The sequence below is a fragment of the Anatilimnocola floriformis genome (genome assembly GCF_024256385.1).
In the GTDB taxonomy this organism is placed as follows: Bacteria; Planctomycetota; Planctomycetia; order Pirellulales; family Pirellulaceae; genus Anatilimnocola; species Anatilimnocola floriformis.
Genome location: NZ_JAMLFW010000002.1, coordinates 1669042 through 1726712 on the forward strand (window position 1 = coordinate 1669042; position 57671 = coordinate 1726712).

Below are 57671 nucleotides of genomic sequence, written 5' to 3' on the forward strand. Positions count from 1 at the left end.
ATCTGCTTCAGCCTGTCTTGGCTGTTCGGCCTGGTTAGTTTGATCGGCTGTCTGGCCGCGATGAGCGTCGTACCGCTGCTACAGTTCGCCACGCTGGGCTATCTGCTCGAAGCTGGCGGCCGAGTGACCCGCAGCGGCAAACTGCGCGACGGCTTTATCGATTTGCCGCGGTTCGCCCGCATCGGCAGTCTCGTTGCCGGCACTTGGATTCTGCTGCTGCCGATCCGCTTTCTCGCGGGCCTCACGCGCGATGCGGAAACGATCCCTGGCAACCCTGCCGTCGGCGCGTGGCGACTCGGGCTGACGGTCTGCACGGTGCTGATGGTCGGCCACATCTTGCTGGCGTGGTACTGCGGCGGCAAGTTGCGACATTTCTTCTGGCCGCTCCTCGCACCGTTTCAACTCGGCCAACGGTTGCTCAATAGCGGCCTCGCGGCGCCGATCATGAAGCACATTCTCAAACCGTGGTGGCCGTCGCTCTTCAACGATCTGTTTGTGCCGCTACCGTGGACGAGTTGGTTTCCGCCGGCCATCGTCTGGAGCGGTTTGCGCCGTGGCCGAATGTATGTCGAAGCCCGCGATGCCGTGTGGGACTTCATCATCGGCCTGCACCTGCCGCATTATTTTTGGCTTGGCCTGCGCGGTTTCATCGGCGCACTATTGTGGCTCGTTCTTCCCACCGCACTTCTCGCCGTCGGCACTTCGCAAAACAACGGCGGAGCATTTTTGATCGGCTACGTCGGCGCGTTCCTGCTGGCGTTTGTTTTGATGTATTTGCCGTTCCTGCAAGCGCACTTCGCTGCCGAGAATCGCTTCGCCGCGATGTTTGCCTGGAGCGAAGTCCGTCGCCGCTTTCGCCACGCGCCGCTGATGTTTTGGGTTTCGCTTCTCGCGACGCTCGCCTTCGCCGTGCCGCTGTATCTGCTGAAGATCGAACCGCCGCCGCGGCCGCTGATGTGGACGATCAGTCTGTTCTTCATCGTCTTCATTTACCCCGCGCGGCTGCTCACCGGTTGGACGCTCGGCTATGCCCGCCGTCGACAAAAGCCCGGCTGGTTTATCTTGCGACAACTATCGCGCCTCGCCACGATTCCGATCGTGCTGCTGTTCGTGCTGATCGTGTTTCTCACGCAATACACGAGTTGGAACGGTGTGGCCGGGCTCTTTGAGCAACACGCGTTTATGGTGCCGGTGCCGTTTTTGGGGAGATGAGTAGTTCTGAGTTTTGAGTTTTGAGTTCTGAGACAGGATATGCAATGAAGAGTCTCTACTGTCTCAGAACTCAGAACTCTTCCGCCCTCGTTACACCCCCGTTACGCAATCAAACTTGTTCCGCCCGACACGCGCGCATTAGATTGAGTGGCGGAGGATTCAAGCATGGCGGGAACAGCACCTCTGTATCGTGTGCCGGTGGTGATCTTTGCGGTGATCGTCGGCGGGCTGTATGTGTATGCGAAGTCGGGTGGAACGCTCTTTCCTTCGCGCACGCAGGTGACTCCAGCGAGCAATAGCACTAGCGATGACGCTGCGTTGCCCGTGATCGAGTTCTATGACACGAATGCTGGGTCTCCGCAGGCATCCTTCGACTCTGAACCGCCTCAGCCATGGAAGATACAACCTGAGCAGTCGCAGCGACCAGTGTTGTTGCCGGGCTCGAAAGCTCCCTCGGCCTTGTTCGAAGAACCCTCGCCGCCACCACCGCCGAAACCGCGGGCGGTTTTGTCCGGTTCGAAGTCGCGCCCCGTTCTCGAGCCCACCGATATCGCGCCGCCTGTTGCCAATGCAGCGCCGGCCAATCAACCTGCATCGCCGCCGCGTCCTGCGATGCTACGCGGCTCGAAGTCGATGATGATCGTCGATCCTCCAGAGTTCCCGCCGCAGCCGGTGCAACCGGCTCCGCAGCGAGTCGTGTTGCCAGGTTCGAAGTCGGCTACTGTCGTCGATCCTTCGTCGTTCACGCCTACGAACAGCGCGCCGCAGCAAGGCTTGCAACAGCAATCAGCGCCGCTTCAACGTCCCGCACAGCCGCGCAATAACAACGCCCATCCTCGCTACCAAGGAGTTGACCGATGAACGCACTCCTCTGGTACCTTTACGGTTTGTTCGTGGCGACCGGCGTGAGCATTTTGTTTCTCGCGATTCTCTTCACGCCGCTGGAGCTCGCGTTTCCTGCGCGACTCGGCCAGAAGATCTTTCGGCCGCATTGGTTGACTGATTTATGTTTTCTGCTCGGACAATATTTGCTCTTCAATGGTTTGATTCTGAGCTTGCTCACCGCGCTGAGCCTGCGACTCGATGGAATCGTGCCCAGCGGTTTTCGCGAACTCGTGCGGGCTCAGCCGTGGTGGCTGCAAGCGCTGGAAGTCATCGTGCTGAGTGACTTCTGCGTTTACTGGGGGCATCGGCTGCAGCATCGCGTGCCGTTGCTGTGGCGGTTTCATGCGATCCATCACAGCGCGGAGCATCTCGACTGGCTCGCCGCTCATCGCGAGCATCCGCTCGACACGGTTTACACGCTGACGCTCATCAACCTGCCGGCGTTTCTGCTCGGCTTTCCGGTGGCTACGCTCGCCGGCCTGGTCGCCTTTCGCGGCATTTGGGCGATTTACATTCACAGCAATGTGCGGCTGCCGCTCGGGCCGCTGCGAATGCTCGTCGGTGCGCCGGAGTTGCATCACTGGCATCACGACTGCGCTCGCGACGCCGGCAACTATGCGAACATCAGCCCGCTGATGGACCTACTCTTCGGCACGTATCGCTGTCCCGATCATGAGCCAGAAAAGTTCGGCATTCGGGAAAAGATCTCGCCGACATGGATCGGCCAGATGCTTTATCCGTTTGGCATTCGTTGGGGCGAATCGCCAGTGAGTGTTCAGCCGCCGTTATCGAAATCGGCGACTACCGCGGCAAGCTAGGAATCGCTTCGTTGCGGCGCGAGAGGGCCAGTTCATCGACGAGCGGCGCCTCGGGCCGAGCCGGCGATTCGGTTCGCAGGGTAACTTCGCTGCGAACAGGAGCAGCAACCGGAACATTCGTCGCTCGCGACAAGCGACCTCGTTCGGCAAGGAACACGATACCTGCGGCGCTGCAGCAAGCCAGCACAAAACCAATCCCCAGTGTCGGGATCGGCTTGGGCGAGATCGGCGTGATCGAGTAGGACGGCTTTTGAGCCAGGTTTAGGCTGGAAACCTTCGCGGTGTGCAGTTCGTCATCAATGCGGGCCTGCTCCAGGTACTCGGCATACTTGCCGTGGTTGTGCGAAGCCAGGCTGATCGAGCGCTGTAGCTGGGCGATTTCGATTTCGCTCTGATTGATGGCTTTCAGTTCGCTGCGAGCGGTGGTCAATTGTTTTTCGAGCGTCAGTTCACGCGCTTCGAGCGCGGCCAGTGCGGCCTGACGAGTCGAAAGAGCGAGTTCGCTTTCTTGCCGGACTTTGTTGAGGGCCTTCATTGTTTGCGGCGCGGTCTTTTCCTGACCGAGAATGCCGCGGGCTTGCTTGATTTGTTCGCGCACCGATTTCAGCTGTGGCGAATCATCGGTCTGCACGGCGGCGAGACCTTGCTCGAGCACTTCCAGATCGTAGAGCTTCGTTCGCATCGCCCCTTCGGTCGATTGCGGAAAGCCCGTGGTCTCTTGTGCGGTGACGAGTTCCGGAATCTGCGCGAGCTCTTCCTCGCGAGCTTTGATTTCGGCGCGGGCAGCGCTCAGGTCGCTTTGCGCCGAATGCAGCTCCTTTTGCGTCGTGGCGATTCGCTCGAGCAGTTGTTTGCGCTGCGTATCGAGTTCGGCAAAGCCCGTTTTATTCTTGTAGTCTTTTAGTTCGCCTTCGAGCTTTTCCAGATCGGTCCGCAGCTGCAGCTCTTTCTTTTCAAAGAACTCGTGCGAGCCCTTGGTGCGATTGATGCGCAGGTGCTCGGCTTGCACTTGAGCGATGAGGGCGTCGACCACATCGCGAGCCGTGGCGGGATCTTCGCAGCTGTAGCTGACGGTCACGTAGCTCGTCTTGCGAACGGCTGTCACGCGCAGGTTCTTCTTCAGCAAGGTGATCGCTTTGTCGCGAACGTCAAACACCTGCAGCGGATTCAGATTGTAAGGCTCAAGCTTTTGCAGCGTGTCTTTGATCAGCGTCTTCGGCGACCAAGCCGACGAAGTGCTGGGTTTCTTACCAAAGATGGTGTCCACACCGAGTTGATCGACGACTTGCTCCGCCGTTTCGCGGCTCAGCAGCAGTTGCTCGATCGAGTTGACGTCGGCTTCGCGAGTGTCTTGCAGCGTGACGACGGCGCCGGTCGTTGCCGTGGGGTCGAGCGCGACGCTTTCGCGGCCGACGCGGACATAAACCTTGGCTTCGGATTCATACACCCGTTTGGCCGTCGACAGATAAACGGCGGTCAACGCGCAAACGACGAGAAAGGCGAGCAGTGCTTTCCCTTTGTGACGCCAGGCCGCGTCGAGGGCCTGCTTCACGTTTATTTCGGGTTGGTAAAGGTTTTCCATGATTTCCAACCACCAGTGCGTGCTCAAACCAGTCGGCGAGGGTATCCCGGCGCTGATCTTGGCCGGAATTCCATCGCAGTTAGGGTGCGGAAATTTATCGTAGTTGCATGAGCAATTTGTTTCTAGGCGATACATTCGCATCGGGCCCGCGGTGGGCGTACGGATGCTGCGCAGATCGTTGGCAGGTACAATGTTGCGTCGATATTACGATTTCTTGGTTGAATAATTTGCGGGAATCTCTCCATGCTGCGCCATTTAACAATCTTATGGATCGTAGGGTTTGTAGCGAGCCTTTTGTTGCCGAATTTGGCCAAAGCCGAGGACAAGCCGGAGGAGGGTTTCACGTCGCTCTTCGACGGCAAGACGCTGACCGGCTGGGAAGGGAAAGAGGAGATCTTTCACGTCGCCGAGGGCGCGATCTCGGCGGGCTCGCTCAAGGACAACGTCAAGCAGAACGAGTTTCTCTGCACGACCAAGAACTACGGCGACTTCGAGCTGCGGCTCGAAGCCAAGCTGGTCGGTCCCGGTGAAAACGCCGGCGTGCAGTTCCGCAGCGAACGAATCCCCAACCACCACGAGGTGATCGGCTATCAGTGCGACATGGGTCTCGCCGCCGGCAAAAGCATTTGGGGCGCCCTCTACGACGAATCGCGCCGCAAGAAGTTCCTCGCCACCGGCGACGACGAAGAGTTGCAAAAAAAAGTGAAAGCCGACGGCTTCAACGAACTGGTGATCCGCTGCGAAGGCCCGCACATCCAACTGTGGGTCAACGGCGTGAAGACCGTCGACTACACCGAGATGGAAAAAGACATTCCGCAGACCGGCAAGATCGCCCTGCAAATCCACGGCGGCAAGCCCGCCGAGGCGAGCTATCGGAAGATTCGGATTAAGGAATTGAAGTAAGAGGAGACGAGGGACGGGAGGCGGGAGACGAGGGAAGCAGGACGAATCCCGCCGGGTTTAGTCCCTTATTGTTCGTCCCAAGAGATAATCCAATGCGTCGGCAACTCCTTTCGTTCCGACGACGATTGAATCTCCTGTGTCGCGAAGGCAGGCGACGAGGATCGGTTTCTCGTCGGTACTAACTTCCCCGGCATTGCTGGGAGTGAAGTGAAACACCCATCCCCAGTAAAATTCTTCCGTCAGGGGATCGTCGATCTTCGATTCGCATTTGAGCAGCCGCGAGCAGGGGACATGCCACAGCGCTAACACGCGCACTCTCGCTGCATTTAGGTCGACCACCACTCGTCCTACTTCTTCGCATGTCGATTCAGGTGAATCCTCTTCCCGATCTCATCCTTCAATTGCTGGATGACCGATTCCTTGTCGATCGATTCCAGAATCCCTTTCACGACAACCTTCGGGCCATCGGCGCCCCAGCTGCTGCCGTGCTCGAGGTAGTACATCGCTGCCATGCCGACGATATACGAGCCGTAACCCGCGGCGGCGCCTTGCGGGATGGCGGTGACGAGCGTCCCTTTGCCCATGGTGACGGTTTTGAAGAGCGAGATCAGGCCGCTGGTGATGATCTCGGTCGCGCTCACCCAGCCGGCTGCCTTGGCGATGCCCCACACCAGGCCGCTCGCCTTTTGATAGGTCATCTCCAAGCCGTAAAGATTGGCCAGGTGCAAGATCATCGCGATATCGACCGCGCTGCCGCCCATGACGTCGGCGACGCCGATGGGATTCAAGCCGACGGCGAGACCTTTGGAAACGGCGTAGGCGCGGATCGTGTTCTCGGCTTGCGTGCGGCGGAGCGACATCCGCAGCGACACGATTTTGTCACTCTGATCGGCGGCATATAGCGCGCCGTTGAGCGCGACGAGCGCGAGCCCTTCTTTCTCGAGCAGCTTGAGAATGAGCGCCTTCACCTCGGCGACATCGGCCTTCGGCTTGCGCCATTCGCTCCGCTCGCTGCCATCGGCTGACTGAATGATGTATTCCTTCTCGCGCGGATCGGCACAGGCCGTGACGATTTGCTCCGGCGGCAAGATTCCGTCGAGGCGATCGACGCGAAGAACTTCCAGCAAACGCTCTCGCTGCGAAGGACTGTAGAGATCGATCTTGTTGAGGATCAGCAGAATCGGCTTGTTGAACGTGGCGAGCTCGACGAGCGCGGAGTACTCCGTTTCGTTCAGATCTGAATCGGTAACGAACAAAATCAAATCGGCCCGCTGGGCTGCATCGCGGGCCATTTCGCCGCGCGGGCCGCCACCGACCTCGTTGATGCCGGGAGTATCGATGAGGATGACTTGCGACTGCGCGAAACCGGGAATCGTGTAGCCAGCGCCATCCCAGGCCACATGCCAGACTTCCTTCGTCCAACCGCCGCGCACATCGACGGCGGAAACCTGGCTGCCGACGAGCGCGTTGATCAGCGCGCTCTTGCCGGTGCTGATTTCGCCGAAGATGACGATCTCGACGCGTCCGCTGACGAGCTTGTCGTGCATCGACCGCAAACCGGCGAGCTCGTCGCGGAGTTTCGATTTCTCATCCTCGGTGCAGCGTTTGAGGCGGTCGAGCGTTTTCTCGACGGAGGAGAGAGCGTCTTGGTAAGGGGTGGAGGACAAGGGAAGTTTTGGGTTCTGAGTTTTGAGGTTTTAGGTAGCCCGACGCGTAAGCGAGGGATTGGGCGAGTGGTGGTTGGATTTTGGTATTGAGTTGGAGTTGGTACCCGCTTCGGCCCCTCACCCCGGCCCTCTCCCCTGAGTACAGGGGCGAGGGAGTAAGACCATTTCTATTTACCTTTCAACTTCTCTCTTGCGGTTTGTACGAATTTGAAGAGTTCGGTTGGCGTGGTCAGTTTTTGCCATTCCTGCCGGGCGACATTGGCTAGGCCGGTGGGCTGTTGTTGCATTTCCGTTTGAAAGTAGTTGATAAACACGCTGCCGACCCAGCGGGTGACAAAGGCTTGCGTGAAACCCTGGATCGCGCCGCCGGCGATCGTGCCGGCGATCGGGACCGATTTCAGCAAACTGCCGATCACGGAGGCGATGGCGGGGGCTGCTGCACCGACACCGACGACCGTGATGAAGACCTTGCCGAGTTGCGCGGCGAGGTTGGTGGCGATGTCGAGATCGATCGGCTGGCGATAAATCTTGCCGAGGTCGAGAACCATTTTGATCGTGAGACCGCTGCCGATGAGGACATCGAGAGCCATTGGACTCACGGCGGCGGCCGCGCCGGCGGCCCACGTGTAGCGATCGACGATCTCCCAGGCCCGCGCATCGAGCGTTGCGCGGACTTTCGCTTTGGCGTGTTCGACGAGCCCGCGCGATTGCAGCAGCAGATTGGCCAGCAGCAACTCGCGGCCGTCACGGCGAACGATCTTGAGCATCTGCTCGGCGAGCGGAGCGATCTCCGGCGGCACGGTGACTTGCGATTCGGTTTCATTCCCATCGACCAGCACATGCACTCGCGAGCGCTGCGAAGCCGAGGCCCGCACGGCAACGATGTGTTCCGGCTGCACGATGCCGCGGAGTTGCTCGCTCAGTTGGCCGATGAGTTTTGGTTGGTCGTCGGCGGCGTACCAGTCTTCCTTGTTGAGGCAGACGATGACCCGCTTTTCCATGTCGCCGAGTTTTCGCAGCAGGTTGAACTCGCTGTCGCGCAGCGGGCCATCGACGACGAGCAGCACCAGGTCGGCATCGCGGGCGCTTTCGGCAGCCACGGCGAGTCGCTCTTGGCCGTCGATTTCGCCGAGGCCGGGAGTATCGACCAGCAGCACCTGATCGTCGCCCGGCCAGGGAATTTGTTGACGCTGGGTGGTCGTGCCGCCGCGGGGATCGGTTTGAAAGACATCGCGGCCAGCCAGGGCATTCATCAGCGAGCTCTTGCCGCTCGATATGGTGCCGAAGGCGACAATCTCGAGTCGCTGGGCGGCTTGTTTTTCCTGAAATTTATTCTGACGGTCGATCAATTCCCGTTTCAGGTCTGGCTGCAGTTCAGTTTCTCGCTGCAGTTCGTCGACGGCGGCGAGATTGGCGAGCATTTCCTGCTGTTTTTCGCCCGCCGAGAGTTCGCTGGGATTCTTTATTCGGCGTTCATTCTGCTGCCGTTTCTCACGGGTATTCTTCCAGATTGTATAAATGCCCATTCCTGCCAGGCCGAGCATGATGGCAGCGCCGCAACCGACCAGGCCGAAATAGAGATAGGTCCAGGGTGCGCCGAGACCTTTAATTTTGTCATATTGATCGAGAATTCGGGGGGGAATGTATATAAGGACTGCGCCGACGGCCGCAAGGGCGACGATGAGAATAATTCGATCGGTAAGAGAGGGCGTTTTCATCAGCTTGCAAACGGGCTTCCGATTTTCTTAGCAATTCGTCAGAATTCGCGGGACAAAGCGGTTTTCACGCGCAAAATTATGAACGCAACGGGTTCCAGATCCTAGCGACATCAGCGGCCGCAGACGCAGCAATCAGGCGATTCTTTAACTCGATTCTTCTGTTCTCTCCATCATGGATCACACCGCCTCTTCCGACAATGCGACTCAGGCTGGCGACGCTTCGATCTGGTCGCTCGGCTTCGGCGGGTTGCTGGGGACGCAGTTTCTGACGGCAGCCAACGATAATATCTTTCGCTGGCTGGTGATCGGGATTGGCAAGGATTACGTCGATCCGTCGCAAGTCGGCAATATTTTGATGGCAGGAACCGCCTGCCTAGTGCTGCCGTACCTGTTTCTCGCAGCGCCGGCGGGTTACCTGGCCGATCGCTTCAGCAAACGGACGGTGATCATCGGCTGCAAGATCGCCGAGATCGTGCTGATGTTTCTCGCGGTCGCGGCGATCCTGACCGGCAAAACCTACGGTGGTTGGACGCCGTTGATCTCGCTCTTCACGGTGCTGACGCTCTTGGGTTGTCAGGCGGCGCTCTTTTCGCCCGCGCGCAGTGGCGCGATGCCCGAGACGTTGAGCCCCAAATGGTTATCGGTGGCGAACGGTCTATTTGCACTGTGCACGGTCATGGCCACCGTCGTGGGCATGGTTATCGGCAGTTGGCTGGCTGAAGTGACCGGCAACAAAGGCTTGCTCAACTGGCAGTGGACGGCCGGCGTGCTGCTGGGTGTCGCTGTTTTTGGAACGCTGTTTTCGTTTGCGATCACCAGCGTGCCGGCGGCTGATCCGGCGGCGAAGTTTCCCTGGAGCTTTCCGCTGCAGACGTGGGCAGATTTGAAAATGCTCTACAGCCACCTCGCGCTGTTTCGCGTCGCGCTGGGGATTCTGTTTTTCTATTCGATTGGTTCCATCGCGCAGCTGAATATCGATCAGATGGCCGCCGAAGGTGGCGGCACGACCGAGACGGCGAAGATTCCGCTGCTGATCGCGCTGATCGCGGGTGTGTGCGTCGGCAGCATCTTGGCCGGCATCTGGTCGGGCGATCACGTCGAGCTGGGCTTGTTGCCGCTCGGCGCGCTGGGCATGGCCGTGTGCTCGATGCTGCTGTTTACGGTGCCGCACGATTTGTTTGAAAAGGGAACGGCCGTCACTGGCGGCCTGGTGTGGGCCTGCAGCTTGCTCGCGTGTCTCGGCTTGAGTGCGGGGCTGTTCGATGTGCCGCTCGAAGCCTATCTGCAACATCAAAGTCCGCGGGCCAATCGCGGTTCGATCTTTGCCGCCAATAACCTGCTGACGTTCACCGGCATTTTGGTGGCGTCGGTTTTGTTTGCCGCCCTGCGGTTGCCGTTTTGGAAGAGCGTTGACCCAGCGGCTACGTTGTTGCAGCCGTTGCTGACTTCGCAGCAGATCTTTTTGGTCGCTGGCTTGCTGACGATTCCGGTTTTCATTTACATCGTCTGGCTCATACCGCAAGCGACGATTCGCTTTGGCGTGTGGCTGCTCAGCATGACCGTCTATCGCATGCGCGTGTATGGCCAGGAGCATTTGCCCCGCGAAGGTGGCGCGCTGCTCGTGCCGAATCATATCACCTGGGTCGACGGCATTTTGCTGCTGCTGTCGAGCTCGCGGCCGATCCGCATGGTGGCGCTATCGAGCAATCTCGAGAACAAATGGCTCAGCTGGCTGGCCAATATGTTCGGCGTGATTCCAATCAATCCCGCCAAGCCGAAGATGGTGATCGCCGCGTTCCGCCAGGCTCGCGAAGCCCTCAACGAAGGTGAGTTGGTTTGCATCTTTGCCGAAGGTGGTCTCTCGCGCACCGGCCAGGTGCAAGCCTTTCGGCCCGGCATGATGAAGATCCTCGACGGCACGAATGCGCCGGTGGTGCCCGTTTACTTGCAAGGTTTGTGGGGGAGCATTTTCAGCTTCGAGGGGAACAAGTTCTTCTGGAAATGGCCCAAGCGAATTCCGTATCCTTTATCCATTCATTTTGGCCCCAAAATCGACGAGCCGGAGGATATTCACCACATCCGCCAGGCCGTGCTCGATCTGGGGACCGTCGCCGTGAAGCAGAGTACTACATCCATGTTGACCTTGGCCCGCCAGTTCATTCGCCGTTGCAAAGAACGGCTGAAGAAGCCGAAACTCGCCGACTCGATGGGCGCCGACATGACCGGCGGCGACGTGCTGATTCGCGCACTCATTCTCCGCCGCTTGCTGCGGCGGCATGTCATCAAGCCCGATGAACAATACGTGGGGGTGCTGCTGCCGCCATCGGCGCCGGGCTTCTTGGCGAATATGGCCCTCGCGCTCGACAAGCGAATTGCGGTGAACCTCAACTACACCGTGTCGGCCGATGTGATGAACGCCTGCATCAAGCAGGCCGGCATCAAGCACATCCTGACCAGCAAGCGGTTCATGGAAAAAATGGAGTTCAAGCTCGATGCCGAAATCATCGAACTCGAAAGCCTCAAAGATAAACCGACCGCCATGGACAAAGGCGTGTGCTGGTTGCAGACCAACGTACTGCCTGCCGGCATGGTCGATATGGCGCTCGGCCTGGGCAGTGTGAAGGCCGACGACGTCGTGACGATCATCTTCACGTCGGGATCGACCGGCACGCCGAAGGGGGTGATGCTGAGCTACGGCAACGTCGGCACGAATGTCGAAGCCATCGATCAGGTCGTGCATCTCAAGTCGAGCGATTGCCTCATCGGCATCCTGCCGTTCTTCCACTCGTTTGGTTACACCGTCACGATGTGGGGCCCGGCCATGCTCGACATCAAAGGCGCTTACCACTTCAGCCCGCTCGATGCCAAGCTCGTCGGCAAACTGGTGCGGCGCAACGAAGGAACTTTGCTGCTGAGTACGCCAACATTTCTCCGCAGTTACTTGCGGCGGATCGAACCGGAAGATCTCAAGACGCTCGATGTCGTGGTTGCCGGCGCGGAAAAACTCCCCGCCGATTTGAGCCAGGCCTTTGAAGAGCGTTTCGGCGTGCGACCGGTCGAAGGCTACGGCACGACGGAACTCTCGCCCCTCGTTTCGGTCAACGTGCCGCCGACGCGCTCGATTGACAATTTCCAAGTCGATCGCAAGGAAGGCTCCGTCGGTCGCACCGTGCCGGGCGTTTCGGCCAAGATCACCGATCCCGAAACCGGCGCAGTCCTCACGGCTGGCAAACCCGGCATGCTCTGGATCAGCGGGCCGAACGTGATGAAGGGTTACCTGCATCAGCCCGAGCTGACCGCTTCGGTGATCAAAGACGGTTGGTACCAGACGGGTGACATCGCTTACATCGACGACGAAGGTTTCATTTTCATCACCGGCCGCGAAAGCCGCTTCAGCAAGATCGGCGGCGAAATGGTGCCGCACATCAAGGTCGAAGAAGAGCTCCTCCGGTTGGTCGGCGGCGAACACGAAAAACAACCACTGAGCGTCACTGCCATTCCCGATGCCAAGAAGGGCGAACGACTCATCGTCTTGCACACCAAGATCGACAAAACCCCCGATGAACTCCGCAAAGGCCTGACCGCCGCCGGTCTGCCGAACCTGTTCATCCCCGCGGCTGATGCCTTTATGGAAATCCCGGAATTGCCCGTCCTCGGCACGGGCAAGTTGGATTTGAAGGGGATGAAAACAATTGCCCAAGAGCGATTTGCAGGAAAGGCTGCAGCCGACAGCGAGTAGCGTGCACCTCATGAAAGGCCTCGCTTTTTCCAACTTGCTCAACAAGTGGAGGCTATCCTGGAAATGGCCAATTTTCCTTGATGTATGTCAGGAAATGGTAAAACGCCAAACTGACTACCAAAGCCAAACACTCCACGGAGATCAGCACAAACAAGAACCGCAGGCTAAATTGCCAGTACGATTGGGCTGTGAACCAATGCCAAGCCAACATCGCGAACGGCACCCAAACCGGTGCGCCTAAGATCGCGAGCATGAAGCCATGATAGAAGTGTGTTTGAATGTAGTCGATCGTCATCGTCGTCTTCCTCTTGGCCGATGCCGCGCGGTTGATTACCTCTGGTGAAGAGCGGCGTGAACTATCTAAGTCGTCAGCCGTTTGGTTTTGCCGTACCTCTTGCTGAAAATCTCGAATTTGCCGGTTCTGCGGATGATACATTCGAATTTGCCAGGAAGATGTCGGTGCTGAATATCGCAACCTAAACTGAATTGAAAAGGGTGAGTCGACACCCGAACCGGAAGGTTAACGATTCATTGGTTGAGCATGTTTCGCATTGTCCTGGCTTGTGTCGTGATTGGCGTTAGTTGCTGCGGCTGCGGAAGCAGTTCGGGGCCGCCGCGTCGCGCCATTCATGGCAAGATTAACAGCTCGCGACCGGTGCAGATCCTCACGCTGCAGCCCATCGATGGCCTGGCTGCGCCGGCGGTGACAACCCTCGTTGTCGATGGCCAATATAAGTTTCAGCGCAGCGATGGCCCGTTGCCGGGCAACTATCGCGTCGTGCCAACATTCGCTGATGAGACTGGCGGTCTCGGCCAACCCAAAAAAGAAATCTCACTGCCGCCAGCTGTCCGCCCGCAGCACAAGCCAACACCGCCGCCGAATATCGAAGTCCTGAGCGAAGGGCCGCTGGAACTCGACGTCGTGATTCCCTGAGTTTCGCCGAGGTGAATATGTCCCGTCCTGCCCGCACTGCATTTACGCTCGTCGAGCTCCTCGTCGTGATTGCCATCATCGGCGTGCTCGTGGCGTTGTTGCTTCCCGCCGTGCAAGCGGCCCGTGAATCCGCGCGCCGCACCCAATGCCTGAATAATCAAAAGCAGTGGGTGCTCGCCATGCACAACTATCACGACAGCCTCGGCGCGCTGCCGAGCGGCGCGTACTTGCCGACGGCTTGGTTCTGGCGGTCTTCGCTGTTGCCGTACATGGAACAGATGGCCGTGTACCAGAAGATCAACTTCAACCTGGGCGATTTTTGCGTCAACGACCCCGCTGCGGCCGCGCCCGATAGTCCCAACAAAGCCGATCTGAAATCCTGGTCGTGCCCGAGCGATCCCAACACCCGCCAGCTCTTCAAGGGTTATCTGGTCACCGGCGCCGATTATCGCGCGCAGAACTATTTCGGCATCGCCGATGGCGTGAGTCGCACTGGCGAAGGTGGCACGTTCTTCCTCAGCAGCGATATCAAATTCAAGAACTTTACCGACGGCTTGTCGAACACCGCCGTCATGGGCGAACGCGGCATTCCCACCGCTTACTACTGGGGCTGGGGGCTGTGCGGCGCTGGCACGCGCGATGCCTTTCTCAGCTTTCAGGATGGCTTCAAGCCGGGCAATAAAAACTCCGACCCCGACACCTGGCGGTTCTGGAGCTATCATCCCGGCGGCGCGTTGTTCGCCTTCGGCGATGGCGCGGTTCGCTTCGTGAGCTACTCGACCAATTTCAATGTGCTGACCGCGATGGCCACGCGCGACAACGGCGAAGTTTATCAACTGCCGTAAGCAAATCGCACTGCATCAGGCCAACGACACCAGCAACACGCCGGCCACGATCAGTGCGCCGCCGAGCGCCGTTTGCCACGTGAAAGCTTCGCCGAGAAAGACGAACGCGCAGATCAGCACCAGCGCCACGCTCAACTTATCGAGCGGCGCCACGCGCGAAGCCGGCGCGAGTTGCAGCGCGCGAAAGTAGCACAGCCACGATAAGCCGGTGGCCACGCCGCTGGCGATGACGATCAGCCAATTGCGCACCGAAATGCCTTGAAAACCGGTCCATTCGCCGCGAAAAGACAGCAGCCCTGCCGTGGTGACCAGCATCACCACCACGCGAATGAACGTCGCCACGTTCGAGTTGACCGTCCCCACGCCGACCTTGCCGAGCAACGTGGTCGCCGCCGCAAAAACCGCTGCCCCTAAGGCAAACCACCACCAGCCTGGCTTGAGAACGGTTTCGGGGGGCACGGAGTGTTTCCTGCTAGTCGTCGATCGCTCCGCGATCGATGAGTGAAGGTGAATTTACCGGAAACTGTTGCCTTCACCTGGAAACAGCGTCTCTTCATCGATCGCGGAGCGAATCGACGACTGCTGACGACTTACTTCTTTTCCTCACGCTCCAGCTGCTTGTACTTCTCTTGATACTTTTCAAACAGCCGTTTGTGGCGATCGTTCCAGGCGAGCTTGCGACCTTGAATATACCCCGCCGTGATTTGCGTCGGCGTTTCGAGCGGATCGCCACTGGCGATGAACAGCGTCGCGTCCTTGCCGACCTTCAGCGAGCCGACGCGATCGGCTACGCCGCAGATCTGCGCGGGATAAAGCGTGATTGCTTTCAAAGCTTCGTCGGATGACAGGCCATAGGCAGCCGCAGTCGCGGCGTGATACGGCAGGTTGCGTGTGCCCGTCGCGCCGAAGCGGCCGAAGCTGGAAATGCAAAACTTAATGCCCGCCGCTCGCAGTCGTTCGCACAGCGTGTACGGCGCGTCGTAGTCATCGCTCCGCCGCCGCGGCAACCGATAGATCGAAGTCACGATCACCGGAATATTTCGCGGCTTGAGGAGATCGGCACAGCGCGGCGCATCATATCCACCGACGATGACCACTTTCAGTTTGAACTCATCGCCAAAGGCCACCGCGCCTTGAATCTGCTCCAGGCTTTCCGCATGAATCATCACCGGCACCGTTCCGGCCAGCACATCCTGCAGCGACTCCCAGCGGGCATCCACCGGATAATCCGGATCGGCCTTCCGCGCCGCGCCGTATTGGCGAGCATCTTGAAAAGCCTTGCGCATCGTCTGCACACCATCATCGCGCGGCACGCTGGCAACCGGGTCGTCGAGCGGATCAGCCGGCGGCGGATTCGACGCCGGTTGAGGCCAATGAATCATCAACCCTGCGCCGTCCTTCAAGCTCATCTGCTCCGGCGTCCAACCATCAAGCTGAATCACCGCAGCCCGACCCGCGACGAGAATCCCCCGCGGTGCAGTGAGCGCCAAGAGTACGCCGTTGGAGCGCGTGACGGGAATGACTTCGCTATCGGGATTCACCGCGGCTAGCGCGCGAACATTCGGGTTCATGTTCCCCACTTCGCGAAAGTCCGCCGTGGCCCGCACCGAGTTGATCTCGACCAGCCCGAGGTCGGTGTAGGCATCGAACAGTGCGGGATAAATGTGCTGGCCTTTGCAGTCGACCTTCTCGGTCTTCGGCGGCAACTTCACATCCTTGCCGAGGGCAGTGATCTTGCCATCCTCGATCAGAATCGTGCCACCTTCGATCACGGCCCCTTCGACCGGATGAATCGTGCCGCCGATGAGTGCGATCGGACCCGCCTGCGCAGGAGCGGGAACTTCCGGATTGGCGCGAGCCGCCGCAGCGGTGAAGAGAATCAAGCAGGCAGTGATGAGGTATTTCATGGCGCTCAAAGTAGGCCGGAACAAGCTGTACTCAGCGCAGTTCCGGCAGATTACCAACGGCTCGTCGTCCTGCGGTCCGTGCCGGAACAGCGCGGGGTACCGCTTGTTCCGGCCTACCAAGTCTACTTCCGACCTACTTGTAATCCAGCGTCACCACCAGCGGATAGTGATCGCTGGTGTCGCGCTCTTCGGCGGGGATCGACCAGAAAATGTCCATGTGATCCTTGTCCTGTTCCTTGCGGATCACCAGATCGCGGCGGATCGCCACCGACTTGAAGCTCAGATCCTTGCGGTTCGGATCATCTTCGACCAGGCTGCGGCTCAGCAGAATGCGGTCGTACTGCTGACCGTTGAGATGCGTGTGCCGCTTGGGGTCCTTCAGTTCGACGAGCGTGTCGAACAGGTCGTCGTCTTTCTCGGGCGTATCGAGGCCGATCATCGTGCCGATGTCGCCGTCGGGTTTTGTTTCGGTCGCGAACTCGTCGGTGTTCATGTCGCCCATCAGGATGACATTCTCGCCCTTCTTGATCAGCTCATTCACCCACACGCGCGCCAGGTGAGCCTGACGAACGCGGAGGTTGGTCGCATCGCCGCGGGCCCGCAGATGCATGTTGCAAACGGTGACGCGTTCCTTGTCGGCGCCGGTGCCCCATTCGAAGGTGCCGAAGATGTGCTTCGTCAGGGCCATGTTTCGCTTGTCTTCGAATTCCTCCTTCGACATCTCGCGCCGACCAAAGCCGATCAACCCGCTCAGCGCCATCAAACCGACGTCTTGCTCGGTGAAGTAATCGGTCCCTTCGATGAAGGCAATCCGATACTTGTAGGCGGCTTCGTCTTTAAAACGCTGATTGAGATAAAACAGCACTCGCTGATTTTCGATTTCTTGCAGACCCAGAATGGTCGGCTTGATTTCGCGCACGACCTTTTCGACGCCGGCGAGTTTCCAATCCCAGTCTTCGCGCGACGGCGCTTTCATCTTCTTGGCGAGATCCGAGAAGTTGTCGCCGTCGTAGTTGTCGAACATCCATTCGGTGTTCCACGAACAGATGACAACCTGCTCCGGCGGCGGATCGGCAAAGGCTGCGCTCCCCAGCAATGCGAGGCCGACAACTGCGAACGAGATGGCACGACGAATCATCGAAAAACCCTACTAAATCAAAGTCAGAAGCGAAGCACAGTCCAAATGGAAGGCCTGTGTCGATGATAGCTCGCGACACCCGCCGCCGATAGCAAGCGACGTTCGACGTTAACGGAGCCTTCATCTGGTGGCTTCGCGAGCCGATTCTGAATTCTGGCGAATTCAGCTACATGCATTACACTGCTCTGCATGCGCTACTTCATATGCTCCTTGGCGTTGATTTCCCTTTTCGCTTCTGCTTCGGCCGATGAGCGGATCGATCGTGCGCTGAGTCTCTCGCGGCGAACCAGCGGCGGCGTCTTTCGCGATCAAGTGCAGCCGACGTGGTTACCAGGTGGAAAAGCATTCTGGTATCGCGTGCAAACCGGGCCGCGGTCGCAGGAGTTCGTGCTGATCGATGCCGAGACCGGTAAGCGAAAAACGGCGAGCAGTTTGAAGGGCCTCGACCTGCCGGAAGAAGAGAAGCCGGCGAAGACCGAAGAAAAAATCAGGCCGAGCTCGCGCACCGGTGACGACTCGGCGCTGAAGGTGATCAACAAACTGGCCAGCGACATCGAGCTCTTCTGGATCAACACCGACGGCGAGAAAGTGCGTTACGAAGGAATCCCCGCCGGCGGCGAACGCGAGCAACACAGCTACGCCGGCCACGTTTGGCTCATCGCTACCAAAGCAGGCGAGCAACTCGCCGTTGTCGAAGTCGCGCCGACGCTGAGCACGATTGTGATCGATGGCAAAAAAGCTCCGCGCGCTGAAGTCGCTCCCGAAAATCCTCGTCCGCGGCGAACCGGCGGTCGCGGTACTTCGCCCGATGGCAAGCAGCAAGCCTTCGTCGAGAACGGAGTCGTTCAATTGAGGAACGTCGACTCCGGCAAAACGACGCAACTCAAAACCGAGCTCAACGACAGTCCGCAATTTCGCGAAGCCATCCATTGGTCACCCGATTCATCGGCCTTCGTTGCCTTTCACTGTGCCGACGTGCCGCGGCGGAAGATCACCATTGTCGATTCATCTCCCAAGGATCAGCTGCAACCGAAGCTGAAGGAGCTCGACTACATCAAGCCGGGCGATCCGTTGCCGCAACCGCAGGTGGTGCTGTTTCGCTTGAAAGACGACGGCGCGGAATCGCACGTGATCAAGAGCCCGCTGCTGGTCGATGCTTTTCACACGTCAGCGCAGTTCGACATTCGTTGGGCCGACGACGGCAGTGAGTTCTACTTCGACTACAACCGCCGCGGCCATCAGGAATATCGCATCATCGCCGTGAACGCGAAGAACGGCGAAGTGCGGGCCGTGGTCGAAGAGAAAGTCTCGACATTCATCGATTACACGAACAAAACCTGGCGTCGCTGGCTGCCGAAGACCGGCGAGCTGCTGTGGATGAGCGAGCGCGACGGCTGGTGCCATTTGTATTTGATCGACGTGAAAAACGGCGCGGTGAGAAATCAAATCACCAAGGGAAGTTGGCCGCTGCGACAAGTGCTGCACGTCGATGAAGAAGCCCGCGAACTGTGGTTCATGGCGAGCGGACTGCAAGCCGATCAGGACCCGTACTATCAGCATCTCTGCCGCGTAAAGTTCGATGGCAGCGAGTTTCAGCAACTCACGGCTGGCGACGGTCAGCATCGTGTAGCGTTCTCGCCTGATCGCGAGTATTTCATCGATACGTGGTCGCGCGTTGACCTGCCGCCGGTCACCGAACTGCGTCGCAGCAGCGACGGCAAACTCATTTGCGAATGCGAACGGGCCGATGCCACGCGACTCGTCGAATCGGGTTGGACACTGCCCGAGCGATTTACCGCGAAGGGGCGCGACGGCGAGACCGACATTTGCGGCATCATCATCAAGCCGTCGCATTTCGATCCGAGCAAAAAGTATCCGGTCGTCGAGCAGATCTACGCCGGGCCGCAATCGGCGTTCGTGCCGAAGGAGTTCGGCCGGCAGCAAGGACATCACAACATCGCTGAGCTCGGCTTCATCGTCGTACAGATGGACGGCATGGGAACGAACCACCGCGGCAAAAAGTTTCACGACGTCTGCTGGAAGAATTTGAAAGACGCCGGCTATCCCGATCGGATCGCCTGGATCAAAGCAGCCGCGAAGGATCGCCCGTGGATGGATCTGTCGCGCGTCGGCATCTACGGCGGCAGCGCAGGGGGCCAGAACGCAATGCGGGCCCTGCTCGATCATCACGACTTTTACAAAGTAGCCGTCGCCGACTGCGGCTGTCACGACAACCGCATGGACAAGCTCTGGTGGAACGAGCAGTGGATGGGCTGGCCGATCGACGACAGCTACGCCAAGAGCTCGAACATGGAAGACGCCCACAAGTTGCAGGGCAAACTGATGCTCGTCGTCGGCGAACTCGACACCAACGTCGACCCGGCCAGCACCATGCAAGTCGTCGGCGCCCTGCAACGCGCCGGCAAAACCTTCACCTACCTCCCCATCGTCGGCGCCGGTCATGGAGCGGCCGAAACGCCTTATGGCTCACGTCGGCGGATGGAGTTTTTGGTAGAGCATTTGCGACCGGAGTAGCAGTGTCGCCTTTCGCTCCGCGAAAGAACGCGTCTTCGTATCAGGCAGTCGAAATCAGAGGTGGGAAGCGTGACGATTGCACTCATCGGCCTGGATCGCGAGCCACTCATTTTCATTGCGTATGCACAAAGTCTCGAACCGCCCATGCAAACACTGTTTTTGCTACCAGTGGCCGGCGAGATCGAAGGAACGCACTCGAACGCAAAGCAATTTTATGTTTTGCGAAATGATGCAGAACCGATTCAGGTTAAGTCTCGTGTCTTGATGTACAGCGCCGGCAAGTTCGGCGAGCGAGAGCATTTTCTACATCCCACCATTCAGTCCGCCTTTCTGTCATTCCCGGTGAGACTCGCCCAGCACGAGCTTCCATTGCCATGCCTCGTCGCACAGGAACCCGTGGGATTTGAATTTAAGGCGCAGAGAGCACGTGTATCGCTGGCCTATCGACGGTTTGAGTTCGATCCGGTTTATTACGCACGCAGCACCCACCTACGACACCTTAATTCCCGAGTTGGTCACCGCACTCCATACAACCCGATGAATTTTCAATTCGAGCCAGGTGACCGCGTGCCGGTGTGGCACGACATCGGCGGGACTGATCGCCGACTCGTCATGCAATTCGAGTCGATTCCGGAAATGGGCCAGGCGACCGTTTCGTTACTTACATGGGAACCGATTTCGCTGGCACCCGGCATGATCTTCAGGCGCCGCAAAACGTGGGATCAAGGTCTTTTCATGACTCCACGCTCGTTCCAGCGAAATTTCACAGTCGATTTCGCCATTTTGGAAGAGTTGCTCTGATAGTTGGTGAACCCAAGGGAAATGGCTCGGTTGTTGTCACCAGAAACTGTCTTGCCACTTGGCCACCAGCTTTAACGCTAAAGCTGGTGGCTAAGAGACGGCACCGCCGGTTGGACGACGCCAATGGCGATGCGCCGGAATCGCGAGGACTGAGCCCGTGGCTTCAAACCGCAGAGTGGAGTTCTACTCCACTCTTCTCCGCGTGTGCCCCACCGTTGGTAGAGGTGCTAGTCGAACATGATTCGACTGCGAAATAAACGGCTGCTTTTCGTGGTTATAGCGCTGCGATACGGCGTTATGAAGGGGTTATATTCGCCATCGCGCAGATTAATGGTTTGCGCCATTCGCTTGCGAGACAAGTGATTGCAGGGGAAGTAGTTGCGGCACTGGTTCAACGCTTAACCAGTGCTGAACTGCCGCTGGCACAGGTGTTATATTTGCTGAGCGTTATAACCGCCGGGATTCTCCGCAAGTCTTTTCAGATTAGCAGCTTGCGAAGTCAGCGACGAAATCACTCGGGTGTTATATTATTCCTCGCCGAAGGAAAATAAGGGCTTCCCTTAGCCACCAGCTAAAGCGTTTAGCTGGTGGCTTAAGAAGACCAACGCTATTCCTTCAACGTTGCCAGGAACGCGATCAAATCACGGAGTTCAAACTTCGTGAGGTGCTTGGTGAGATCTTCCGGCATGGGGCTTTTGCCGGGTTTGCGTTCTTCGATCTCGTCCTTTTTGATCGACAGGAGTTTCCCCTCTGCCGTCATCAGGTCGAGGCGGCTGTCGGTTTCCTGCTTCACGATGCCCGAGAGGACACCGCCGTCGGCAGTGAGGATCACCACCGAGTCAAAGCCCTTGGCGATGTCCTTGTTCGGTTGCACGATGGCGTCGAGCAGGTAGCGGTGAGTCTTCTGCGGATCAGCCGTCAGCTTCGTCAGGTCAGGGCCGACGTCGCCGCCAGTGCCGCGGGCTTTGTGGCAACGGACGCACGAGACCTGCGTCCGCTCGAAAAAGATCTGTCGACCCTTTTCGGCGTCGCCACCTTCGGTGCATTCGAGGTAAGCGAGCGCCGGATCATCCTTGGGTTGCTTGGCTTGATAAGCCGTCATCTTATTCTTGATCGCGCCCGAAGCCCGCTTCTCCGCGGCAGTGATCAGGTCGAGGCGGCTGTCGGCGGGGAAGTTGCCGGCGACGAGGTCGTCGAGAGCTTTTTCGAGGATCGCGTTCGTCCCTTGCTGCGTAAACATCGCCAGCGAAGCGAGAGCGGCCTGGCGTTCGATGAGGTCGCCTTTGAAGACGGCCTTTTCGAATTCTGGCAGCGAGTCGCTGGGCTTGAGCTTCATCAACACATTGCGAGCGGCGGCGCGAACGCGCGACTCGCTGGCATCGCCGAGGGCTTTGTCGACGAGAACTTCGAGATTCGGCGCTTGCAGTGCGGCGAGAGCGCCGAGCGCATCGGCCCGGGTCTGGCCCGATTGTTTGGTGTCTTCGAACAGGCCAACCAGTACCGGCTCGACTTCCTTCATGCCGAAGTCAGCGGCCAGCTTGGCAGCCGCGGTGCGAACCTTGTCGGAGCCCGACAAGATGCCCGGCAGCGCCGGCTTGAGGGCATTCACGGCGAGATCAGCCGAGCGACCTTCGAGCGGCCGCCAGAAGTTTGTCACGCGATCCTTGTTCGACGGCTTTTCCCAATCCTTCAGCATGCTGAGGGCTTCGAGCCGCATGGCTTCCGGGGCGTCTTTGCGAGCAGCGAAGTTGGCCACTGCGACAGCGTTTTCTGCCGTGCCGAGGCGGAAGTTGGCATTCAGTACACGGCGGAGGAGCGGATCATCAGTCGAGGGACGCGTGATCAGCGCGGCGAGCTTCGGCAGCGCTTCGTTGATCGGCAGATCGTGAATCGCGCGAGCGGCTTCGAGCACAATTTTCGGATCGTTGTCATTCAAATAGCTCGCGAGCTCGGGCGAATTGTGCCGACGGAGCGCGAGCACCACGCCGAGTCGAGCAGCGGGAGTCGCGCCTTGGCTGGCTGCGATCAGTTGGTCAACCTTTTCCGTCGAGCCGGTCAGGCCCATCACCGCGCCGTGGCGGAGAACGGCGTCTTGGTTGTCGTTCTTCGAGAGCAAATCGAGCAGCGCGGGAATCGCGGCAGGCTTGTGCAAGTTGCCGAGAGCGACCGCGGCGAAGTATTGCACGCGCGGTTCGCTGTCCTTCAGCAAGCCGATGAGCTTGTCGTAGGCACCGAGGTATTTCGTTTCACCGAGGAGCTTGGCCGTTTGGGCGCGAACTTCGGCGTCATCGGCTGCGAGCAAATCGACGAGCGGAGCCAGCAGGCCGGTCAATTCTTTTTGACGACGAGTGATTTGACCAATGCCCCAGATCGCATGAATGCGAGCGAGAGTTGAATCACCCTTCAGGGCCACTTCACGCAGCGTGGTCGATTCCGCGCGGTCGACCAGTTGGAACTGAGCTTCCTGACGAATGCGGCGATCGGGATGCGCGAGCAGCTTCTTCAGTTCATCGACGCTCTGCTTCGCCAAACCTTCGGCGAGGAGCTTTTTCACTTGCAGCGAGAGTTCGCTCTTGGCGATTTCTTCCGAATAGAAGCGATGGATGCGGCCTTTCCCTTCGCCGTTCCAGCCGTTCACCCAGTCGCTGACATACACGCTGCCATCGGGGCCGAACTCGACGTCGGTGGCGAGGACGCTCCAAATCGTTTGCTCGGCATCGGTCATTTCAAACGACGCGCCCTTCGGCTTGAGCTTGAAGGTCCGCACACCACTGTTGCCCGGTCCGCCGCGGAAATCGCAGAGGAAGAACCGGCCTTTGAAGTGATCCGGCAAACCAGTCCCCGGATAATAGGCCAGCCCCGAAGGACCATCGGCAAAGTTCAAAATCGGCGGCAAGATGTAAGCCGGTTGATCGACGTTTTGCGGGTGCCAGATCTTTTCACGATTGAACGGGCCGCGATCGGGCAGGTACTGATATTCCATCCGCCAACCAGTGTCGCCACCTTCGACAACATAAACCCAGCGGGCGCGGTCGCCGCTGTCGCTGTTGTTGTCGCCAGTGAAGAGATTGCCGTAATCGTCGAAGGCCAGTTCTTGTGGATTCCGCAGGCCGGTCGCGAACATCTCGAGGTTCGAGCCATCGAGATCGCATCGCAGCACGGCGCCGCTATTGGGATTGATCAGATGCTTCCCTTCCTTGGTCGTCACGTTCAAACCGCGATCGCCGATGCTGAAATAGAGGCGGCCATCGGGCCCAAGGATCAAGCCGTGCATGTCGTGGCCGCGGAACGCATACCGCACGCCGTAGCCATTCGACAGCGACTCGCGCACCTCAGCCACGCCGTCGCCATCGAGATCCTTCATCATCCACAGGTGCGGGATGTTGGTGTAATAAACGTTGCCGCGATACTCGAGCACGCCAGCGCCGGTGCCATCGACAATCTGATTGAAACGATCTACGAACACCGTCGCTTTGTCAGCCTTGCCGTCGCCATCGGTATCGGTCACCAGGCGAATGCGATCGTCATGTTTGGTGTATTCGTTGGCCTTTTCCTTGAGGTGCTTCTTGACGTAGGCGAGACGATCTTCGACGGTCATTGCGGCGAGATCATCGTCGAGCCAATGGCCGTGGCTGCGATTGTCTTCGACACCTTTGCTCTGCCGAAAGGTTTCGCAAACAAAGACGCGGCCTTTGCTGTCGACCGTGAACGCCACGGGATTAGCAATGAGCGGTTCGGCGGCGAAGAGTTGCCGCTGCAAACCTTCGGGGACTTTAAAGCCCTTCAGCGCTTGCTCGCCTTCATTCGATTCGCCAGCAATCTTCGGCGTCTCGGCAGGCGCCGGAGCATCGGCGGGAACGGCGAGGAGATTACTAGCGATACACAGCATGAGCGCCGAAAAAATGAGCGCACAGAACCAGCGAGCAACCATAACAATTCTCGGGAAAGAGCCGCATACGAGCGGCGAGCAAAGGAAGCCGGTGGGAAGCCCACAAGTGGATCTTGTGGACCGATCAAGGCGAGTCCTGCATCTTACTTGCGTCGAAAAAGAATGACAATGAGCGCCGCGGCATCCCGCAGGTGACTCTGGTGGTTCTGTGAGACTAGAATAGAAAGCGATGAGCACCATCCCCACGCTTCCGACGTCCTCAGGCACCGAACGCGTGCCTCTGACGCTAGTCGACCTGGCCAATCGTTTCGGCGAGATTCCACCGGCACGGATCTGTATGGATCCGCCCCCCGGCGAAGCAACCGAAGCCGATTTGCTGCACTACAGCGATCATGACAACCGCTTGTTTGAACTGGTTGATGGCACCTTGATCGAGAAGACCATGGGCACCTTTGAAGCTCTGGTGGCGTTGACCATCGCCACCGCACTCAACAATTATCTAAAGACAAATCGGTTGGGCGTTGCTCTCGGCTCCGACGGCCAGCTCAAAATCAAACCGGATTTGATCCGAGTGCCCGACGTTTGCTTCATCTCGAGAGAACGACTGAAGGCAAGCGACTTTCTTAAGGTCGCCATCGCCTCGGTCTCACCTAATCTTGCAATTGAGGTGATCAGTCGTAGCAATAGCAAGCGAGAGATGAGCGAAAAGCTCAACGAGTACTTCGAAACAGGCACCGAAGAAGTCTGGTACGTTTATCCAGAGAAAAAGGAACTGCATCAATACACCGCGATCGATCAGTGTCAGGTGATGCAAGAAAACGAGGCCGTTACGTCATCGCGATTGCTCCCTGGATTTTCGCTGTTAATCGCCAGTATTTTTGTCGATCCGCTCGCGGATGAACCAACCGCTTCCTCTGGACCACAAGGTTAGATGCATGGCGGGGCGAGAATGTCCGCAGTGTGGCGAAGCCCTCATGGGGGCCGTCAATCGCTGTTGGAAATGCGGCATCGATCTGCGGGCCGAGTCGCGGCCTGGCATGCCCCCCGTTTCGCGCAATGCGTTCGAGCCAATCGTCGTTGCCGAACTCGCGCCAGAGCCTGCGCCAGCCCCAGTCGTCGCGCCGGCGGTTTCCGATCCCGCCCAGCCAGTTGCCGCAGCCGCCGGGGTCGAAACGCCGCCGCTCGAGTTCGGGCCGAATGGCTCGCTCCTGCGACGCGGTTCGCCGTTTGCTGCTGGTTCGCTCTTGTTGCCGCCGCAGCAGTTGCAGGAATTCGCCGGCCAATCGCCGAAAATGACGCCTTCGCGGCAGCAAGCCTATGCCTCCAACGGCGGCGCCATCGCAGCTTTGGCCCTCGGCATCTTCGGCGTGATCCTCGCGCCGATGCGTTTCGAAGGGGCGATTGTCGGCGTCATTGGCCTGGGAATGGGCATTTGGGGTCTGTATTCGCAGCGCCGCGGCTGGGCCCTGGCCGGCCTCATTCTCTGCTGCCTGGCCATCGCCATCGGCATGTACACCGGTGTGTTCTGGCTGTTCCGCTACACCAAGCAAGCCACGCCCTGGGATTACTAGCTCGCGTACCCACTCGGCGAACGGCATGCGTGTAAATCAGAATTAACAAGCGAGAAAATTGCAATCTTGCGAAAAAATTAAGATATTTATGACGTTATATGTGGAATATCGAGATTCACCGCATTAGAATGTTTTCCATGTCGATTAATACGCGTTCAAGATGAATCGCGTGCGGGTGCAATCGAACGTCGTGGCTGGCCAGAGGCAACGACGTGGTAGAGAGTGGCCAGAAATGGCAGAGATTGAGAACAGCGCGACCTTCCTCCAGAATTTTTCTGGACGCGTGCGCTTGTTTCCATTTCCGAATCTCGTCCTCTTTCCGCACACCATTCAGCCGCTCCACATCTTCGAGCCGCGATATCTGGAAATGGTCGACGAAGCGCTCGCCACCGATCAACTGATCGCTCCGGTCTGGCTGCAGCCTGGCTGGGAACGATCGTACGACGCCCGGCCACCAATCGCGCCGGTTGCTTGTCTCGGCCGGATCCTGTCGCATCAGCGACATGCCGATGGCCGGGTCAACTTGCTGTTGCAAGGCCTCCGCCGCGCTGCCATTCGCCGCGAACTGCCGGCCACTCGCGCCTTTCGCCAGGCCGAGGTCGATGTGCTCGACGATTTTTATCCTTCGTCAGGTGCACCACGACGTCATCAATTGCAACAAGCATTGATCGATCTCACCCGCGAACTGCTGCCCGAACGCAACGCCCTCAACGATCAGTTCGATGAACTGCTCGCCAACCCCAGTTCGCTCGGCTTGATGACCGACGTGCTGGCCTTTGGTCTCGGCATGCCCCTGGCCATCAAACAGCAGTTGCTCGCCGATTGGAATGTCGATCGCCGCGCCCGGTTGTTGCTCGAAAAGCTCAAGGCCATGCAACTCACCACGCCGGCCAGCGGCCCCGAGCTGCTGCCGCCGTTCAGTTTAAACTGAGTTTCGCACTCAACTCCGAATAATAGTGGTCCTCGAAAGCTAGTTCCCTCTCCCTGGTTCGCTGGGGAGAGGGAATAATGCTTTCATGGCGGCCGTTTTGTGCCGCTCGTTTCGGACTAGTCTCTTTCGGACCATAGCATGTCGATGCAGCCCATCTCGCGCGAACTCCTCCTTCAACAACTGCAGTGGCGATATGCCACCAAGCGTTTCGATCCCACTCGCCCGATCAGCGCTGAAGATTGGGCCGTGCTCGCCGAAGTGCTCGTCCTCACGCCCTCTTCGTTCGGGCTGCAGCCGTGGAAGTTTTGGGTGGTGACCAATCCAGAGGTGAAAGCCCAACTGCTGCACCACTCGTGGAAGCAGTCGCAGATTGTCGATGGCTCGCACTTGGTTGTGATGGCCGCCAAGAAGGATCTGTCGGCTGACGATGTCGATCGTCACGTCGCTCGCGTTTGTGAAATCCGCAACGAGCCGCTGGAAAAGCACGCCGGCTATCGGAAGTCGATGATCCGCGCCCTCGTGCCGCCGCCGGCTGGCTTCGATATCAATGAGTGGGCCGCGAAGCAGGTCTACATCGCTCTCGGCAACTTCATGACCGCTGCCGCCGTGATGGGCATCGACACTTGCCCGATGGAAGGCATCGTGCCAGCCGAGTACGACGCGGTCTTGGGGATCGCCGAGCAAGGCTACAAAACCGTCGTGGCCTGTGTCGCTGGCTACCGCGCCGCCGATGACAAATATGCCGTCACGCCGAAGGTACGGTTCGCGACCAGCGATGTGGTCGTGGAAGTCTAGCTCGCGGTTTTCGGCCCCACTGCCGCCGCCAAGCGCGCAAGCAGCGCCTCATCGTGCCGCCAGGTCAGGCTCACCCGTAGTAGCGACTGTCCTGCCGGCACGCTCGGCGGCCGAATGCCGGGCACAAGAAATCCAAGCTCGCGTAGTTTCGCTGCTCGGCGCATCGTTTCTCCCGGATCACCAATCCGCAGCGGAATGATTTGACTGCCGCGCTCCGGCATCGGCCAACCTTGGGCGCGAAATTGCTCGCGCAATTGTTCGGCGCGAGCTAGTAACTCGTGCCGTCGCTGCGGCTGATCATGCACAATCTTGAGCGCTTCCAATCCCGTAGCAGCGACGAGTTCAGGGCCTGCAGTCGAAAAGAAATACGACCGCGCGCGATTGGCGAGAAAATCGATCAGCCGTTGCTCGCCGACCACAAACCCGCCATGCGAACCAAGGGCCTTGCTGAGCGTGCCGACGCGAATGTGAACGGCTCGCTCGACGCCGAAGTGCTCGCTCGCGCCGCGGCCGTTCTCGCCGAAGACGCCGGTCGCGTGGGCTTCGTCGACCAGCAGCATCGCGCCGTGTTGCTCTGCGAGTTCGGCGATTCGATCGAGCGGAGCCAGATCGCCATCCATGCTGAACAGGCCGTCGGTCGCGATCAGCTTGCGACCCGGGGATTTCGTGGCTGCGAGCAGCTCGCGCAGATGATCGACATCGCAGTGGCGATAGACAATCGTCTTCGCGCCCGACAAACGACAGCCATCGATGATGCTTGCGTGATTCAGTGCATCGCTGAAGATCGTGTCGTCCTTGCCCATCAGCGCCGCGATCGTGCCGCTGTTCGCCGCATAGCCAGTGGGAAATAGCAGCGCGGCTGCAGTGCCTTCGAACTTCGCCAGCTGCTGTTCCAGCGCCGCATGCAGCGATCCGCGGCCAGTGACGAGCGGGCTAGCGCCGGCGCCCCAGCCAATCTCCCGCGCAGTGATCAGGTGCGCCTCGGTCAGCAGCGTTCCGGCAATGCCCAGATAATCGTTCGAGCCAAAATTGGCATACTCCCGGCCGTTGAGCACGATCCGCTCACCGCGCTGCGGCGATTCACGAACAGCCAGTGTCCGTAGCAAATCGGCTTGCCGCAGCTGCTGCAGATCATCGTCGATCCAGGAAAGTACGTCGCGCATAGAGGGTCTTTGGCGATCCTTCTTTTGGAGGGGCTTGCGGGCCGTTTATTCGCTTCACCAAAGGCTATTTCTATCGCATTTGGTCCTGTTTTTCAGCCGTCCGATCTTTTCAGGTGCGGTGGGAATCCCTATATTCATGGATTCCCCAAAAGATCCCCCTCATTCTGAATCAGTCCGTGGGTTGATGTCATGGCCAAAAGCAAGAAAAAAGCCGAAGTAGTGTTCCTGGTGTGCGAAGAGACCGGCGACATCAACTACATCCTCCGTCGTAAGCCTGGTGGCGAAAAGCTGAAGCTCAAAAAATACAGCGCTCGTCTCCGCAAGCACACGCTGCACGTTGAGAAGAAGAAGTAGTAGTTTGCCGCCAAACGTATAGTCGCTCGCATTCCGTGCTGCGAAAAACCACGCGGAGCGTGGTTGCTACACTCTACTGGCGATCTCTGGCACTGGCGGTATGATTGACCGGTGCCTTCAGCCCTGTTGTTAACGGGGCTTCTTAAGAACTCAGTACGGAAGCTGTCTCATGCGCAGTACTACTGGCGGCGGGCTGCGCAAACGCTGGCGACTCAGTCCCTTTGATGCGGGACGAATCGCTCAGCTGCAACAAGCTGCCAGCGTTCCGCCGATTGTCGCGCAGCTGTTGCTCGCCCGCGGCGTGTACGATCCCGCTGCCGCCCGCATGTTTCTCGACGCCAAGCTTTCCGGCCTGCGCGACCCCGAATTGTTGCCCGGCGCCGCCGCTGCCGCCGACCGCGTTCACTCGGCCATCGCCGGCCGGCGAAAGATCGTCATCTATGGCGACTACGATGCCGACGGCATGACCGGCGCCTCCATCCTCCTCAGCTGCTTGAAGATTCTCGGCGCCGATTGCTCGTACTACGTGCCGAATCGCCTGGAGGAAGGCTACGGCTTGAACTGCGAAGCCCTCCGCAACCTGCGTGAGCGTGGCGCTCAGCTCGTCGTTTCGGTCGACTGCGGCGTGACCAGTGTCGCTGAGGCCGAGCTGGCCAAAGAGATCGGCCTGGAGCTGATCATCACCGACCATCACGAGTTTGCCGAACGCGTGCCCGATGCGGCCGGGCTCGTCCATCCGCGCTTGCCCGGCAGTGCTTATCCCTTCGGCGGTTTGTGTGGCGCGGGAGTCGCGCTCAAGCTCGCCTGGGCCATCTGCCAGCGCGCCAGCCAGGCCAAGAAAGTCACCGAGCCGCTGCGAAACTTTCTACTCAGCGCCGTCGGTCTCGCCGCGATCGGCACGATCGCCGATATGGTGCCGCTTGTCGATGAAAATCGCATCCTCGCCCGCCATGGCCTAGTGAGTTTGAAATTCAATGCGTCGGTCGGCTTGCAAGCGCTGATGCAGGTTTGCAAACTCACCGACAAAGCGCAACTTAGCAGCGAAGACATTGGCTTTTCGATCGCGCCGCGGCTGAACGCCGCCGGCCGCTTCGGCCAGGCCCAGCTGGCGGTCGAACTGCTCACCACCGACAACCGCACGCGGGCTCAGCAGCTGGCTGAATACATTCACGAGCTGAATAACAGCCGGGAAAGTCTTGAACGCAGCATTCAACTGGCGGCGACCAAGCAAGCCAAGGAAGAGTTCGATCCCGAGAACGACGGCGCGCTGGTCCTCGCCGGCAAGGGTTGGCACCCGGGCGTCGTCGGCCTCGTCGCTGGCCGGCTCGCCGAAAAGTTTGGCGTGCCGGTGGTGATGATTTCGCTCGATGCTGCCGGCGTGAAACCGGGCGTTGGTTCGGCTCGTTCGCCGAGTGGTCTCAATCTTCATCAGGCCCTCACCGCGTGCAGCGAACACTTGCTCGCCCACGGCGGACACGCCGCTGCTGCCGGCCTCAAGATCGAAGAGAATCGCATCGACGCCTTCCGCGGCGCGTTCCTCGACTATGCTGCCGCCGAATCCAGTTCAGGCCAGCGTGGCGCTGAGCTTCGCATCGACGCCGAAGGTCCCTTCTGTCAGCTGACTGCCGAGGTCGTTCGGCAGATCGAATCGCTCGCGCCCTTTGGCATGGGCAATCCGCGGCCGATCCTCTCAGCCACCGGCGTCACCCTCACCGAACCACCCAAGCGTATCGGCGGTGGTGAACGCCACATCTCGTTGCGACTATCGCACCAGCGCACACCGATGCGCTGCGTCGGCTTCGGCTTTGGCGACGACTGCGAACAGCTGGCCGCCACCAATGGTCCGATCGACATCGCCTTCAAGCCGGTCATCAACGAATATCGCGGCATGCAAAAAGTCGAAGTCCAACTCGTCGACTGGCGACCCTCCGAAAGCCCGGCAAGCACGCCGCTCATCAAAGAAGCGGCGCTGCCCTTCTAGAGTCTCATTGTCGTTGTTCACTTCGTGAACGATGGGTTGAAGTGAACCAACCGCGCGCCGCCGAAAGAGCGCCAGCGACTTTCGGCACTTCGGCGAGTGGAAGTAACGGCGCGCGGCAGCAGACCTACCTCCATTCACCGGACACGGAGTGTGCGGCGACAATAGGTCAACCCGCCCAATGCTGGCGATGCTAATACTTTCTGAATAGTAAGGTTTTGATCTACTCGAAGATTGCATTGTGTTAAGATGTCGGCCTCGTTTGGGTTTCTCTCTCCCCCAAATCAGGATCGCATCATGCAGGTCTGGTCACGGTTTGTGTCACCGGCTCGGTCGCGACGCGTTACGCGCAGGGCGGCCTTCACGCTCGTCGAGTTGTTAGTCGTCATTGCGATTATCGGCGTGTTGGTGGCCCTTTTATTGCCAGCGGTGCAGGCGGCCCGCGAAGCTTCGCGGCGGGTGAAGTGTCAGAATCATCTGCGACAGGTCGCGCTCGGGGTGCATAATTTCTCCGACACGCAAGGCTTTCTGATGCCGGCTCGGATTGATTATCAATACTTGGGTTGGCCGGTGATGTTGCTGCCGTATATCGAGCAAAACAATCTGTATGAGCAATTCAATTTGAAGACGATGGTGTCGACGCAATCACCAGCGGCGATGAAGATTTCAGTGCCCATTTATGTCTGTCCTTCGCGGCACAGTCCGGGTCAGCAATCAAAGCAATTCAACGCGGCTGGCACGGGCATGAATGGCGCGGTGGGAGACTATGCGACGGTCGACGGCATTAGCGGCGACGATCCGCCGTATCGCCGCGAGAGCGCGGCGGGAATGCTCATCAACTGCATCGGCAATGTGAACTCGTGGAAGAGTCAGACGCGGTTCGCGACGATCACCGATGGTTTGAACAACACGCTGATGTTCGGCGAAAAGCACATTCTGCATTCCTCGATATTGACGGAAGATCCCGGCGGCGATGGTCCGATTCTCGGCAGCTATGCCTATTCATGCATGCGCGTCGCCGGCGGCAGAAACTTCGGCGCCACGCCGACCTGGCCGATCGCCAAAGGAATTTACGACACGGTCGGCGGCCAACATCAGGTCGTGTTCGGCAGCGCTCATGCCGGCGGCTCGGCCAACTTTGCCTGGGGCGATGGCAGCATTCGGCCGCTCCAGCCGAGTGTTGATTGCGTGACGCTGTCGCACCTGGCGACGCGTGATGACGGCGGCGTGCCGCCCGGGCCGTATTAATTGTGAGTTGAGGGGCCGATGCGCGATCGCTTTTGCTGCTGGTTCTCGTTTTTCATTCTCAGCGCAATCCTTACCGGTTGCGGTTCAAGCGGCCCGCGCACTTATCGCATTCCTGGCCAACTCGTCTACGACGACGGCACGCCGGTGCCGGGTGCTTCCGTCGTTTTGCAAACCAAGGTCGACGACAAAGTGATCTCCGCCCGCGGCATGGTTGGCCTGGAGGGGAAATTTGAACTGACGACGTTCCACGAAGGAGACGGTGTGGTGGCCGGCGAACATCAGGTCGCCATCTCAGCGATCCCAGTTCCCGACGGTGTGAAGCCACCGCCGCCAATCCCGCCCCGCTACGGAACCTTCGAAACTTCGGGACTAACGACGAGCGTGACACCCAGCACGAAGCTGATCGAAATCAAGATCGTGCGCGGCAAGTAAATCAAACAGACCTGGCTGCCAGTTACACCTTCACTGGCTTTTGCTTCTTCACCGACTCTTGCTGCTTGAGCGCGAGGACCACGGCGTCGCGGGCCAGATCGCCGCCGAGGATGGCGCTCGGCTTGTTGGCTTTCAAGCAACTGACGACTTCTTTGATCTCGGCTTCGAAGGCCGCCAGCATCGGATCGCCAGCAGGGAGTTCAGGATGCTCGACCGTTCCCTTGCTATTGAGTAGCGTGAGGGGCGTAATCTGTAGCGGTTCGTCGGCGACGACGGCGAGGTTGAAATAGAGGGTCGCTTTTTCCAGATGCAGCTCAAAGCCGTGCATGAACGATCGGCCTTGCTGACGGAGACAGCCGCTGGTGGCCGTGACTGCCAGCGACGGATCGGCAAAGGTGAACTGCGTGCTGAAGTACTCGGCGACATCGCCGCGCATGCGTCCCTGGCTACTGACGCTCGTCGGCAGACCGAACAGCAGGCGAATGAAATGGGCGTCATGCACATGCAGATCGAGGGCGGGTCCGCCAACTTTGGCTGGATCGTAAAAATCCTTCAGCCAGAGCGGATCGGAAATGACGCGTTCAAAATGACCGCCGAGCAACTTGCCATACTTGCCGCTGGTCACGAGCTTCCGCGCGACAACATATTCCGGCAATAGCGGCAGTACATGGCCGACGAAGATTTGCTTCTTGACCTTTTCGGCAGCCTTCACCATCTTGTCGCAATCCGCCGCCGTCAGCGCCATCGGCTTTTCGACGAACACATGTTTGCCAGCGGCGAGGGCCTGTAGCGTGGCCGAGAGATGCAGATGCGGCGGCAGGCAAAGATCGACGAGATCGATTTCGGGATCGGCAAGCAATTGAGCGTATTCGCTGTAAGCGCCCACGCCATTCAGATCGACTTGTTCACCGGGCGGGCCGAAGTTCCCTTTGATATCGCGCCAATCGCCAGCAAGCTTCTTGTCGTCTCGGCTGCAAATGGCAGCGAGCTTCACACCCTTGCTCTTTTGATAAGCGAGGTAGTGAATCCAACCCATGAACCCAATGCCGACCAGACCGACGCGAATCATGATGCCTCACAGTCGCCTTTCGCTCCGCGAAAGGACGCGTCTTGGATACTTAACTAGATGCAGATCAAGGAAGTAAACGACAACAGCAGCTGACGTTGTATAGGTTGTCCGGCGTGAGAAGACGCGTCCTTTCACGGAGTGAAAGGCGACTGATTACTTCTCCACCTTAATCGGCCGCCATTGAAAGTTGCGGATCGCCGATTTGGTGCGATAGGCCGAGATGCCGAGGGGCTTGGTGACGTCGACTTCGAACCGCGTCGAGACCTTCTTCCCCTTGATGTCGACATCGACCAGCTGGTCCTTGTCGATCCAGGCCTGCAGTTTGTCGCCCATCACGCGCACGCGGATGGTGTACCACTTGTTGGACTCGAATTTTTTATACGCCGTCGTTTCGTTTTCGCTGGCGTCCATTCCGTCGAGGCTCGAGATGCCGACCAAGCCGCCGCCCCAACCGCCGCAGATGAAACTGGCGTGCGAATCGTGTACGGGAAACGTCAAGCCGCAGAAGAAGTCGTCGCCGGCGAGCTTGTTCGCTTCGAGCGTGATCTCGTAGTTATCCTTCGGCAGGCCGTCGGCTTTTTCGATGACGATGCCCGTGAGCGGATCGCCGGTATCGAGAATGATCTGGCCCTTCTCGTCGACTTTCACTTCGCCTTCGCCGCCGAAGTTGATGCTCTTCCAACCCTTCAGCGTCTTGCCGTCGTACAGCGGCTTCCATTCCTTCGGATCGACCGGTTTTTCGGCGGGCTTCGTTGCCGGTATGTCCTGAGCACAAACGACACCAGCGATCAGAACGAGGCAGAGCGGCAGCAGCCGCGACAAAAGGGAATTCGTCATGGCAATATCTCCGGCGGGAAGCGATGCGGATGGCTTGACTATAGCAGAAGAATGCCCCTAGCTCATGCGCCGGCAGCTGAGTAACCTTTTGATATGTCGCAGCCACCCGCCAATTCGAAGACTCCCCGCAAGCGGTTCGATTCGCCCGAACAGGAGGCCTATCTCCACCTGTGGCGGACCTACGATCGGCTGAAGGCGCTGGAGGAAAAGCTCTTCGCGCAGTACGACCTGTCGCCGCAGCAATACAACTCGCTGCGATTGCTGCGGGCCGCTCAGCCCGAAACGCTGCCGACACTAGCCCTCGGCGCGCGACTCATCTCGCGAGCGCCCGACATGACGCGCTTGCTCGATCGCCTGGAGGAGCGCCAACTGGTCGCCCGTGAACGCCGCCCCGAAAATCGCCGCGTGGTGGAAGTTGGGATCACGCCAACCGGTGTGGCGTTGCTTGAAAAGCTCGACGAAGAAGTTCGCCGTTGCAACCACGAGCAGCTCGGCCATCTCTCGGCGAAATCGCTCGCGCAACTCGTGGCGCTGTTGCAAGAAGCCCGTGCGCCGCATGAGACACCGGAACAGCCCTGGCCCTAATGTCGCCGGCTACTCCGTATCCGGTGGGTTGAGGTCAAACTACAACGCACCAAGGAATGAGCTCCGCGACATTCCGAGTTTGGCGTGTGAATACCGAAGCGAAATCTCTCTTCAGCTCCGCAACCACTAGGCCGGAGTAAGCGGTACCCAGCCCTGTTCCGGCTGACTGCAGAACGACCGCCCATCGCCGATCATGCCGGAACTGCGCGAGTACGCTTGTTCCGGCCTACACTCACTACGCTGCCCCAAGTGCCGCATAAACCTTTCCATGTTGAGCTAGCCACACAGCGTCACCCTGGTCGGCATGCTCTTGGATTTCACGCAATAGTTGAACGGTCTCGGACTCGTAGCAAGGCTCGCTGGGATCGTCGACGGGATAGACCATCTCCACTTCAACCGCAACGACGTATTTGGCTGACTGAATTAGTCGTGTTCGTTTGATACGGCGACCTGGGATTTGCATGGCAATGTCCGTTCATCGACCGCGGAGCGGGTCGACGACTAGATCAATTCGTGAATTGGCTCAATGTCCGATTCGACGGGATAGCGCGGGGTGCCGCTGCCGTCGAAGAGGCGGTCGCGGTGGGCGTCGAGGCCCAGGTTGCGATAGAGTGTGCAGAAGACTTCCTGGAACTTTACCGGCCGCTTGGCGGGCTCTTCGCCGTACTTGTTCGTTTCGCCGATGACCTGGCCCATTCGCATGCCGCCGCCGGCGATGATCGCGGCGTTCGCTTGCGGCCAGTGGTCGCGGCTGTTCATTTTGTTGATCTTCGGGGTGCGGCCGAATTCGCCCCACATCACGACGCTCACGTCGTTGCTCAAGCCCCGTTCGTGCAGGTCGAGCAACAGGGCCGAAAGCCCCTTGTCGAGTCGCGGGAATTCTTCGCGGCTCATGGGGAAGTTCATTCCGTCGCCGCCGTGCCAGTCCCAACGGCTGTAGTTGAGAGAAACGTAACGAGCACCGGCTTCGACCAGGCGGCGAGCGATGCAGAAGTTTTCGATCATCCGCGGGGCGCCATCGCGCTGGAAGGCGGTATCGCTCTCGCCGTAGCGAGCGACGATGCGGGGATCTTCCTTCGACAGGTCGAGGGCGTCGCCGAGCTTCGAATCGGTGAGGATGCCGAGGGCCTGACCTTGGTAGGCATCGGCGCCGGCGATCTTCGCACTCACATCGACGTCGCGGCGGAACTTGTCGAGCGAGGTGCGGAGCTGATCGCGATCGGACAAGCGATCGAGCGTGATCCCTTGCAGCACCATGTTGTCTGACTTTTCGCGGGCCGTGCGGCCGACGAGGTTGAACGGGTTGTGCATCGGGCCGAGAAAGCCAGCCGTGTGGGGATCGCCCCATTTGCGTTCGCCGGTCGTGTACATCAGGGCGAGGTTCGGCGGGACGGCTTTGTTGGCCTGGCCGGCGAGACGCGAGACCCAAGCCCCTGCCATCGGCCAACCGCCGTTCGGGCCGCGGTCGCCGCGCTTGCGGCCGGTGAGGCATTGATAGCCATCGTGGCCGCCGTCGCTATCGGCGAGCGAGCGGATGATCGCAAACTTATCGGCGTTCTTCGCGAGATTCGGAAAGAGCTCGCAGATATCCATGCCAGGGACATTGGTCTGCGTTGGCTCGAATTCGCCGCGAATCTCAGCCGGTGCGTTCGGCTTGAGATCCCACATATCCATGTGCGACGGACCGCCGGGCAGATAGATATTGATGATCGCTTTGTGGCTCTTACCGATGCCCGCTTGCGCTTCCATCTCAAGGAGTTGGCTCAAGCCGAGGCCGCCCATCGCAGCGCCGCCGATGGTGAGGAAACCGCGACGAGAAACTCCGTCGCAAGAACCGCTGGCTTTATCGGCACGACCAAAGATGGTGAGCATCGCAAGTTCCTCTTACGCAATCACGGGCGAGTGGCAGGCGGAGGTGGGTAGTGAGCGGAGCCGATGCGCAGCACAAGTGACGCGATTCGGCCACTCTCTTATATCACATAACGGCAAAGATTGATGCATCAAGCCAGCGAATTTTCGAGAAATTCGCTGGCTGAGCAATAGATCAGCCTGCTATCGCCAAACTGTCGGAACAGCGTGAGTACGCTTGTTCCGGCCTACGAAAGAGTAGCGATTACTCGGCTTCTTCGCCCTTGGCGGGCGGTGCCCACTTTACGTTGTACTTCTTGAAGAGCTCCGAATAGAGCTCGCTCTGCAGGTACAACTGGCTTTGCCAGGCGGCGTCGACCAGTTCCGGATCGGTCCCCTTGGCCAGGAACTGAGCCCGGTCGTCGACCGACACACCTTCTTCGCCCAGCAGCTTCACGGCGTAGACGATGGCGTGAGGCTGATCGAGCGCAACACCGGCTTGACCAACTTGCAGGTCAAAGATCGGCAGGAAGAAATCCTGACCGGCGAAGCGCACGCCGGGGACTTCGCTGAGCGATGGCCGGGCAAACTGCGCGGCGCCGACGGTGAACCAGCTGAACGCCGGCGGCGTGATGATTTGCTCGGGCTTGTCGACGAGTGTCTTCAGATCCTTCCCCTTGGCTGCTTCGGCGGCGAGCTTTTCAGCGGCGGCCTTGGCGAGCTTGAGGGCTTCTTCCATCTTCCAGGCAGCGACGACGTTATCGTGGGCCGCTTTGAAATCGAGTTCTTTCGACGGCTGCTCATCGGTCCGCCAGTAGATGTAGATCGTCGTGATGCCGCCGAGGAACTGCTTCTGCTCGAGAGCGAACGGCAGTGTTTCGGCTTGGTAAAGGCTTTCGCGTTCGCCGAAGGCAACTTGCGGAAACGTCGCCGAATTCTGTTCGAAGAAACGGAATCCGTTGACGCCGATGTCGTACTTGGGAACCTTCTTGTTCGTGCCGTCGGCTTGCGGTTCGTCGATCATATCTTGCACTTCGAACTGGTCGACGAGCGGAATCGTTTCGACCTTCAAGCCGGAGTCGCCGATCGTTTTCGACAGATCGAGCGGCGCAGGCTTCTCGATGCTCGGCGACTTCGACGGCGGAGCACCCTCGGCCTTGAGTTGCTTTTCGCGATCTTGATACGCCTTCCAGCGGTTGAATTGCCGGGCGTAAGCGTTGACTTCGGGAACCAAGGCATTGATGACCAGTTGGCGACGGTCCGAAGCGATGGGCCGGGCGAGCGTCGTGCGGATTTCGTCCTTCACTTCGTCGAGCGGCTTGAACTTCACTTCCTTCTCGGCCGGTTTGTCTTCGGGCTTGGCAGCAGGATCGACAGGCTTGGCCGGATCGGTCGGCGTCGCGGCGGGATCCGCAGGCTTGGCTGGGTCGGCAGCAGGATCAGCTGGCTTAGTCTCAGCGGGCTTCGTTTCGGCTGGCTTGTCTTCCTTCTTTGGCTCTTCTTTTTTGGGCTCTTCTTTCTTCGGTTCGCCCTTCTTCGTCTCATCCTTCTTGGGTTCGTTTTGGAAGTTCACGAGTTGGATGTCGCGAGGAAGGCTCGAGCCTTCGTTCTTCTTGGGCTCGGCTTTGGGTTCTTCCTTTTTCGGCTCGGCCTTTGGTTCTGCCTTGGGCTCTTCTTTCTTGGGAGCTTCTGGTTCCTTCGCTGGCGCTTCAGGCTTGTCGGCCGGTTTTTCACTGGGTTTTTCACCAGGATTTTCTTCGGGCTTGGCTGGATCAGCGGGCTTCGCCGGGTCAGCTGGATTGGCCGGATCGACTGGCTTCACCGGATTCATCGGCGGCGGTTCGACGACCTTGAACTCACCCTTGGCTTTGCTTTCTTCGTAGGCCTTGGCGATTTGTTCGTCAGTGATTTCTTTTTTCGCCGCTTCGAGGAACGGCGCGAGGTCGGCTTTCACATATTGGAAGGCGACCTTGTGCGGCTGACGGAAGCCGGGCTCGGGGAACGCCGGGTTCGGCAGTCGGCCGCGACCTTCTTCGAACAGCTTTTGCAGATCCGCTTCTTTCGGCTCTTCCTTCACCTTGCTCACAAAATCGGCAACGTTCAGCGGATAGGCTTCGATCTTCAATTTGCGGTTGAGTCGTTCGTAGGCATCCCACATTTCGCCGGGACCCACCAGGCCGTGATCGCGAAACAGCATCCGCATCGGGCGAGTGCCCATTTGGGTGATGTCGCCGGGAGTGAAGCTCTCGACGCCGGCTTGCAGCATGAGCCGCGCTTGCTGAGCGAGGATTTCGGTCTTCAAATGTTCGATGATCATGCCCGGGCTGATGTCGACTTGCGATTCAGGCATCGACTTGTGCATCAAGCCATCGAGCTCGCCTTCTTTGAGCGTGTAGTCGCTGAGCTTGATGAGAAAATTCTTCACCGTCTCGTCATTCACCACCACGCCCAGTTCCTTGGCCCGCTGGGCCAGGATCAGCGTTTCGACCAGGTGGCCGTCGTCGTTGTAGGGCGAAATGCCGATCTGGCCGCTCTGCATGTTGACGAACATGTAGCCCGGCGCTCGCGGCGTCCCTTGACGACGAGTGGTTTCGCGCAGGATCTCGACCACAAACTCCACGGCGCGATTGTGGACGTACTTGAGCTGCCGCAACTGACTTCCCGTCAGTTGGCCGCCGCGCCACGTGACCTTTACGGGATCGCTCGTATTGCCGCCGCGGGCTCCTTGGCGAATGTGGAAAATGCTTTCCAGCGAGGGAACCACCAGCCAGGCCATCACGAGGACGACGCAAGTAACGGCGAGGACGATCTTCGAATTATCGCGAATGACTTTTAGCATTCTGATTGCCTGATTCAGTAGCCCGATGAAAGAGCCGGCCCTGGCTCAAGGGGGCAAATTCGCAGTCTTGGCTGACTTTGCCGGAAACAGAGAATTTTAGGACCCTGCGACGTAAATACAATGCCAGTTTGGGGATTGAACCACTGCCGGAGAAGGCAGAACGTCCGCAAAGTAGCTGAATTCGCCGGAATTCAGGACCGGCAGTTGGACGCCACAAGCTGAATTCTGGCGAAATCAGCTGCCGTCAGCAGAAAGTGTCGCCTCAGGCGCGGCCGACCAGTTGGGCCACGGCAGTCACAAGGTCGCGAGCTTCGATCGGTTTGGTCAGATGCGTTTGAAAGCCGGCCTCCAGGGCCTGCGCGCGATCCTCCGCCCGCGCAAAGGCAGTGAGCGCCGCGGCTGGAGTTTGGCAGCCCGCCGCTCGCGCACGGCGAAGCAGCTCATAGCCATCGAGCTCTGGCATGCCGATGTCGCTGACCAGCACATCGGGTGGCGAGATCCTAAGCATGTGCAGCGCCTCGCGGCCGTTCTTGGCAACCGTCACTTCGGCTTGGCATTCCTTCAGAATTCGCCGGGCCAGATCGCGGGCGTCGGGCTCATCATCGACGACCATAACCCGCACCCCGGCCAGATTAGGTGGAACCCAAGCCGTCGCTAGCGGCGAGCGCACACCAGCCGGCGTTTGCTCCGCGTCGTGGGCGGTCGGCGGCTCTCCGGGCATACGAACGGATACCGGCAGCTGAATCTTGAAAGTGCTTCCTTGATTTTCACCGGCACTCCACACACTGACGGAACCGCCGTGCAGCTCGACCAGGTTTTTCACAATGGCGAGACCCAAGCCCAGGCCGCCGTGGCGGCGCGTGGTGGTGGCGTCGGCCTGGCGGAAGCGTTCGAAGACGTGCGGCAAAAATTCGGGAGCGATGCCAGCTCCGGAGTCGCTGACGCTGATCTCGATGTGCGAGCCGGTCCGCTGGAGCGCGACTTCGACGTTGCCGTGCGGCGGCGTGAACTTGATCGAGTTGCTCAGCAGATTCCACACGACCTGCTGAATGCGGTTAGGATCGCCCAAGATGTTCGTCACCTTGGCATCGAGCGTGCATCGCACTTCAATCTGCTTGGTGGCCGCGCTGTGCTTTACCGTGCCGACGGCTGCTTTGATGACGGCAGGAAGATCGACGGTTTGCACATCAAGGCGGATCTTGCCGGAGATAATCCGACTCATATCGAGCAGATCTTCGATCAGCTGAGCCTGCGCGCGGGCATTTCGTTCGATGGTAGCGAGGCCTTCGCGGGCTTCTTCGCTACTCATGTTGGTTCGCTGCAAGAGTTGCGACCAACCAAGAATGGCACTCAGCGGCGTGCGCAGCTCATGGCTGAGCGTCGCCAGAAATTCGTCCTTCAGCCGGCTATTTCGTTCCGCTTCGGCGCGGGCGGCTCGCTCGGAGGCCAGGAGCTTAATATTCTGCTCAAGCAATTGCCGTTCGGCCTGATTGTCGCTGCAATTGCCGACCCATTCCTTCACGCTGCCGTCGTCTTGCATCACCGGTGCGCCACGCGCGATGACGTGGCGATACTCACCATCGTGGCGACGGACGCGGTATTCCACTTCATACATCTTCACGGTGGCAACGGCTTCGCTCCACGCCCGAAAGGTGTTGGCCCGGTCATCGGGATGAATTGCATTCAGCCAACCGAAGTCGCGGTACTCTTCAAACGTTTGACCTGTGTAACCACCCCACGATGGATTGTCCGCATCCATCGCGCCACTCGCGCTCGTCAGCCAGACGACCGACGAGACTGTATCGACAAACGTGCGATACCGCTGCTCACGATCGCGCAGCTGCCGCGCGATGCGGGCTCGCTCGATCGATTCCCAGCAGCGGGTGGCAACGGCCTGCACCATTTGAATTTCATCGCTCGTCCAGATCCGCGGCCGAGCTTGATGCACTGCGAACGAGCCGACGAACCGGCCCTGCTTGTGCAACGGCACGCAAATGACGGCTTGAATTTGCGTTTCGCGATACTTCGCCACGTCGACGGCTGGCTGATGACTGTCGATGTCGTAGACGACGTACGGTTTGTTCTGCAGCATCAGCTGATGCACTTCGTCGCCGAAGTCGGAGAACTTCATCACGCCGACGATGCTCTTCACGCCGCGGGTGTAGTTGCCGGTGAGATTCATCGTGTTCTGATCGGCGGCGACCTCGGCGTACGCACAACGGTCGGCCTCGACAAATTCACCCAGCAGCCGAGCCGAAACGGCGACGATTTCTTCCGGATCCGACAACGGCCGCACGGTATCGCTGACGCTCATCAAAAAACGGATGCGATCTTCGGCGCTCTTCTGCTCGGAGATGTCTTCGACAATGCCGAGGAGCCGAGTGAACTTGCCACTTTCATCAAAGAGCGGCGACAGCGTCGCGCGAGCCCACACGGCGGCGCCGTCGGGCCGAAGGTAACGCTTTTCGAAAACGGCCCGCAGCGAAGTCTTGGCTTCGATTCGACCGATGTATTCGCGCGCCAGTCCCAGATCGGCGGGATGCGTGTAATGATCGGAGGTGCGCCCCACGACCTCTTCCATCGTGCGCCCGACAATACGGCAGTACGATTCGTTGGTGCGGCTGATCTTGCCCGACGAATCGAATTCGACCATGCCCACCGCGGCTTGATCAAAGAGGGCTTGGAAGCGAGCTTCGCTGACGCGCAAGGCCTCGTGCGTATCGATGGCTGTGCCCGCGAGGGCCGTGGCCGCGAGAGACATGCGCGTTTCGTCCGACTTGCCCGAACCCATTTCCACCTCAGTCAACCAACCCGCGCTTGGACTTCATCCAAGCCCACCATTACATTGTCCGCAGAGAGAGTCTTTAGCTTAGCAAAATGCCGCTAGTTGGGGATATCAAAGCTTCGGCCACGCAGGAACTTCTATGAGATCTCTGTTGCTTGTGGTGGGATGCATGGCGGCGTGGCTATTTATCATGGCCTGCCCGGCGATCGCTGCCGATGGACGTGCGACACTCAATTCGCCGCCACAATGGATCTGGCGAAAGGAATCAGACGCCGAGAAAGTTCGCTTCGCCCGGCAACTCCAGCTGACGCGCTCGATCCAAGCCGCCGAACTCAAGTTCGCCGCCGATTTCTGCAGCGGCACGGTGATCATCAATGGCCAGCGAGTGTTGACTGTTGCCCCTTATTGCCAGTTGCAAACGCTCGATGTCACGCCTTGGCTCCGCCGCGGCGACAACGAAATCGCGATCGAAGCCAAGCGAGTGCCTGGTCCTGCTGCCGTCGCGCTCTCACTGGTCGTCGCGCATCAAGAGGGTGAACCGACGATCCTGCTGACCAATGAAGAATGGAATGTGGAAGACCGTGGCACAGTGCTGGCCGAACAATGGGGCGTCGGCCGCCGCGGCATTGAACTCTCGCCGTTTGAAAACTACGAACAATGGCAACAAGCCAAAACAGATAGCCAGAAGAAAGCTGTGCCGAAGTTTTGGACCGCGCCGGGCTTTGAAGTGACCGAGTTGCGGGTTGCACAGCCTGACGAAGGTTCATGGATTGCGCTCGCTTTCGACGCTAAGGGCCGGGCGGTTATTTCGCGCGAGGATCAAGGCTTCTTGCGGATGACGCTCGATGCAGCGCGCAAGTCCGTTGCTCGCGTCGAAGCGATCACTTCCGACTTGAAAGAGTGTCGCGGCCTGGCATTTGATGGCGACACCCTCTACGCCAAGGCGAATAACTCGCTCGGCCTGTTTCGGCTGCAGATCGACGAGCAAGGTCAGGTCCGCGAGCAAGAGCTGATCCGCGAGTTTCCCGGCAAGCTGGGGCATGGCCGAAATGATATTGCGCTGGTTCGTGAGGATGCCGGAAAGGTGCTGTATCAAATCCACGGCGACGGCGTCGAAATCCCGCGAGAATCGCTCCGTGAATTCCTGTCGCCGCTGAATGAGACACGCACCAAGAAACCGGGGCGAGAAGGAACGCTGTGGCGATATCTCTTGAAAGATCGCCAGTGGGAATTGGTCTGCCAGGGACTGCGTAATCCGTATGGCATCGCGCTGCACGAGTCGGGTGTGCCGTTCACGTTTGATGCCGACAACGAGTTTGACATGGGAACTCCCTGGTATCGTCCAACTCGCATTCTGCAACTGCAAACCGGCGGCGACTTCGGCTATCGCGAGTCGACCGGCGTGTTTCCCTCGCGCGTTCACGATCAGCCCGATCACGCGCCACCACTGCTCGACATCGGCCGCAGTTCGCCGACGTCGGTCATGTTCGGCTACGACTTGAAATTTCCCGCACCGTACAAAGAAGCTCTCTTCGCGCTCGACTGGACCTACGGCCGCGTGATCGCCGTGCATCTCGCGCCGCGCGGCAAGACCTTTCGTGCTGCGGCCGAACTTTTTCTGCAAGGCAGGCCACTCAACGTCACCGATATCGCTGCCGGTCCCGATGGTGACATGTATCTCATCACCGGCGGCCGCAAGACGCAATCGGCGCTTTACCGTGTGAGCTTCAGCGGCAAAGAAGCCGTCGCAACATCTCCCGGCAAACAAGAACGCGAAGCAGCCGAGACTACGAAGCCGCAGTTTCAGAACCGCTGGAGCAGTCTTCCCTTCGAACGCCTCATGGATCCCGATCCCGTGGCCAGGCACGCTGAGCGGATCAAACTCGAGCGTGGTGATTTGGAAACGCTGCGAAAGCTGGCCCTGCTCGCTGTTCCTCCTTTCATGGCTGCGCCGCTCGGGCTCGCCCGCGCTCGTCAAAAAGAAGACGTGTCGCAGCTGCTCCAATCGCTGCAACGCTGGCAGCTTACCGACTGCGACTTGTCGCAGCAGTTCGCATGGATTCGCATCGTGAACCTCTGCCACGAAACCGCGCCGGAGCAGTTCGATAAATTTCGCGACGTGCTGCTGACGGAACTCCGCGCGCTCATCAAATCGCTGCAGCGCGATGAACTCGGCTTTGCTGAATTGCGCATCGCGCCGGAAGGGAACAGCGATGAACTCCGCCGCCGAGTCGTGTTGTTGCTCGCGACACTCGACGCCCCAGATCTCGCCGAAATTGCCACGGCGCAATTGCTGAAAAGTGCAAAGCAGGAAGATCAACTCGCCGGCCTACTTGCGACACGCAATACCAAAACTGGCTGGAGCAATCCGACTCGCCGCGAACAGCTGAGCGTGCTGAATGCGATCCCGCAAATGATCGGCGGCGAAGGTTTGCCGCAGTTCGAAAAATGGCTCCGGCCGCAGATCATTGCCACGCTCAGCGAAACTGAGCAGAAACAACTGGGCGATTTCATTGAACCAAAACTGGCTGCCTCAACGGAACCACTGCCGCCGCCGCGGCAGCACGTTCAAAAATGGACGCTCGACGACCTACAAACAGTGTTCGCCGAGAACGCACCAACGGGCGATCCGAAAAAGGGAGAGGTAATCTTCCGCGATGCGCTCTGTATTCGTTGTCATCGCGTCAGCGCCCGCGGCGCCGCCGTCGGCCCTGATTTGACGCACGTGAGTCGCCGCTTCAATCGGCGCGACATTCTGGAATCGATCGTTCAACCGTCATTGTCGGTGGCGGAGAATTTTCGCCTGGAAACGATTCTCACCGAAGATGGCAAGGTCTACACCGGCCGCGTGATCAACGAAGGGGATTACCGCTCGCAAAAGATCACGCTGCAACTCGATGCACTGCAGCCCGACAAGCTCGTCACGCTCGATAAGAAAGAAATCAGCGAGCATCGCACGCTTCCCGTTTCGCCGATGCCGAATGGCTTGCTCGATACTTTTTCGCTTGCCGAAATTCGCGACTTGCTGGCTTACCTCGCGCCGTGATGGGAGTTCCGCCGATGAACCGCTGTTACTCGCTCTGGCTGCTGCTGATTTTCACGGCGACCTCGGCCGCTCAGCCGATCAGCATTTCAGATTCGCCGCTGCGACGAATGCCGCCGGTCAGCCGCCGGCCGTTGTCGCCCGGCAACGCGCGGTTCGTCGATGTGAAACTCGGCAGCGATGAAGGGACCGGCTTGGAGAATCATCCGTGGCGATCGCTGGCTCACGCGGTGAAACAACTCCGCCCCGGCGACACGCTTTATCTGCGGGCGGGCGTCTATCACGAGCAACTCTATTTGAGCCTGCAAGGTCGGGCCGATGCGCCGATTATCATCCGCGGCTATCCGGGCGAAGAGGCCATCATCGACGGCAGCATTGCGGAGTTTGCGAACTCGCCCGAGAAATGTTGGGAGCCGTGCCCCGGCGGCGTGGAGGGGGAATATCGCTCGAGCAAACCTTGGCCGAATTTGCGCGATGTGATTGGTTACGACGCGCCCTCGAAGGTCGGCTTGCAAACATACTGGCATCGCAAAGATCTGCAGGCGACTAGTGAGATTATTACCGGCGGTGGTAAAGAGGCTACCGATAAGGATATCGACCCGGTCTATCTCGGTCCTGGCCTGTGGTATGACCGGGAGACGGGTTACATCCACTGCCGTCTCGCGCAAACACATTTGCCAGCCGAGCTTGGCCTGACAAACTTTCAAGGGACCACCGGCGATCCGCGTGAGATGAATTTTCTGATCGCGCCCTATCGCAGTACGCCGCTGTTTTTCGATCAAGCCGAGCATGTCGTGCTGCAGGATCTGACCATTCGCGGCGGCGGTTATGTCACGGTGCTAATGGAACAAGCTCAGCACATCACGCTCGACTACGTCACGATCTTCGCCGGCACCTATGGCATCCGCGCGCTCGGCACTTCGCACCTGAGGCTGACCAACTGCGGCGTGCACGGCAGCCTGGCTCCATGGACGTTTCGCAGCGACGCCAGCAAGCGGGACTATCCCGGCCGGCCTCATCGCAACATTTCACGGCTCAATACGCACGCGCTCATCGAAGCCGACGCCGGCCGCGAATCGAGCGTGTGGGCTTATCCGCTGAATGATCATTGGAAGATCTCGCACTGTTTCTTCACCGATTCACACGACGGCGTGTACCTGGGCGCGATCAACGTCGATTTTCATCACAACGTTTTCGAAAACCTGCAGGACGACGGCATTTATCTGAGCCCCATGTATCAGCGACACAAGCTCGACGGCAAGGATCCGCAGATCCTGATTCATCACAATCATTTTCGCGCACTTCTCACCGCGCTCGCCTTTGGCGGCAACGAGCCGAACACGCACGATCAGATTTTTGTCTATCGCAACGTCTTCAACCTGCGCGAAAAAGTCATGGCGGGGCGGATGAGTGAGAACAATCCCAAGCCGACGCTGACCACCGGCAAGCTCATCGGCGATCATGGTTCACCGCCATGGTCAACGCTCACGTTCGCGCACAACACCGTCATCGCTGGCGGTAATCGCGATGCATTGATGTCGGCCGGAAGTGGCGCCACGCCGGAACGGCCGAAGCGGGTGTTTAACAATTTGTTCCTCCATACCGATCGCTTGCCGCCGTATCTCGTTCCTGCCGTTGGCGCGAACTTGATCAGCGATGGCAACTTGTTCTGGTCCCCATCGGCCGATGAAAAAACTGCGGCCGCGTTCTTCAAAAAATGGCAAGCTTCGCCGGCATTTGCCGAGAACAAAAAGCTCTACGAAGCCGTCAGCGAAAGCCATTCCCTCGTTGCCGATCCGCAGCTCGATGTTGCCAATCCTCTGTTCCATAGCTATGAACTGTCGGTAGGGAATGCCGCGATCGATGCCGGCGCTGATGTGAAGTTCGAGGGTTTTGATCCGACGGACAAGAGCGACGCAGACCGGCCTGATATCGGCGCCATTCCCGCTGGAGGAAAGATGTTCAAAGTAGGACGATTTGAGGTTCGGAAATGACACGCCTGTTTGCGGGAACGGCTTGGGATCAACCGCCGAAATGTGAGCGCTGCGGCGAACTGAAATCGGCGTGTGCCTGCCCCGCCCATTTGAAATCGCTGCTGCCGCCTGACAAGCAATCGGCGAAAGTCGGCGTCGAGAAGCGGAAGAAAGGCAAGCTGGTGACGGTCGTCCGCGGCCTGGTTCCGGGCGAGACTGATTTCGCCGCGCTCCTCACCAAGCTACAAACCGGCTGCGGCGCGGGAGGATCGGTTCAAGAGAACGAACTCGAAGTGCAAGGCGATCACGCCGACCGCGTGCGCGAGTTGCTGCGCGGCTTGGGATACAAAGTGCAGTAGGCGCAAACGCGACTACTTCTCGTCGTACCAAAGAACAAGCTTCGCCGTCGGCCCAGCAATGCCAGGGGCGTAGAGATACGCACTCATCTCGTGCGTGCCACCGACGATGTGCGAGACGTTGACTTGTTGCACCCGCTTCGCGAGATCAGCAGGCAATCCGCCAGCGAGACCCGCGTAGCCAAGCGCGGTGGGATCGCAGCAAGGATCGACATACTTGTAGCGAGCCAGCGCCGGATCGCAGCCGTTGATCGTGATCAGCCATTGATCGGCCATGCCGAGCGCCTGGCCGTGAGTGTGACCGGGGAGCGGCCAATCGTTGTGTTCGGCCGCGGCCCAGAGTGTGACGCGAATTGCCTGGCCTTTGCTGGCTTCGGTGCTGCGGCCGCAGAGCGAGCCGCCACCGAGCAAGTGCAAACTGCCGAGCGTGATACGGCTGCCGTAGCTATAACCGATCATGCCGATCGGCACATCGGAGTTCAGTTTGTAGAGGAACCGCGAGACGAGAAACGCTTCTTCATCGGCGCGGGCCGCTTTCGAGCGGACGTCTTTCAGCGGACCTTTGATTTGATCGCTGGGCCAGCTGTAAATGACAAAGCGAACCGCCCGCGTGTGATCGAACTTGCCGACCAGTTGAAAGTAGACAGCCAAGCCATCGGCGCTCGCCTGGCTGGCGTCGATGCGATTGCCATGGATGTACATCGTAGTAACGACGTCGGCGGAATCGGTCGCGTAGAACTCCGCGAGCGGCCGCGGCTGCCACGTTCCCTTTTCATATACCGAGGCTTGCAGCGAATCGGCGGTGGTCGTGGTCGGACAGCCGATGTGTCGGGAACTGATCACCCAGACCTGGTCTTGCTCGCGAACACGAAACGCGGCGCAAGCCGGTTTCACTTCCGGACAAGGGAGCACGCAGGTTCGCTGTTCAGCAGCGATTGGTTGCGGTTGAAGAGCCACGCCGATGCCAGCACATGCGGCGAGCAAGTGCAACCAGAAGTAACGGCGTGCGAAGGAGCTGAACATGATGCGACTGAATCGACTGATGCAAAAAAGCGACCGTTGCCAAATTGCCTCACGAGGCGTTGTGGAAGTGTAGCACTAGAAATGAATTAGGAAAGTTTGTCCGATGATGTTGGACCTGGCCGGTTTTGCCGAGTGTGCCGGAGTGGCGCACCTTATCGATCGTGCGGTCGCGAGTCGGCGTTGCCCAGTCGTTGTCACCGGAATTGGCGCATCGCCTTGTCAGGCACTTCTGAAGAGTGGTGCAAAAAATCAACAGTTGTAGTTGCACATCATTGACCGTGGGCTAGAGTTGCCTGGCTGCAACAAGCGCGGATCGCCGGCTTGAGGATGGGCCACAGGAAGATTTTTTGCCGCCTGCAATTCGCCACTCAGCAACAATCTGGCAAGTGCAGGGCAAAGGAGACGATCATGAAGAAGATCTGGATTTTGTCATTGCTCGCCCTCGCTGCCGTCAGCCTGAGTGGCTGCAGCAGCTGCGGCAACCGTGGACTCTTTGGTGGCTTGTTCAACTGGAACCGCGGTAGCGACTGCGGCCCGCCACCCTGTGCCTCGAACGTCGGCCCACCGGTCTACTCGGCTGGTTCGCCGGTGATGATGGCCGAGCCGGGTCCGGGTTTCATCCCCGCTGGCCAGTAACCTAATGGTCACTGATTGCCCCCGGTTTTCGCTGGGGGCAATTTTGTTTCTTGACTGTTTGTTTCTTGATGGATCGCGCGCGTCACTTATTGAAATGACGTCGCGACCACGGCAGACCCGAGAACTTCGCATACTCGCTGTCTAGCGACTTCGGCCGATAGGGCTTGCCATTCGCCGCGACGAACGCCCGAATCGATTTTAGTGTCCGCACATTCTCATCCCGCAGCCGATTGAAGATGTCGCGCGGATACTGCTCCGCTTCGGGATGCCAGGCCGACGCGGTGGCAGCATCGAGCTTCTCCATCACTTTGATCTGCTGATCGAGCGCTTCGAGTTGGATCGTGACCAGCCCTCGTTTCTTGTTCGCTTGCCACCATTCGGCGAGCGTCTTGTCGCGAGTCACCGGCAGATAGTCAATGTATTGAGAGCGCGAAATCACATTCATTTCTCCCTCGAAGCAGAGGATGATGCGGTAGGCGATCAAATCGCAGGCAACAGAGACGGAGTAGTTGTGATCCGAAACCCCGTGCATGGTGTACGAGTAGCGATTGTCCTGCGGGTTCGCCAGTAAGAGATCGAGCGCCAATTCACCTTCGGCCAGCAGCTGCTGCGTCGCCAAATAAACATCGACTTGCCGATTGCGATCGTAGTTCGCGGGGAACTTAGCCACCGACTCGAATTCCGGGTCGTCCATGACGGGCGCCGGGTTGGGAGACGCCAACCGTTCGATCAAGAGCTTGATTCGCTTCGTCGCATCTTGAACTTCGTTCTTCGCTTTGTCCTGCGCCCAGCCGCGGTGGCTTAGTAGCAAACAGGAGAGAAAAACAACCAGGCCGCCGAGATGGAGAATGCGCATCAGATCGTCCGGAGAAGAGAAGCCCCTGCGAGCATCGTAATTTCCGCGGCTGGGCGTTGTCAAAAGCTCGTTCGTATCGCGAATCGTCCGCGCACGATATGATAGGGGCTCTCGAAGATTTTTCTGTTTCTGCCGCTTGTCGTTTATGGCTGCTCCGCGCAACTCTCCACTCCGGTTTGCTTCTGCCCTTTCGACCGAGCCCGATTCGCGCGCCGCGGCAACGCAGGTGTGCGCCATGGTGCGCGAACGTCTGCAGGCCACGCCCGATCTGGCTGTGATGTTCGTTTCGGCCAAGCATCTGGCCGCGGCCGATGCTCTGGCGCCGCTCGTGTGCGATGCGCTCGGCACCGAAAACCTGATCGGCTGCACGGCAGAGGGAATCATCGGCGTCGGCCGCGAAGTGGAATTTGAACCAGCAATTTCGCTGTGGGCCGCGTCGTGGCCTGGCGTTTTTGCCACGCGGTTGCAGCTCAACTACGAACGCACTCGCGAAGGCGGCGCCATCCAAGGCTGGCCCGATGAACTCGCTGGCGACTGGCCCGCCGATTCGTTCATGATTCTCTTCGGCGAGCCGTTGTCGTTTCATACCGACTTGCTCCTCGAGCGCTTCAACGAAGATCGCCCCGGCGTGCCGATTCTCGGCGGCATGGCGAGCGGCGGATACAACCCCGGCGAGAACCGCCTCTTCTGTGGCCGCGAAGCTCTCGCCGAGGGCGCCGTCGGCGCGTTCATTCACGGCGCGGTCAAACTGCGCAGCGTCGTCTCGCAAGGCTGCCGGCCGATCGGCAAAACATTTGTGGTGACGAAGGCCGAACGGAATGTCATTCACGAGCTCGGCGGCCGGCCGGCGCTCATTCAACTCAAAGAGCTATTCGATACGCTCCCTTCGCGCGAGCAAGTGCAGGTGCAGCGCAACCTGCACGTCGGCCGCGTGATCAGCGAATATCAAGAGACCTTCGGCCAGGGCGATTTTCTGGTTCGCAATGTCATCGGCATCGATCCCGCCAACGGCGCCATTGCGCTGGGTGACTATATTCGCGCGGGACAAACCGTGCAGTTCCATGTGCGCGATCAAGAAGCGGCCGATGCCGAGTTGAAGCAGATGCTAACGGCAGTGAAGAAGTCAGGCCAGCCGCAGCCGCTCGCGGGTTTGTTGTTTGCCTGCAACGGCCGCGGCACGCGGATGTTCAGCCAAAGCGATCACGACGCCGCGCTCATCAACCGCTTCCTCGGCGAGATTCCCATCGCGGGCTTTTTCGCGGCCGGCGAACTCGGGCCGGTGGGGAATCAGAATTTCATGCACGGGCATACCGCGAGCATTGCGTTGCTCGAACCGAAGTAATTGTTCCGCCAAGAAAACCAAACTGCCGGGTCCTTCATGAGAAAGGCCCGGCAGTGCGGAGAGGTTTGAGTTGTTGTCGACTGCCATTGGCTCACGTCGACGAGCAGCGTAAGAACTAGTCGTTCTTCTTGCGATCGCCACCCTTGCCACCTGGGCGACCGCGTTGTTCGCGGGCGGCCTTGAGGGCGGTCTTTTGTTCGTCGGTCAACAAGGCTTCGACTTCCTTGGTGATTTCGGCGCGGAGGGCGGTGGCTTCTTCGCGGCCCTTCTTTTGGTCGTCGGTCAGGTTCAGCGACTTGGCGACTTCTTCTTGGAATTCGGCAAACGACTTGCCCGAGTCACGGAACTTGCCCATGGCTTCGCGTTGCTTGGCCGATTGTTCTTCGGTGAGCTTCGACTTGTCGGCGGCAGCCTTCACCTTGTCGGCGTACTTCTTTTCGATGTCGGCGAGCTTGGCCTTTTGGTCATCGGTCAGCTTGACCGATTCCGGCAGTTGCGTGGGCGAACGCATGCCGAAACCGCCCGGGCCACCGCCACCAGGACGCTTCTTTTGTTCCTGAGCGTTCAGGCTGCCAACAACGACGAGCGCGGCCAGGCCGGCCAGGCACAACATACGGAACGAATTCGACATCGAGATTTCTCCCCAAAATTGAATACTGCGAGCGCGGGAGGCGAAATCGCGAGCAATCGTCGGCGCACTGCCACCCACCGGAACTGAGTTACTAATTAACCCGCACTATTCCGTTAGGTTCCGGTCGATTCGCCGAAACCGCCGCGAAAAGGCGCGACTCCGTCAGCCCGTGACATTTGCGGCCGGGATCCCGTAGGTCGAACCCCTGCTTCGACGGAGGGATACCATGCCAATCAAGTGGACGCGGTGCCGCTCGTCCGAAGCATGGCTTCGGGCTACGCGCCCCAATCATCGTCAGCCGCCGATGTATTTCTCATACGCCTCGGCCACTTTGCCCGCCTTCTCGTCACCTTTGTGCAGATACACGCGGTACTTCAGCGACAGCGTCTCGCCCTTCTTGAATTTGTGCGAGCCGTCCTTACCGGCGCCTCCCGGGAAGTCATGCAGGCCAAAGGGATTAGGAGCAAACAGGCCGTACGTCCGCACATGCCAGGTCGTGGGATGGCGAAAGCTGCTGGGGTGGTCAAAGATCGCGATGCCCAGCGTTTCGGTCCCCACCGGGCCGTGGTAATCGACCCACTTGGCCGGTTTGCCCCAGGCGTCGGCGTCGGTCAGCCCTTCGCTGGTCACAATCTTGCCACCCTTCTTGGCTTCCACCTTCATCGTCTCGGCCACTCGCACGCCAAAGGCCCCTTCTTTGGTGTCACCAAATGTCACTTCGTCGGCGATCGCGGTCACCTTGGTCGCAAAGTCGATCCAACGGGTATCCTCGCTCGCGCCGAACTTCAAAGTTGGTTCGTCCTGGCAAATCACCTTGCCATCGGGACCAACCCATTCGTTGCGTGTCGAAATCGTTGCCACGCTGCCACCTTCGGCGGCAATCAACTCCTTATGAACGATCTGCCCCTGCACTTTTGCCGTCTCGGCCCAAAAATCGACGCCATTCACATTGCCGTGCGTGAACCAGAACGAGCGATGATGCGGATGGTCTTTCTTCTCCCCCTCAACACCGTCCTTCATCGGCCAAGACCGCGTCATCTCGTTGCCGGTCGGCCCGAGGATCGGCCACACAATGGGCTTGGTCCGCGACTTGAAGACATAGGTGGCAAACGGCTTGTCATCGATCTTCACGGCCACGCCCGTATCCGACTTCTCCACCGTCAGCTGCGGCTCGGCGGCGAACAACACACCAGCAGTAGCAGCGAACAGAAATGCAGCCAGCAAAGTCTTCATGGCGAGCCTATGTTTGCGGAGGGGAGGTTTCTCAAGTGCGGACGTATCGTACTGCAGCCGCCTGACGATTTCCAGCAAAAGCCCACGCCAAAAACAACACCCGCCGCAACCACTGCCACCCCAGTCGAGCGGCTTTTTACAACAGTGTGTTGAGTTTTCTGATCCCCGCAAATCCATGTGCCTTATCGCCTTACAGAAAACAGGCTCTTAAATCTCACAACAATTACAACACGTTCACAACAGCTCACTACGTGACAGAACGAACGCCTTCTGCCGCCTGCGCGCACTGGTAGCACTCACCAATTAGACGCGCGCGATAGGACAACTTCGGTCCGCGCATTTCGGCACTTCACATTGGCGCGTACACTCGGGAGGGCGAGGCTCCTGCCGAGCCGCGCCGGTCGAAAGCAGTCGCCAACGGCCTTCGCAATTCCACCTCGGCGGCTCGGCAGGAGCCTCGCCCTACCGGAGATTGGCGTCGACAGGGCGATATTTTAAACGATTGCTTTTGGTACCCATTCGTATCACATTGCATCTCAATATCTATTCGCTGCGGGCCGCTGATCAGTTTTGGCCCCTCGCTCCGAATCTTTCGGAGGCGCAGTGCATGACGAAGCCGTTTCAACAAGATCAGTACACCATTGAGTTTGGGTTTGTCTCCTATCCCGTGCGACTGATGCTGGGTCGACCGGGCTACTGGGGCGAATGGTATTGCCCGCTCTGCGATCAATTTGCCAATGCCGATCCCAAGACGACCGATTCCGAAGCGCGGGCCGAAGTGATCGGCCATATCGCGAACCACCACAAATCGGCCCACGGGAAAAAGTAACGCCGGATCTACAAGCTGCCCTTCTCCGGCGACTTCGATTTTTCACCCACGATGGCCGACCACAGCAAAACGACCGCGGCGTAGAGGACGACAATCACGACTCCCCAGCGGAGCTTGTCGATCGGCAACTCCCATAAAATGAACGCCGCCAGCAACACGGCGGGAATGCCACCGATGGCGAGACCGAGCACCACTCGCAGGTCGATGCGCTCGGAGGCGATGAAGCGAAAGCCGGTCGAGGGCATGAGAAAGGCGCAAGAGCTCGCCATGATCGGAAAGGCGAGCCGCAGATCGAGACCGAGCAGACTCAGCACAATGAGCGACGGCGCATACAGGCCGATCCCAAACGGCATGAGTACGCCCATCACGAAGTGCGCCGCAATCGCAATGTAAAGCGAGGATCCTTCAAGCGCTGTCGCGTCACCGCCGGCAGGCGCGAGGTTCAGATTCTTCATCGCATATAGAATCGCCGCGATCACTAGCGCCACACCGACCGTTGCTTGCACCACGCGCACGGGCGCACGCACCACAATCGGCGTTCCTACCAGTGCGCCGAGCACGGCAGCGCCAATGCAGGAGGCGAGCAACACTGGATCCACATGCACACCCAGAATCACCAAAAAGATCGCCGACTGCGCGATGCTCGGCAGCGCGTGCCCCACGTTGAGCGTCGCCGGAATAAAGCTATCCGGAACTAACTTGCGAAACTTCAGCCAGGCCGTGGTCGGCGCGAACGAGCCGATCCCCAGCGTGTCGAAGAAATTAGTCACCGCGCCGAGGACCAGGGCTTCGAAGTGAAGGGACAGCTGTTGGCGCGCGATCGCTTGGCGTACCAGCACCACGGTGAATACCAGCCCCAAAGCGGTTAGCAGCGTGAGCAAGACGGTCAACACAACCGTTTCGTCCTGTCAAAAGAAAGTGTGTCGCGCAGGGAATTTCAGGCCTCGCTATCTTCGCAGGTTCGCCGGCCCCCTGTCGTGGGAGATGAAGTTTTCGCAAAGTGAAAATTGCAATAGTCAGCCGCGGCCCAAAACGGCTAAGTTGTAGGGCATCGCGCTCGCCACTCGCTCGGATCTGGGCCATGTCCGACCTCAATTTTCAAGCTGCCTTTCACGGTGGACCGTTCGACAAGACGCAACTGCTCGTCACGCAGAACATCGAATACATCATTTTTCTTGGCCAATTGGTGGGCAGCGAACCGCAGGCCCTAGCGATCTACGAATTCTGTGGCGACCGTGTCGCGACCAATTGCCTCGAGCGGGTCTATCAGTATGTCGAAACGATGGATCTGGCCACTGGCAAGGCCTTCATGCAAAAGCATGGCGAACTGAGCAAGCAGCTGCCGGCTCTGCGCTGGCAATTGACCGACGGCCGGCACGAACTGGTCGACAGCGCCACGAACACGATTGTGGCGATCGTGGTCACCGATCTCATCAGCGGCGAATGGGCTTGGCAGCGTCTGGTCGAGCCCCACGGCGAAGGCTCCGCAGCTTCTTTGGGCGAAGCGATGCACTCGGCCGAGATAGAGTAGTCGCTCTGCGCCTCCTTGTCGCCTGCTCATCTGGCGCGCTATAAGACAGGGATGAATCAGCAGACGCGTTCTTTCGCCGGAGTGAAAGACGACTGTCCCACCTGGCGAAAGTAGCGCGGCATGAAGGGTCCTTTCGAGCGACTGAAATACGATCTGCGGCGGATTTGGGAATGTCCCAAATGCGGGGCCAAGGTCCGCACCGACGGCGCCGCGACCACGCAGTTTTGCCGCTGCGGCAAGAACAACACCAATCCCGCCGTGCCGATGAAGCTCGTCGGCGATGGCCCGCGCCGACTTGTTCCCCTCGCCCCACGCCCTGCGGTTACGGCTGAACCGGCGTCGACGGAAGTGATTGCTGTCGCCGCTGCCACGGTCGAAATCACGACTACGACGATCGAGGTCACCACCGAATCGGCTCTACCGACTGCCCCGAAAACCGATACGGAGCCGTCAGCATGATTGCCGAACCCGTGATGTATGGTGGGCTCGATTGCGTGGTGGTGCGCAGCGAAACACAAACGCCGCGATTGGCGATGGTGCTGTGCCACGGTTTCGGCGCGTCGGGCGAAGACTTGCTCGGTCTCGCCGAACCGCTGCTGGAACTGGTGGGCGAGCAAGCCGAAGAGATCGCCGTCATTTTTCCCGCCGCCGTCCTTGCGCTCGACGATCGGGGTTTGCCGGGTGGGCGCGCCTGGTGGTGGATCGATCTCGATCGCTTGCTGAATCAACCTACGCCCGAAGTTCAGCGCGCCTTTCGCACCGTTCGCCCAGCTGGCATGGCCGAAGCGACGCAAATGCTCTGCAAACTGGTCGGCGAAGTTCGCCAGCGGTGGAACTTGTCAGCCGATCAAATCGTCCTCGGCGGTTTTTCGCAAGGCTCGATGATCGCCACCGATGCCGCCATGACGTTGCCCGAGCCGCCGGCTGGCCTGGTGATCTATAGCGGCGCGCTGATCTGCGAAGCCGAATGGAAGGAGCGAGCCGCGCGACTCGTGAATACTAAGATCGTTCAATCGCACGGCCGGCGCGATCCGATTTTGGATCTATCGCAAGGCCAGGCGTTGCGCGACGTGCTGCTCGCGGCTGGCTGCCAGCCGAAGTATCTCGAGTTCAACGGCTTTCACGAAATCCATCCCGTCGCGATTCACGCGACGGTCGATCTGTTGAAGAGTTTGCTAGTGTAGTCGTCACGCTCCGCGTGGCGAATCAC

Annotated in this window: 46 protein-coding genes (1 of these 46 running past the window's edge); 27 read left to right on the forward strand and 19 right to left on the reverse strand. The window is 59.1% G+C overall.

Features of this window, described 5'->3' with window-relative positions:
* The 3 genes from M9Q49_RS31205 to M9Q49_RS31215 form a co-directional block, all read left to right on the forward strand.
* A protein-coding gene (locus M9Q49_RS31205) for a DUF4013 domain-containing protein (protein WP_254513224.1) crosses the window boundary here: on the forward strand, positions 1-1212 show its 3' portion. The gene continues 195 nt to the left of window position 1, outside the view; only the last 1212 of its 1407 coding nucleotides appear in the window; its start codon lies off the left edge, out of view; the stop codon is at positions 1210-1212.
* Positions 1213-1377: 165 nt separating this feature from the next.
* Positions 1378-2073, forward strand: coding sequence for a hypothetical protein (locus tag M9Q49_RS31210; protein ID WP_254513225.1), 696 nt, complete (start codon positions 1378-1380; stop codon positions 2071-2073).
* Entirely contained in the window at positions 2070-2915 is an 846-nt protein-coding gene (locus M9Q49_RS31215; protein WP_254513226.1) for a sterol desaturase family protein, read from the forward strand. Before M9Q49_RS31210 ends, M9Q49_RS31215 begins: the two co-directional genes overlap by 4 nt.
* Here M9Q49_RS31215 and M9Q49_RS31220 read toward each other — a convergent pair.
* On the reverse strand, positions 2899-4497 hold the full coding sequence (locus tag M9Q49_RS31220; protein ID WP_254513227.1) for a GumC family protein: 1599 nt from the start codon (positions 4495-4497) through the stop codon (positions 2899-2901). The genes M9Q49_RS31215 and M9Q49_RS31220 overlap by 17 nt on opposite strands.
* 243 nt (positions 4498-4740) lie before the next feature.
* Between M9Q49_RS31220 and M9Q49_RS31225 the strand changes: the two genes are divergently transcribed.
* Positions 4741-5400, forward strand: a complete 660-nt coding sequence (locus tag M9Q49_RS31225) for a 3-keto-disaccharide hydrolase (protein ID WP_254513228.1) — start codon at positions 4741-4743, stop codon at positions 5398-5400.
* A gap of 347 nt (positions 5401-5747) precedes the next feature.
* Here M9Q49_RS31225 and M9Q49_RS31230 read toward each other — a convergent pair whose 3' ends face one another.
* Both M9Q49_RS31230 and M9Q49_RS31235 read right to left on the reverse strand, forming a co-directional pair.
* On the reverse strand, positions 5748-7067 hold the full coding sequence (locus M9Q49_RS31230; protein ID WP_254513229.1) for a YcjF family protein: 1320 nt from the start codon (positions 7065-7067) through the stop codon (positions 5748-5750).
* A 167-nt stretch (positions 7068-7234) separates the two neighbouring features.
* Positions 7235-8785, reverse strand: a complete 1551-nt coding sequence (locus tag M9Q49_RS31235; protein WP_254513230.1) for a GTP-binding protein — start codon at positions 8783-8785, stop codon at positions 7235-7237.
* A gap of 172 nt (positions 8786-8957) precedes the next feature.
* Between M9Q49_RS31235 and M9Q49_RS31240 the strand changes: the two genes are divergently transcribed.
* On the forward strand, positions 8958-12524 hold the full coding sequence (locus M9Q49_RS31240) for an acyl-[ACP]--phospholipid O-acyltransferase (protein WP_254513231.1): 3567 nt from the start codon (positions 8958-8960) through the stop codon (positions 12522-12524).
* A 52-nt stretch (positions 12525-12576) separates the two neighbouring features.
* On the opposite strand, the gene M9Q49_RS31245 is transcribed toward M9Q49_RS31240, so the two are convergent.
* The gene (locus tag M9Q49_RS31245; protein WP_254513232.1) at positions 12577-12960 is read right to left on the reverse strand and encodes a hypothetical protein; all 384 of its coding nucleotides are present in this window, start codon (positions 12958-12960) and stop codon (positions 12577-12579) included.
* 105 nt (positions 12961-13065) lie between these two features.
* Here M9Q49_RS31245 and M9Q49_RS31250 point away from each other — a divergent pair, with 105 nt between their 5' ends.
* Positions 13066-13458: a hypothetical protein gene (locus tag M9Q49_RS31250; protein ID WP_254513233.1), complete on the forward strand. Its 393-nt coding sequence runs from the start codon at positions 13066-13068 to the stop codon at positions 13456-13458.
* A gap of 17 nt (positions 13459-13475) precedes the next feature.
* On the forward strand, positions 13476-14303 hold the full coding sequence (locus tag M9Q49_RS31255; protein WP_254513234.1) for a DUF1559 domain-containing protein: 828 nt from the start codon (positions 13476-13478) through the stop codon (positions 14301-14303).
* A gap of 15 nt (positions 14304-14318) precedes the next feature.
* Here the strand turns inward: M9Q49_RS31255 and M9Q49_RS31260 are convergent, their stop codons facing one another.
* The 3 genes from M9Q49_RS31260 to M9Q49_RS31270 all read right to left on the reverse strand — a co-directional run bounded on the left by M9Q49_RS31260 (position 14319) and on the right by M9Q49_RS31270 (position 17348).
* Positions 14319-14762 (reverse strand): EamA family transporter, encoded by a 444-nt coding sequence (locus M9Q49_RS31260; protein ID WP_254513235.1) that lies wholly within the window; start codon positions 14760-14762, stop codon positions 14319-14321.
* Between the two features lie 131 nt (positions 14763-14893).
* Positions 14894-16210, reverse strand: coding sequence for an amidohydrolase family protein (locus tag M9Q49_RS31265; RefSeq protein ID WP_254513236.1), 1317 nt, complete (start codon positions 16208-16210; stop codon positions 14894-14896).
* A 133-nt stretch (positions 16211-16343) separates the two neighbouring features.
* Positions 16344-17348, reverse strand: a complete 1005-nt coding sequence (locus tag M9Q49_RS31270; protein ID WP_254513237.1) for an endonuclease/exonuclease/phosphatase family protein — start codon at positions 17346-17348, stop codon at positions 16344-16346.
* A gap of 189 nt (positions 17349-17537) precedes the next feature.
* On the opposite strand from M9Q49_RS31270, the gene M9Q49_RS31275 reads away from it, so the two are divergent.
* Both M9Q49_RS31275 and M9Q49_RS31280 read left to right on the forward strand, forming a co-directional pair.
* Complete coding sequence (locus M9Q49_RS31275) at positions 17538-19883, forward strand: prolyl oligopeptidase family serine peptidase (RefSeq protein WP_254513238.1); 2346 nt, start codon at positions 17538-17540, stop codon at positions 19881-19883.
* Between the two features lie 69 nt (positions 19884-19952).
* Positions 19953-20684, forward strand: coding sequence for a hypothetical protein (locus tag M9Q49_RS31280; protein WP_254513239.1), 732 nt, complete (start codon positions 19953-19955; stop codon positions 20682-20684).
* Positions 20685-21291: 607 nt separating this feature from the next.
* Here the strand turns inward: M9Q49_RS31280 and M9Q49_RS31285 are convergent.
* Entirely contained in the window at positions 21292-24615 is a 3324-nt protein-coding gene (locus tag M9Q49_RS31285) for a PVC-type heme-binding CxxCH protein (RefSeq protein WP_254513240.1), read from the reverse strand.
* Between the two features lie 187 nt (positions 24616-24802).
* On the opposite strand from M9Q49_RS31285, the gene M9Q49_RS31290 reads away from it, so the two are divergent.
* The 4 genes from M9Q49_RS31290 to M9Q49_RS31305 all read left to right on the forward strand — a co-directional run bounded on the left by M9Q49_RS31290 (position 24803) and on the right by M9Q49_RS31305 (position 27870).
* Positions 24803-25504 (forward strand): Uma2 family endonuclease, encoded by a 702-nt coding sequence (locus M9Q49_RS31290; protein ID WP_254513241.1) that lies wholly within the window; start codon positions 24803-24805, stop codon positions 25502-25504.
* Between the two features lie 4 nt (positions 25505-25508).
* Positions 25509-26144, forward strand: a complete 636-nt coding sequence (locus tag M9Q49_RS31295) for a DUF4190 domain-containing protein (RefSeq protein ID WP_254513242.1) — start codon at positions 25509-25511, stop codon at positions 26142-26144.
* A 232-nt stretch (positions 26145-26376) separates the two neighbouring features.
* Complete coding sequence (locus tag M9Q49_RS31300; protein WP_254513243.1) at positions 26377-27075, forward strand: LON peptidase substrate-binding domain-containing protein; 699 nt, start codon at positions 26377-26379, stop codon at positions 27073-27075.
* A 138-nt stretch (positions 27076-27213) separates the two neighbouring features.
* Positions 27214-27870: an NAD(P)H-dependent oxidoreductase gene (locus M9Q49_RS31305; protein WP_254513244.1), complete on the forward strand. Its 657-nt coding sequence runs from the start codon at positions 27214-27216 to the stop codon at positions 27868-27870.
* Here M9Q49_RS31305 and M9Q49_RS31310 read toward each other — a convergent pair.
* The gene (locus tag M9Q49_RS31310) at positions 27867-29033 is read right to left on the reverse strand and encodes an aminotransferase class I/II-fold pyridoxal phosphate-dependent enzyme (protein WP_254513246.1); all 1167 of its coding nucleotides are present in this window, start codon (positions 29031-29033) and stop codon (positions 27867-27869) included. The genes M9Q49_RS31305 and M9Q49_RS31310 overlap by 4 nt on opposite strands.
* A gap of 189 nt (positions 29034-29222) precedes the next feature.
* Here M9Q49_RS31310 and rpmG point away from each other — a divergent pair, with 189 nt between their 5' ends.
* The 4 genes from rpmG to M9Q49_RS31330 all read left to right on the forward strand — a co-directional run bounded on the left by rpmG (position 29223) and on the right by M9Q49_RS31330 (position 33045).
* Positions 29223-29387, forward strand: coding sequence for a 50S ribosomal protein L33 (gene rpmG, locus M9Q49_RS31315; RefSeq protein WP_254513247.1), 165 nt, complete (start codon positions 29223-29225; stop codon positions 29385-29387).
* Positions 29388-29556: 169 nt separating this feature from the next.
* Positions 29557-31368: a single-stranded-DNA-specific exonuclease RecJ gene (gene recJ / locus M9Q49_RS31320; RefSeq protein ID WP_254513248.1), complete on the forward strand. Its 1812-nt coding sequence runs from the start codon at positions 29557-29559 to the stop codon at positions 31366-31368.
* 294 nt (positions 31369-31662) lie between these two features.
* A complete protein-coding gene (locus tag M9Q49_RS31325) occupies positions 31663-32613 on the forward strand; it encodes a DUF1559 domain-containing protein (RefSeq protein ID WP_254513249.1) in 951 nt (316 codons plus the stop codon).
* 18 nt (positions 32614-32631) lie between these two features.
* On the forward strand, positions 32632-33045 hold the full coding sequence (locus tag M9Q49_RS31330; protein ID WP_254513250.1) for a hypothetical protein: 414 nt from the start codon (positions 32632-32634) through the stop codon (positions 33043-33045).
* Between the two features lie 22 nt (positions 33046-33067).
* Here M9Q49_RS31330 and M9Q49_RS31335 read toward each other — a convergent pair whose 3' ends face one another.
* Both M9Q49_RS31335 and M9Q49_RS31340 read right to left on the reverse strand, forming a co-directional pair.
* Positions 33068-34114, reverse strand: coding sequence for a Gfo/Idh/MocA family protein (locus tag M9Q49_RS31335; protein ID WP_254513251.1), 1047 nt, complete (start codon positions 34112-34114; stop codon positions 33068-33070).
* A 153-nt stretch (positions 34115-34267) separates the two neighbouring features.
* Positions 34268-34951 (reverse strand): 3-keto-disaccharide hydrolase, encoded by a 684-nt coding sequence (locus tag M9Q49_RS31340; RefSeq protein ID WP_254513252.1) that lies wholly within the window; start codon positions 34949-34951, stop codon positions 34268-34270.
* Between the two features lie 93 nt (positions 34952-35044).
* Between M9Q49_RS31340 and M9Q49_RS31345 the strand changes: the two genes are divergently transcribed.
* Entirely contained in the window at positions 35045-35536 is a 492-nt protein-coding gene (locus tag M9Q49_RS31345; RefSeq protein WP_254513253.1) for a MarR family winged helix-turn-helix transcriptional regulator, read from the forward strand.
* Positions 35537-36037: 501 nt separating this feature from the next.
* Here M9Q49_RS31345 and M9Q49_RS31350 read toward each other — a convergent pair.
* From M9Q49_RS31350 to M9Q49_RS31360, 3 genes are all read right to left on the reverse strand, one after another.
* The gene (locus M9Q49_RS31350; RefSeq protein WP_254513254.1) at positions 36038-37408 is read right to left on the reverse strand and encodes a DUF1501 domain-containing protein; all 1371 of its coding nucleotides are present in this window, start codon (positions 37406-37408) and stop codon (positions 36038-36040) included.
* A 241-nt stretch (positions 37409-37649) separates the two neighbouring features.
* The gene (locus M9Q49_RS31355) at positions 37650-40223 is read right to left on the reverse strand and encodes a hypothetical protein (RefSeq protein ID WP_254513255.1); all 2574 of its coding nucleotides are present in this window, start codon (positions 40221-40223) and stop codon (positions 37650-37652) included.
* A gap of 262 nt (positions 40224-40485) precedes the next feature.
* Entirely contained in the window at positions 40486-42984 is a 2499-nt protein-coding gene (locus tag M9Q49_RS31360; protein ID WP_254513256.1) for a PAS domain S-box protein, read from the reverse strand.
* Positions 42985-43147: 163 nt separating this feature from the next.
* On the opposite strand from M9Q49_RS31360, the gene M9Q49_RS31365 reads away from it, so the two are divergent.
* From M9Q49_RS31365 to M9Q49_RS31375, 3 genes are read left to right on the forward strand one after another with little or no spacing between them, the layout of a single operon-like run.
* Complete coding sequence (locus M9Q49_RS31365) at positions 43148-46054, forward strand: hypothetical protein (protein ID WP_254513257.1); 2907 nt, start codon at positions 43148-43150, stop codon at positions 46052-46054.
* Between the two features lie 14 nt (positions 46055-46068).
* Positions 46069-48045 (forward strand): right-handed parallel beta-helix repeat-containing protein, encoded by a 1977-nt coding sequence (locus tag M9Q49_RS31370; RefSeq protein ID WP_254513258.1) that lies wholly within the window; start codon positions 46069-46071, stop codon positions 48043-48045.
* Positions 48042-48383, forward strand: coding sequence for a translation initiation factor (locus M9Q49_RS31375; protein WP_254513259.1), 342 nt, complete (start codon positions 48042-48044; stop codon positions 48381-48383). Before M9Q49_RS31370 ends, M9Q49_RS31375 begins: the two co-directional genes overlap by 4 nt.
* Positions 48384-48395: 12 nt before the next feature.
* Here the strand turns inward: M9Q49_RS31375 and M9Q49_RS31380 are convergent, their stop codons facing one another.
* Positions 48396-49403, reverse strand: a complete 1008-nt coding sequence (locus tag M9Q49_RS31380) for a hypothetical protein (RefSeq protein ID WP_254513261.1) — start codon at positions 49401-49403, stop codon at positions 48396-48398.
* A gap of 408 nt (positions 49404-49811) precedes the next feature.
* Here M9Q49_RS31380 and M9Q49_RS31385 point away from each other — a divergent pair, with 408 nt between their 5' ends.
* Positions 49812-50039 carry a YgdI/YgdR family lipoprotein gene (locus tag M9Q49_RS31385; RefSeq protein WP_254513262.1) on the forward strand — a complete coding sequence of 76 codons (228 nt, stop codon included), beginning with the start codon at positions 49812-49814 and terminating at the stop codon, positions 50037-50039.
* A gap of 82 nt (positions 50040-50121) precedes the next feature.
* On the opposite strand, the gene M9Q49_RS31390 is transcribed toward M9Q49_RS31385, so the two are convergent.
* On the reverse strand, positions 50122-50895 hold the full coding sequence (locus M9Q49_RS31390) for a hypothetical protein (RefSeq protein ID WP_254513263.1): 774 nt from the start codon (positions 50893-50895) through the stop codon (positions 50122-50124).
* Positions 50896-51130: 235 nt separating this feature from the next.
* Between M9Q49_RS31390 and M9Q49_RS31395 the strand changes: the two genes are divergently transcribed.
* Positions 51131-52237 (forward strand): FIST signal transduction protein, encoded by a 1107-nt coding sequence (locus M9Q49_RS31395; protein ID WP_254513264.1) that lies wholly within the window; start codon positions 51131-51133, stop codon positions 52235-52237.
* Between the two features lie 115 nt (positions 52238-52352).
* Here the strand turns inward: M9Q49_RS31395 and M9Q49_RS31400 are convergent, their stop codons facing one another.
* Complete coding sequence (locus M9Q49_RS31400; protein ID WP_254513265.1) at positions 52353-52868, reverse strand: Spy/CpxP family protein refolding chaperone; 516 nt, start codon at positions 52866-52868, stop codon at positions 52353-52355.
* Between the two features lie 294 nt (positions 52869-53162).
* Positions 53163-54101 (reverse strand): DUF6807 domain-containing protein, encoded by a 939-nt coding sequence (locus M9Q49_RS31405; protein WP_254513266.1) that lies wholly within the window; start codon positions 54099-54101, stop codon positions 53163-53165.
* Between the two features lie 607 nt (positions 54102-54708).
* Here M9Q49_RS31405 and M9Q49_RS31410 point away from each other — a divergent pair.
* Positions 54709-54930: a hypothetical protein gene (locus M9Q49_RS31410; protein ID WP_254513267.1), complete on the forward strand. Its 222-nt coding sequence runs from the start codon at positions 54709-54711 to the stop codon at positions 54928-54930.
* A gap of 8 nt (positions 54931-54938) precedes the next feature.
* Here M9Q49_RS31410 and M9Q49_RS31415 read toward each other — a convergent pair whose 3' ends face one another.
* Entirely contained in the window at positions 54939-55823 is an 885-nt protein-coding gene (locus M9Q49_RS31415) for a hypothetical protein (RefSeq protein ID WP_254513268.1), read from the reverse strand.
* A 188-nt stretch (positions 55824-56011) separates the two neighbouring features.
* Between M9Q49_RS31415 and M9Q49_RS31420 the strand changes: the two genes are divergently transcribed.
* From M9Q49_RS31420 to M9Q49_RS31430, 3 genes are all read left to right on the forward strand, one after another.
* Positions 56012-56461, forward strand: a complete 450-nt coding sequence (locus M9Q49_RS31420) for a hypothetical protein (protein ID WP_254513269.1) — start codon at positions 56012-56014, stop codon at positions 56459-56461.
* Positions 56462-56581: 120 nt separating this feature from the next.
* Entirely contained in the window at positions 56582-56920 is a 339-nt protein-coding gene (locus M9Q49_RS31425) for a hypothetical protein (RefSeq protein ID WP_254513270.1), read from the forward strand.
* Positions 56917-57645: an alpha/beta hydrolase gene (locus M9Q49_RS31430; RefSeq protein WP_254513271.1), complete on the forward strand. Its 729-nt coding sequence runs from the start codon at positions 56917-56919 to the stop codon at positions 57643-57645. Before M9Q49_RS31425 ends, M9Q49_RS31430 begins: the two co-directional genes overlap by 4 nt.
* Positions 57646-57671: the final 26 nt, after the last annotated feature.

Excerpts from the sequence above, each read along its gene's own strand:
- M9Q49_RS31410 (WP_254513267.1), top strand. The coding sequence starts at position 54,709 with ATGACGAAGCCGTTTCAACAAGATCAGTACACCATTGAGTTTGGGTTT.
- M9Q49_RS31385 (WP_254513262.1), top strand. The coding sequence starts at position 49,812 with ATGAAGAAGATCTGGATTTTGTCATTGCTCGCCCTCGCTGCCGTCAGC.
- M9Q49_RS31215 (WP_254513226.1), top strand. The coding sequence starts at position 2,070 with ATGAACGCACTCCTCTGGTACCTTTACGGTTTGTTCGTGGCGACCGGC.
- M9Q49_RS31350 (WP_254513254.1), bottom strand. The coding sequence starts at position 37,408 with ATGCTCACCATCTTTGGTCGTGCCGATAAAGCCAGCGGTTCTTGCGAC.
- rpmG (WP_254513247.1), top strand. The coding sequence starts at position 29,223 with ATGGCCAAAAGCAAGAAAAAAGCCGAAGTAGTGTTCCTGGTGTGCGAA.
- M9Q49_RS31380 (WP_254513261.1), bottom strand. The coding sequence starts at position 49,403 with ATGTTCAGCTCCTTCGCACGCCGTTACTTCTGGTTGCACTTGCTCGCC.
- M9Q49_RS31250 (WP_254513233.1), top strand. The coding sequence starts at position 13,066 with ATGTTTCGCATTGTCCTGGCTTGTGTCGTGATTGGCGTTAGTTGCTGC.
- M9Q49_RS31290 (WP_254513241.1), top strand. The coding sequence starts at position 24,803 with ATGAGCACCATCCCCACGCTTCCGACGTCCTCAGGCACCGAACGCGTG.
- M9Q49_RS31235 (WP_254513230.1), bottom strand. The coding sequence starts at position 8,785 with ATGAAAACGCCCTCTCTTACCGATCGAATTATTCTCATCGTCGCCCTT.
- M9Q49_RS31285 (WP_254513240.1), bottom strand. The coding sequence starts at position 24,615 with ATGGTTGCTCGCTGGTTCTGTGCGCTCATTTTTTCGGCGCTCATGCTG.
- M9Q49_RS31310 (WP_254513246.1), bottom strand. The coding sequence starts at position 29,033 with ATGCGCGACGTACTTTCCTGGATCGACGATGATCTGCAGCAGCTGCGG.
- M9Q49_RS31420 (WP_254513269.1), top strand. The coding sequence starts at position 56,012 with ATGTCCGACCTCAATTTTCAAGCTGCCTTTCACGGTGGACCGTTCGAC.
- M9Q49_RS31355 (WP_254513255.1), bottom strand. The coding sequence starts at position 40,223 with ATGCTAAAAGTCATTCGCGATAATTCGAAGATCGTCCTCGCCGTTACT.
- M9Q49_RS31390 (WP_254513263.1), bottom strand. The coding sequence starts at position 50,895 with ATGCGCATTCTCCATCTCGGCGGCCTGGTTGTTTTTCTCTCCTGTTTG.
- M9Q49_RS31300 (WP_254513243.1), top strand. The coding sequence starts at position 26,377 with ATGGCAGAGATTGAGAACAGCGCGACCTTCCTCCAGAATTTTTCTGGA.
- M9Q49_RS31345 (WP_254513253.1), top strand. The coding sequence starts at position 35,045 with ATGTCGCAGCCACCCGCCAATTCGAAGACTCCCCGCAAGCGGTTCGAT.
- M9Q49_RS31375 (WP_254513259.1), top strand. The coding sequence starts at position 48,042 with ATGACACGCCTGTTTGCGGGAACGGCTTGGGATCAACCGCCGAAATGT.
- M9Q49_RS31330 (WP_254513250.1), top strand. The coding sequence starts at position 32,632 with ATGCGCGATCGCTTTTGCTGCTGGTTCTCGTTTTTCATTCTCAGCGCA.
- M9Q49_RS31225 (WP_254513228.1), top strand. The coding sequence starts at position 4,741 with ATGCTGCGCCATTTAACAATCTTATGGATCGTAGGGTTTGTAGCGAGC.
- M9Q49_RS31340 (WP_254513252.1), bottom strand. The coding sequence starts at position 34,951 with ATGACGAATTCCCTTTTGTCGCGGCTGCTGCCGCTCTGCCTCGTTCTG.
- M9Q49_RS31400 (WP_254513265.1), bottom strand. The coding sequence starts at position 52,868 with ATGTCGAATTCGTTCCGTATGTTGTGCCTGGCCGGCCTGGCCGCGCTC.
- M9Q49_RS31370 (WP_254513258.1), top strand. The coding sequence starts at position 46,069 with ATGAACCGCTGTTACTCGCTCTGGCTGCTGCTGATTTTCACGGCGACC.
- M9Q49_RS31325 (WP_254513249.1), top strand. The coding sequence starts at position 31,663 with ATGCAGGTCTGGTCACGGTTTGTGTCACCGGCTCGGTCGCGACGCGTT.
- M9Q49_RS31295 (WP_254513242.1), top strand. The coding sequence starts at position 25,509 with ATGGCGGGGCGAGAATGTCCGCAGTGTGGCGAAGCCCTCATGGGGGCC.
- M9Q49_RS31270 (WP_254513237.1), bottom strand. The coding sequence starts at position 17,348 with ATGATTCGTCGTGCCATCTCGTTCGCAGTTGTCGGCCTCGCATTGCTG.
- M9Q49_RS31395 (WP_254513264.1), top strand. The coding sequence starts at position 51,131 with ATGGTGCGCGAACGTCTGCAGGCCACGCCCGATCTGGCTGTGATGTTC.
- M9Q49_RS31305 (WP_254513244.1), top strand. The coding sequence starts at position 27,214 with ATGTCGATGCAGCCCATCTCGCGCGAACTCCTCCTTCAACAACTGCAG.
- M9Q49_RS31210 (WP_254513225.1), top strand. The coding sequence starts at position 1,378 with ATGGCGGGAACAGCACCTCTGTATCGTGTGCCGGTGGTGATCTTTGCG.
- M9Q49_RS31220 (WP_254513227.1), bottom strand. The coding sequence starts at position 4,497 with ATGGAAAACCTTTACCAACCCGAAATAAACGTGAAGCAGGCCCTCGAC.
- recJ (WP_254513248.1), top strand. The coding sequence starts at position 29,557 with ATGCGCAGTACTACTGGCGGCGGGCTGCGCAAACGCTGGCGACTCAGT.
- M9Q49_RS31245 (WP_254513232.1), bottom strand. The coding sequence starts at position 12,960 with ATGTATCATCCGCAGAACCGGCAAATTCGAGATTTTCAGCAAGAGGTA.
- M9Q49_RS31360 (WP_254513256.1), bottom strand. The coding sequence starts at position 42,984 with ATGTCTCTCGCGGCCACGGCCCTCGCGGGCACAGCCATCGATACGCAC.
- M9Q49_RS31255 (WP_254513234.1), top strand. The coding sequence starts at position 13,476 with ATGTCCCGTCCTGCCCGCACTGCATTTACGCTCGTCGAGCTCCTCGTC.
- M9Q49_RS31275 (WP_254513238.1), top strand. The coding sequence starts at position 17,538 with ATGCGCTACTTCATATGCTCCTTGGCGTTGATTTCCCTTTTCGCTTCT.
- M9Q49_RS31405 (WP_254513266.1), bottom strand. The coding sequence starts at position 54,101 with ATGAAGACTTTGCTGGCTGCATTTCTGTTCGCTGCTACTGCTGGTGTG.
- M9Q49_RS31240 (WP_254513231.1), top strand. The coding sequence starts at position 8,958 with ATGGATCACACCGCCTCTTCCGACAATGCGACTCAGGCTGGCGACGCT.
- M9Q49_RS31265 (WP_254513236.1), bottom strand. The coding sequence starts at position 16,210 with ATGAAATACCTCATCACTGCCTGCTTGATTCTCTTCACCGCTGCGGCG.
- M9Q49_RS31365 (WP_254513257.1), top strand. The coding sequence starts at position 43,148 with ATGAGATCTCTGTTGCTTGTGGTGGGATGCATGGCGGCGTGGCTATTT.
- M9Q49_RS31425 (WP_254513270.1), top strand. The coding sequence starts at position 56,582 with ATGAAGGGTCCTTTCGAGCGACTGAAATACGATCTGCGGCGGATTTGG.
- M9Q49_RS31430 (WP_254513271.1), top strand. The coding sequence starts at position 56,917 with ATGATTGCCGAACCCGTGATGTATGGTGGGCTCGATTGCGTGGTGGTG.
- M9Q49_RS31335 (WP_254513251.1), bottom strand. The coding sequence starts at position 34,114 with ATGATTCGCGTCGGTCTGGTCGGCATTGGGTTCATGGGTTGGATTCAC.